Origin of the sequence: Streptomyces sp. JJ36 (assembly GCF_021696945.1) — a bacterium.
Classification (GTDB): Bacteria; Actinomycetota; Actinomycetes; order Streptomycetales; family Streptomycetaceae; genus Streptomyces.
Genome location: NZ_JACYHE010000040.1, coordinates 1 through 52,611 on the forward strand (window position 1 = coordinate 1; position 52,611 = coordinate 52,611).

36 protein-coding genes, 1 tRNA gene and 3 pseudogenes are annotated in these 52,611 nt (G+C 75.0%); 18 read left to right on the forward strand and 22 right to left on the reverse strand.

Annotation, left to right across the window (positions count from 1 at the left end):
- Positions 1-156: 156 nt before the first annotated feature.
- The 3 genes and pseudogenes from HOY81_RS16340 to HOY81_RS16350 all read right to left on the reverse strand — a co-directional run bounded on the left by HOY81_RS16340 (position 157) and on the right by HOY81_RS16350 (position 4,224).
- Positions 157-1,677, reverse strand: coding sequence for a hypothetical protein (locus HOY81_RS16340; protein WP_237321156.1), 1,521 nt, complete (start codon positions 1,675-1,677; stop codon positions 157-159).
- Positions 1,678-2,189: 512 nt separating this feature from the next.
- A pseudogene (locus HOY81_RS16345) lies at positions 2,190-3,257 on the reverse strand (hypothetical protein); the annotation flags it as partial.
- Positions 3,169-4,224: a phosphatase PAP2 family protein gene (locus HOY81_RS16350; RefSeq protein WP_237321157.1), complete on the reverse strand. Its 1,056-nt coding sequence runs from the start codon at positions 4,222-4,224 to the stop codon at positions 3,169-3,171. The gene HOY81_RS16350 and the pseudogene HOY81_RS16345, both read right to left, overlap by 89 nt.
- A gap of 204 nt (positions 4,225-4,428) precedes the next feature.
- On the opposite strand from HOY81_RS16350, the gene HOY81_RS16355 reads away from it, so the two are divergent.
- Positions 4,429-5,025 carry a histidine phosphatase family protein gene (locus HOY81_RS16355; protein WP_237321158.1) on the forward strand — a complete coding sequence of 199 codons (597 nt, stop codon included), beginning with the start codon at positions 4,429-4,431 and terminating at the stop codon, positions 5,023-5,025.
- Between the two features lie 416 nt (positions 5,026-5,441).
- Here HOY81_RS16355 and HOY81_RS16360 read toward each other — a convergent pair whose 3' ends face one another.
- Complete coding sequence (locus tag HOY81_RS16360; RefSeq protein WP_237321159.1) at positions 5,442-6,854, reverse strand: tetratricopeptide repeat protein; 1,413 nt, start codon at positions 6,852-6,854, stop codon at positions 5,442-5,444.
- 210 nt (positions 6,855-7,064) lie between these two features.
- Between HOY81_RS16360 and HOY81_RS16365 the strand changes: the two genes are divergently transcribed.
- Positions 7,065-7,457 carry a hypothetical protein gene (locus HOY81_RS16365; protein WP_237321188.1) on the forward strand — a complete coding sequence of 131 codons (393 nt, stop codon included), beginning with the start codon at positions 7,065-7,067 and terminating at the stop codon, positions 7,455-7,457.
- 183 nt (positions 7,458-7,640) lie between these two features.
- Positions 7,641-8,489: a spermidine synthase gene (locus HOY81_RS16370; RefSeq protein WP_237321189.1), complete on the forward strand. Its 849-nt coding sequence runs from the start codon at positions 7,641-7,643 to the stop codon at positions 8,487-8,489.
- Between the two features lie 132 nt (positions 8,490-8,621).
- Here HOY81_RS16370 and HOY81_RS16375 read toward each other — a convergent pair whose 3' ends face one another.
- Positions 8,622-9,245 carry a hypothetical protein gene (locus HOY81_RS16375; protein ID WP_237321160.1) on the reverse strand — a complete coding sequence of 208 codons (624 nt, stop codon included), beginning with the start codon at positions 9,243-9,245 and terminating at the stop codon, positions 8,622-8,624.
- Positions 9,246-9,277: 32 nt separating this feature from the next.
- Here HOY81_RS16375 and HOY81_RS16380 point away from each other — a divergent pair, with 32 nt between their 5' ends.
- The 3 genes and pseudogenes from HOY81_RS16380 to HOY81_RS16390 all read left to right on the forward strand — a co-directional run.
- Positions 9,278-9,973: a response regulator transcription factor gene (locus HOY81_RS16380; RefSeq protein ID WP_237321161.1), complete on the forward strand. Its 696-nt coding sequence runs from the start codon at positions 9,278-9,280 to the stop codon at positions 9,971-9,973.
- Positions 9,970-11,370, forward strand: a complete 1,401-nt coding sequence (locus HOY81_RS16385) for a HAMP domain-containing sensor histidine kinase (protein WP_237321162.1) — start codon at positions 9,970-9,972, stop codon at positions 11,368-11,370. Before HOY81_RS16380 ends, HOY81_RS16385 begins: the two co-directional genes overlap by 4 nt.
- Positions 11,371-12,436: 1,066 nt before the next feature.
- Positions 12,437-13,315, forward strand: a pseudogene (locus HOY81_RS16390) (chitinase); the annotation flags it as partial.
- A 219-nt stretch (positions 13,316-13,534) separates the two neighbouring features.
- On the opposite strand, the gene HOY81_RS16395 reads toward HOY81_RS16390, so the two are convergent.
- From HOY81_RS16395 to HOY81_RS16410, 4 genes are all read right to left on the reverse strand, one after another.
- Positions 13,535-14,959, reverse strand: coding sequence for a GH1 family beta-glucosidase (locus HOY81_RS16395; protein WP_237321164.1), 1,425 nt, complete (start codon positions 14,957-14,959; stop codon positions 13,535-13,537).
- A gap of 126 nt (positions 14,960-15,085) precedes the next feature.
- Positions 15,086-15,922, reverse strand: coding sequence for a carbohydrate ABC transporter permease (locus HOY81_RS16400; protein ID WP_237321165.1), 837 nt, complete (start codon positions 15,920-15,922; stop codon positions 15,086-15,088).
- A 12-nt stretch (positions 15,923-15,934) separates the two neighbouring features.
- Positions 15,935-16,966: a carbohydrate ABC transporter permease gene (locus HOY81_RS16405; protein WP_237321166.1), complete on the reverse strand. Its 1,032-nt coding sequence runs from the start codon at positions 16,964-16,966 to the stop codon at positions 15,935-15,937.
- A gap of 13 nt (positions 16,967-16,979) precedes the next feature.
- A complete protein-coding gene (locus HOY81_RS16410) occupies positions 16,980-18,290 on the reverse strand; it encodes an ABC transporter substrate-binding protein (RefSeq protein WP_237321167.1) in 1,311 nt (436 codons plus the stop codon).
- 200 nt (positions 18,291-18,490) lie between these two features.
- On the opposite strand from HOY81_RS16410, the gene HOY81_RS16415 reads away from it, so the two are divergent.
- Entirely contained in the window at positions 18,491-19,522 is a 1,032-nt protein-coding gene (locus tag HOY81_RS16415; RefSeq protein WP_237321168.1) for a LacI family DNA-binding transcriptional regulator, read from the forward strand.
- Positions 19,523-19,968: 446 nt separating this feature from the next.
- Here HOY81_RS16415 and HOY81_RS16425 read toward each other — a convergent pair whose 3' ends face one another.
- Complete coding sequence (locus HOY81_RS16425) at positions 19,969-21,762, reverse strand: glycoside hydrolase family 6 protein (protein WP_237321169.1); 1,794 nt, start codon at positions 21,760-21,762, stop codon at positions 19,969-19,971.
- A gap of 463 nt (positions 21,763-22,225) precedes the next feature.
- On the opposite strand from HOY81_RS16425, the gene HOY81_RS16430 reads away from it, so the two are divergent.
- Together HOY81_RS16430 and HOY81_RS16435 are read left to right on the forward strand one after the other, a co-directional pair.
- The gene (locus HOY81_RS16430; RefSeq protein ID WP_237321170.1) at positions 22,226-24,889 is read left to right on the forward strand and encodes a glycoside hydrolase family 48 protein; all 2,664 of its coding nucleotides are present in this window, start codon (positions 22,226-22,228) and stop codon (positions 24,887-24,889) included.
- Positions 24,890-25,175: 286 nt separating this feature from the next.
- Positions 25,176-25,850 (forward strand): M23 family metallopeptidase, encoded by a 675-nt coding sequence (locus HOY81_RS16435; protein ID WP_237321171.1) that lies wholly within the window; start codon positions 25,176-25,178, stop codon positions 25,848-25,850.
- 102 nt (positions 25,851-25,952) lie between these two features.
- On the opposite strand, the gene HOY81_RS16440 is transcribed toward HOY81_RS16435, so the two are convergent.
- Both HOY81_RS16440 and HOY81_RS27425 read right to left on the reverse strand, forming a co-directional pair.
- Positions 25,953-26,576, reverse strand: coding sequence for a response regulator transcription factor (locus HOY81_RS16440; protein ID WP_237321190.1), 624 nt, complete (start codon positions 26,574-26,576; stop codon positions 25,953-25,955).
- Positions 26,573-27,721, reverse strand: a complete 1,149-nt coding sequence (locus tag HOY81_RS27425) for a sensor histidine kinase (RefSeq protein WP_272892901.1) — start codon at positions 27,719-27,721, stop codon at positions 26,573-26,575. Before HOY81_RS27425 ends, HOY81_RS16440 begins: the two co-directional genes overlap by 4 nt.
- A gap of 273 nt (positions 27,722-27,994) precedes the next feature.
- Here HOY81_RS27425 and lanL point away from each other — a divergent pair, with 273 nt between their 5' ends.
- The 6 genes from lanL to HOY81_RS27690 all read left to right on the forward strand — a co-directional run bounded on the left by lanL (position 27,995) and on the right by HOY81_RS27690 (position 36,676).
- Positions 27,995-30,850 carry a class IV lanthionine synthetase LanL gene (gene lanL / locus HOY81_RS16450; RefSeq protein ID WP_237321172.1) on the forward strand — a complete coding sequence of 952 codons (2,856 nt, stop codon included), beginning with the start codon at positions 27,995-27,997 and terminating at the stop codon, positions 30,848-30,850.
- Positions 30,847-32,730, forward strand: coding sequence for a S9 family peptidase (locus tag HOY81_RS16455; RefSeq protein ID WP_237321173.1), 1,884 nt, complete (start codon positions 30,847-30,849; stop codon positions 32,728-32,730). Before lanL ends, HOY81_RS16455 begins: the two co-directional genes overlap by 4 nt.
- Positions 32,731-32,732: 2 nt before the next feature.
- The gene (locus HOY81_RS16460) at positions 32,733-32,849 is read left to right on the forward strand and encodes an ALQxL family class IV lanthipeptide (RefSeq protein ID WP_237321174.1); all 117 of its coding nucleotides are present in this window, start codon (positions 32,733-32,735) and stop codon (positions 32,847-32,849) included.
- 41 nt (positions 32,850-32,890) lie between these two features.
- Complete coding sequence (locus HOY81_RS16465; RefSeq protein ID WP_237321175.1) at positions 32,891-33,010, forward strand: ALQxL family class IV lanthipeptide; 120 nt, start codon at positions 32,891-32,893, stop codon at positions 33,008-33,010.
- Positions 33,011-33,119: 109 nt separating this feature from the next.
- Positions 33,120-34,895 (forward strand): ABC transporter ATP-binding protein, encoded by a 1,776-nt coding sequence (locus tag HOY81_RS16470; RefSeq protein WP_237321176.1) that lies wholly within the window; start codon positions 33,120-33,122, stop codon positions 34,893-34,895.
- Positions 34,880-36,676, forward strand: coding sequence for an ABC transporter ATP-binding protein (locus HOY81_RS27690; RefSeq protein WP_237321177.1), 1,797 nt, complete (start codon positions 34,880-34,882; stop codon positions 36,674-36,676). Before HOY81_RS16470 ends, HOY81_RS27690 begins: the two co-directional genes overlap by 16 nt.
- 153 nt (positions 36,677-36,829) lie before the next feature.
- Here the strand turns inward: HOY81_RS27690 and HOY81_RS16480 are convergent.
- From HOY81_RS16480 to HOY81_RS16490, 3 genes are all read right to left on the reverse strand, one after another.
- Positions 36,830-36,904, reverse strand: a tRNA-His gene (locus HOY81_RS16480).
- Positions 36,905-37,073: 169 nt separating this feature from the next.
- Positions 37,074-37,694 carry an oligoribonuclease gene (orn, locus tag HOY81_RS16485; RefSeq protein WP_237321178.1) on the reverse strand — a complete coding sequence of 207 codons (621 nt, stop codon included), beginning with the start codon at positions 37,692-37,694 and terminating at the stop codon, positions 37,074-37,076.
- A gap of 4 nt (positions 37,695-37,698) precedes the next feature.
- Positions 37,699-38,937, reverse strand: coding sequence for a helix-turn-helix domain-containing protein (locus HOY81_RS16490; RefSeq protein ID WP_237321179.1), 1,239 nt, complete (start codon positions 38,935-38,937; stop codon positions 37,699-37,701).
- Positions 38,938-39,938: 1,001 nt separating this feature from the next.
- Here HOY81_RS16490 and HOY81_RS16495 point away from each other — a divergent pair.
- On the forward strand, positions 39,939-40,460 hold the full coding sequence (locus tag HOY81_RS16495) for a universal stress protein (protein WP_237321180.1): 522 nt from the start codon (positions 39,939-39,941) through the stop codon (positions 40,458-40,460).
- A gap of 335 nt (positions 40,461-40,795) precedes the next feature.
- Here HOY81_RS16495 and glmS read toward each other — a convergent pair whose 3' ends face one another.
- Together glmS and HOY81_RS16505 are read right to left on the reverse strand one after the other, a co-directional pair.
- Complete coding sequence (gene glmS, locus HOY81_RS16500; RefSeq protein WP_237321181.1) at positions 40,796-42,610, reverse strand: glutamine--fructose-6-phosphate transaminase (isomerizing); 1,815 nt, start codon at positions 42,608-42,610, stop codon at positions 40,796-40,798.
- 64 nt (positions 42,611-42,674) lie between these two features.
- On the reverse strand, positions 42,675-42,953 hold the full coding sequence (locus HOY81_RS16505; protein ID WP_237321182.1) for a hypothetical protein: 279 nt from the start codon (positions 42,951-42,953) through the stop codon (positions 42,675-42,677).
- A gap of 225 nt (positions 42,954-43,178) precedes the next feature.
- On the opposite strand from HOY81_RS16505, the gene HOY81_RS16510 reads away from it, so the two are divergent.
- Entirely contained in the window at positions 43,179-44,798 is a 1,620-nt protein-coding gene (locus HOY81_RS16510) for a beta-N-acetylhexosaminidase (protein WP_237321183.1), read from the forward strand.
- Between the two features lie 33 nt (positions 44,799-44,831).
- Here HOY81_RS16510 and HOY81_RS16515 read toward each other — a convergent pair whose 3' ends face one another.
- The 5 genes from HOY81_RS16515 to HOY81_RS16535 all read right to left on the reverse strand — a co-directional run bounded on the left by HOY81_RS16515 (position 44,832) and on the right by HOY81_RS16535 (position 51,741).
- Positions 44,832-45,776 (reverse strand): DUF4429 domain-containing protein, encoded by a 945-nt coding sequence (locus HOY81_RS16515; protein WP_237321184.1) that lies wholly within the window; start codon positions 45,774-45,776, stop codon positions 44,832-44,834.
- Positions 45,777-45,908: 132 nt separating this feature from the next.
- Positions 45,909-47,075 (reverse strand): acyl-CoA dehydrogenase family protein, encoded by a 1,167-nt coding sequence (locus tag HOY81_RS16520; RefSeq protein WP_237321185.1) that lies wholly within the window; start codon positions 47,073-47,075, stop codon positions 45,909-45,911.
- A gap of 4 nt (positions 47,076-47,079) precedes the next feature.
- Positions 47,080-48,045, reverse strand: coding sequence for a hydroxymethylglutaryl-CoA lyase (locus HOY81_RS16525; protein WP_237321186.1), 966 nt, complete (start codon positions 48,043-48,045; stop codon positions 47,080-47,082).
- A complete protein-coding gene (locus HOY81_RS16530) occupies positions 48,042-50,090 on the reverse strand; it encodes a biotin carboxylase N-terminal domain-containing protein (RefSeq protein ID WP_237321191.1) in 2,049 nt (682 codons plus the stop codon). The genes HOY81_RS16525 and HOY81_RS16530 overlap by 4 nt, the downstream gene beginning before the upstream one ends.
- A gap of 19 nt (positions 50,091-50,109) precedes the next feature.
- Positions 50,110-51,741: a carboxyl transferase domain-containing protein gene (locus HOY81_RS16535; protein ID WP_237321187.1), complete on the reverse strand. Its 1,632-nt coding sequence runs from the start codon at positions 51,739-51,741 to the stop codon at positions 50,110-50,112.
- 110 nt (positions 51,742-51,851) lie between these two features.
- Here HOY81_RS16535 and HOY81_RS16540 point away from each other — a divergent pair.
- Positions 51,852-52,442: pseudogene (locus HOY81_RS16540) on the forward strand (TetR/AcrR family transcriptional regulator); the annotation flags it as partial.
- Positions 52,443-52,611 lie beyond the last annotated feature (169 nt).

The following is a 52,611-nucleotide window of genomic DNA, read 5'->3' on the forward strand; positions in this document are numbered from 1 at the left end:
GGCCGTGCGGCCCGCAGGGACCGCACGGGCGACCGGGCACCGGGACGGACGCCGGGCCCGTCGTGGGTGGGTACGCCGAGCCGGGCGCCGCCCGGCCGCCCGCGCGGCCCGAGCCCTCGCGAGGTGCCGGCCGCGGCAGGCCGGCGGGGGCTGTGCTCACAGGAAGTCCTCCGTCGTCTCCGGGTCGGGCGGGTCCGCCGGCGGCGCACCGCCGTCCGGCGCGGCGGCCGGCGGGCCGCCGTGCGTCCAGGGCGTGTCCTCCGGCTCGGGCAGCCCGGGACCACCACGGGGCGCGTGCTCGAAGAGCGTCCACACCAGCCGGTCGCCCTCCGCCGGCACCGAGCCGGGCGCCGGCTCCCGGCCGCGTCCCATGCCGTTCAGCAGGCGCAGGGTGAGCAGCCCGGTGGCCTGCCCGTGCACCAGTTCGGCGCTCTGCTTCCCGCCGTCCGGCAGCGCCCGGTGCACGGTGCCGCGCTCGGCCAGATGCGGCTGGTCGGCCGTCCGTACGGTGACCAGCGGCCGCGGGCGCGGCCGCGACCCCTCGGTGTACGCCGGCTCGACCGCCGTCACCTCGCCCGCGAACGCCTCACCGGCCAGCCGCCGGGCGGCCATCACCAGCGGATCGTCCAGCGCCTCCTGAGCGTCCAGGCGGGCCTGCGCCTGCTCGCGGGAGGCGAGCTTGCGGGCCGCCGTCACCGCGTCGTCCCGGCGCGGCTGCGGCGGCTCGCCCGCCCGGACCCGGTCCCGGTGGTGGGTGTAGGAGTAGCGGTCCCGCCGCCAGCGGTCGGCCACGCTCGCCCCCTCCGGCAGCGTGCGGAGCAGGTCCACCCCCTCCCACATCGCGTCCCAGGCGGGCCGGAGCTGGGACGCGAGCAGCTCCCGCACCCGCTCCTCCGCCCCTGGGAGGCCCGCGTCGTAGCGCTCCACGGCGGGCGCGAGCAGACGGTTGTCGAAGGCCGGGTCGGTGGCCGGCCCGGCGGGCGGGTGCAGCAACTGCCCCTGGGGGTCCCGGGCCGTCTCGGCGTGCAGCGCGGCCTGCTCGCCCCCACCGTCCCGCGCCCGGAGCCAGGCCAGCAGGGCGCCCAGGTGCTGGTCCTCCAGATGGCTCTGACCGGTGCTCCAGTGGCGGGTCAGCAGGCCGGTCATGGGAAGCAGCAGCGAGGAGCCCGGCACCCGGGCGCGCTCGCCGTAGTGCGTCAGCCACCGCCCGAGCAGCGGCACCTGGGGCGGCGCCGGATACGGCGCCTCCGGATCCTGCTCCGCCGTCCGGCGGAACCGCATGGAGCGCCCGAGCAGCCGGACGAACTCCACCGCGGGCGCGTTGGGCACCAGGAGCTGCGGCGCGTCCGCGCACAGCTCCGTCTCCTCACCGCCGCGCGTCTCCGTCTCCACCGCGTCCTGCGCCGACTCCAGGTGCGGCAGCAACTCCCCGGCGAGCGCGGCCAGAAAGGCGAACCGCAGATCGCGGTCGCGCGGCTGGGGCACGGTGAGCAGCCGCGGCCGCTCCCGGTCGGTGCCCAGCAGGGCGCCCAGCGGGGCGCCGGCCTCCCCCGCGGTGGTGAGCAGCACCAGCACCATCGGGTGCGCCGCCAGATGCCGGTGCCGCACCGTGGCGGCGGGCTGCGCCCGTCCGGTGGCCACGGCCTCCATCCGCGCCAGCGTGCCGATCAGCGACACGGCGCCTCCCTCCTCGTGGCCTCGCCGGCCTCGGCGGCCTGCCCGTCCGGCACCGGGCGGGCGGCGTCCCGCGCCGCGGCCTCGGCCAGGGCCTCGGCCCGCAGGGCGGCCGCGCGCCGCAGGGCGGCCGCGGCCGGGTCGTCCCCGGGGCTGCCGCCCGCCGCGGGCGCGTCTTCGCCGGCCCGGTCCGCCGGCACCGTGCGGTCCCGGCCGGGGCGGCCTTCCGCGCTCGGGCCCGGGCGGTTCGCCTCGCGCCCCGTGCCGTGCCGGGACCCGTCGCGCGCGGTGGCGTCCGGGCGGGTCCCGCCCTCCGCGGTGCCCTCCGGGTCCGTCGCGTCCTGCGGAATGCGGTGCGGGCCGGTCCGGTCTCGTGCGGGCGCGTGCCGGCCGGCCTCGTCCGGCACGATGCCGTGCGGGCCGTCCCGGTTCCGGGCGGGCGCGTCCGCGGCGTCCGTGCCCGTGACGTCCGCACCCGGCGCCTCGTCCCCGTGACCCGGCGCCTCGGGGCCCGCCCCGGAGGCGGCCGCCAGCACCTCGTCCACCGTGGTGAGCCCGCCCAGCTCGCCCCGCACCGAGCGGCCCAGCGCCGTCACCGATCCCTCGGCGCGTGCCGTGGCCCGGCAGTGGAACGCCAGCTCGCAGCTGGCCAGGCACTCGGGGGCGTAGGCCGCCGGGACCGTCGCGACCGCCTCCCGCAGCTCCCCGGCCGGGCGCTCCGGGTCGAAGCGGGTGCCCTCCGGGACCGCCGCGGCGATCTCCTCCAGCCGCGTCAGCCGGGCGAGTTGCCGGCGGGTGCTCGCGAGTTGCTTACGCAGGTCGACCGCGGCCGCCGTCGGCAGGTTGGAGAAGTCCCGGGGACAGACCAGCAGCGCGAACGGGCGCACCACCGCGCCGCCGGCCGCCGCCGCGGCCTCCTCCAGCGCCAGCGCGTACACCGCGGCCTGCCGGGCCGCGGCGCCCACCTTCGCCGGATCGGCCGAACCGTCCAGCACCGGGAAGGACTTGATCTCCAGCACCGTCCAGCTCCCGTCCGGGTGGACGGCGACCGCGTCCGGCTCCAGATGCACCGGCGACCCGGCGATCTCCAGCGCCAGCATCGGGTGGCGCAGCAGGGCCCAGCGCCCGGCCGCGGTGGCCTCCCCGAGCGCCAGCCGGGTGCGGGCGGTGCGGCCGGCCGGGCCGTCCGCCGCCAGCTCGGGCAAGGCCACCTCGCCGGGCTCCGGCGCGCTCTCGCCCGTACGCGCGCACAGCAGCCGGATCAGCTCCGCGCCGCCGTCCCGGGTGACCCGGGCCTCGAAGGCGTTCCCCCGGACGAACGCGAACTGGGACTGACCGAACGGTGCGGGGGCGCCCAGCGCCGACGCCACGGCGGCCTTGTCCACCCCGGCGCCGTCCAGCAGGGCGCGGCGGCGGCAGCCCGGGTTCGCGGCGAGCGCGGCCAGGGCCCGGGCGTCCAGCGGGCGCGGCGGCACCTCCGGGCCGCCGCGCAGCTCAGCGAGTTGCCGGTGCAGGGGTGTCGGCTGCGCCGGCAGCTCCGGGGCCCGGCTGCCGGCCGCCGTGCGGCCGTGGGGTGTCGTCATCGGCTGTCGCCTCGGGCGCTTCGCGGGTGGGTGCGGTACGCCGGGCAGTCTGGCATCCGGCACCGACAGCCGGTGCGCCCGGTGCCGTCCGCACCGGCGTGCCGCCGGGGCCGGGGGCGCCCCGACGCGGTTGCGGCACGCTCCCGCGGTGCACCGCCCCGCCCGTACGGACCACCGTGGTGCCCGCAGGGGCGACCGGTCCCCGCGCTCCCCGGCGCACGGGTGCGAACCGGTCGCGCAGTGCGCCCGCCGCGCGCTGCACCGCGGGGGTGAGCAGCAGCCCCAGCCCCATCACCGCGACCCCCGCCACGGCGTCCAGCAGATAGTGGTTGGCGGTGCCCATCACCACCAGCGTGATGGCGAGCGGGTAGAGGAACACCGGCGCCCGCACCGCACGGCGGCCGCCCGCGTACCGCCAGACCACCACGGCGCACCACAGCGACCAGCCGACATGGAGGCTGGGCATCGCCGCGTACTGGTTGGTGAGGCCGCCCAGCCCCTCCGGCGCGCTGGCCTCCCCGGCCCACCAGCCGTAGTCGGCGTACCGGGCCATGGTGTCCACGAAGCCGTATGCCGGGTCGAGGAGGCGTGGCGGGCAGGTCGGGAAAAGCGTGAACCCGGCCAGGCCCAGCACCGTGGAGGTGAGCAGCCAGGTGCGCATCGCCCGGTACCCGGAGGGGCGGCGGCGCCAGAGCCACACCAGGACCAGCGGGGTGAGCACATAGTGCAGCGAGGCGTAGACGTAGTCGGCGGCGATGCCGAGCCACGCCTCGGTGCTGAACAGCCGGTTCAGCGGGCGGACGACGTCCAGCCGGAGGCTCTGCTCGGCGCGGAGCACGCCGAGGCCGTGGTCGACCGCCGTGCTCACGTCCCCCCGGGCCACCAGCCGCCCCGCGGAGTAGAGCCCGTACACCGCGATCACCAGCGGTATCTCCGTCCACCAGCGGAGCCGGCGGGCTGCAGGCATACGAGTCGCCCCCCAAGATCGTTGCGGTCCGGTGACCGTCGCCCCACGCGACGGCATACCCGGGGGAAAGGACGCCTCCGGCCCCCGCCCGGGTTGAGGCGGCTGGGGCGGGTGATGATGGGACGGGTCGCCGGCCGCCGGACGGAGCCCGACGGCCCGGACGGACGGCGCACGGCGACGGCACGGCGCGGAGGACGGAGGGCCATGGCGGCACGCATTCTGCTGGTACGGCACGGGCGGACGGAGTGGTCGGCCGCCGGGCGGCACACCGGGCACACCGACGTGCCGCTGGTGGACGACGGCCGGCGCACCGCGAAGCTGCTCGGCGCGCGGCTGCACCGCGCGCCCTGGGACGGACTGCCGGGCGCCGAGGTGTGCACCAGCCCGCTCGCGCGGGCGCGCGAGACGTGCGAGCTGGCGGGCTTCGGCACACGGGCGACCCGCTGGGACGCGCTGCGGGAGTGGGACTACGGCGACTACGAGGGCCTGACCAGTGCGCAGATCACCGAACGGGCCGGCCCGGACTGGTTCCTGTGGCGGGACGGCGTCGCCGGAGGGGAACCACTCTCCGCGGTCGCGGCCCGCGCCGACGAGGTGGTGGCGTGGGCGCGCTCCGCGGACCGCGATGTGCTGCTCTTCGCGCACGGGCACCTGCTGCGGGTGCTGGCCGCGCGCTGGCTCGGGTACGGGCCGGAGTTCGCGGCGCGGCTCCGGCTGGACCCGGCCTCCCTCTCGGTCCTGGACTGGGCCTACGGCACACCGGCCGTCCAGCGCTGGAACGACACCGGCCACCTGGACTGAGGGCCGCCACGCTCCGGGACGCCGGGCCCCGGAGCGCGGGGCCCGACACCCGGCCCCCGGCCGCGAACAGCGGGTCTCACGGGAGCCGGGGCGCCGCCCCGCGTCGCGCCCCCGCGGCGGGAGCGGCGTGGGCGACGTCCGCAGCCCGGACCCCGCCGGACCCGGGTGCCTGATGTGGGCGAGCGCCCGCAGCGTGCGCGGCGGTCTCGGTGGCGCCGCGCCGCCTGGTCACCCCGTCCGCGCGGGCGCCGGGGCGTGCAAGCGGTGCCAGCGGGGCCCCGGCGGTGGGGCGCCGCCGCGGGCGCCCTCCCCGGCGGACGGACTTCCCGGCCGCCGTGGGGGCCGGCGGGAACCGGCACGTGCGCCCCGGGGGCCGCGCGCCCCGGCTCACGCCGCGGGGCGCACGGGGCCCCGGCTCACCCCGGGCGGCTGCCCTGCCGGGCGAGGAAGCGGGCCACGCGCGGCTCCCGGTGGTACGGGCGCAGGCGGTCGGCCGCGGTGTCGAGCATGCCCCTGATGCGCGTGGACCGTACGGGCCCCAGCAGCGCCAGTGCGCGCATGCCGGTGGCCGCCGCCTCCTCGGCCTCGCCTCCGGCGGCCAGGTCCCCGGCGAGTTCCGCGGTGAACAGCGCTCGGTTGCGGACGAAGTGGGGCTGCTGGAGCGCGACCGCGCGGCGGGCGTGCCGCGCCGCCGGGCCCCAGGCGCCGAGCGCGGCCCAGCACTGGGACTCCAGGCCCTCCAGTTCGGCCTCGCCGAAGAAGCTCATCCAGGGCGGGTCGTTCTCCGTGGGCCCGCGCGCGAACAGGTCGCGGGCCTGGGAGAGCGCGGTCTCGCAGGCGGAGCGGTCGCCCAGGCCGGCCCAGCCGCCCGCCTCGCGCAGCGCGAGCAGCGCCAGCAGCCGCGGCGACCCCAGTCGCCGGGCGGCCTGCCGGCCCGCCTGCGCGGCGCGTACGGCCTCCCGGGGCCGGCTCGCGTCCCGGGCGAGGAACGCGGTGTTGCAGAACGCGTGCGCCTCCAGCCGGGTGTCGCCGGCGACCCGGGCGGTGGCCAGCGCCTCCGCGTAGTGGGAGCGCGCGTCGGCGAAGCGGCCGGAGTCATGGGCCAGCCAGCCGACGGAGAGGGCGAGTTCGCCCGCGCCGGAGTGCAGCCGTTCGGAGACGGGGCGGTCGGCGGTGCCCCGGTCGAGCAGGTCGTAAGCGGCCCGCAGGGTCTCGCCCGCCCTCCGGTAGAGGCCGTCGGCGCCGTGCCGGTCGTCCAGTAGCCGGATGCGGGTGACCGCGTCCTCGACGGCGGCGGCGTCGGCGGCGCCGACGCGTACGGGGGTGGCTGAGGCAGGGTGGGCCGCGGCGCCGGTCAGCGAGACAGCGGCCAGGGCGGCAGGGCCGCCGGTCATGAACGCGCGACGTAGCACGTCGCTCTCCTCGTCGTGTTCGGGTAACTCGGGGAATGCGCCGTCCTCCCGGCCCACCGGGGCCTCCGGTGGGTGCGCCGAAGCCGGCAAGGGCGTGTGCCCGTCGCTTCGCGCCCCGCGGGTACGCGCGGCCCGCCCGCGGACGGACTCGCGCGCCGCAAAGCCCATGTCCGCGAGCGAGTGCCCGGGGAACATGTGCGTGAACACCCGCTCGTAGGCGTAGTTGGGACACCGGATCTCCCCGGCCTCCACCCGCCCGATGTAGCGGGCGTCGCAGGCGACCTGCTCGCCGATCTCCCGTGCGGCCCTGCGTACGGCGGCCGCGAACTCGCCGGGCGAGAGGCTGCCGCGCAGTCGCCGGAAGGCGGTGTTGGGCCCATGGTCCGGACCCGTCGACGCAGAGGGTGACGACGCCATGCCCGGACCGTACCGGCTGCGCCGCGCCCGGAATGCCCCGTTCGATTTCACGCGCCGGGCAAACCCACGACAAAACGGAAATCCACCCTGCGATCTGCCATGAACTGCCATCCTTTGCGGCGGTCCGTCGCCGTAGCCGTTGACGCCGCGCTGCGTTGAACCTGGTACGAGCGACCCGCTAAGGAGTGGTCCGACGTGCTGGACACCCATGTGACGGCGAACGGCCCGGCCTGCGGCGCGCCGGCGCCCGGCGCCGGCGAGGAGCCCTGCGATCTCGTGACGGTCCCCGCCCGGCAGGGCCTGGAGGCCGTCGACATCCTCCGGCTGCGCGACGGCCTCGGACCCGTGCTGCACGACGGCGCGGGCGACACCCTCGGTTTCCTGGTGCCGCCGGGCACCGCGGCCGGCTGGGACCTCCCGGGCAGCGCCTGCACCCCGACCTGCGCGCGCAGCCCGCGCCGTGCCGCCGAGCCGCCGGTCACCGGCACCGGCTGGCTGGTGCCGCCCTGGGGCGCGTACCGCCGGACGACTGAGCCCGGCCGGCTGCGGGCCGCGCTGGGCGAGGCGGCCCGCACGATCGAGGCCGTCGACCGCTGCCGGTGACCGCCCCCGGCGGCACGGCACCCCGGCGCCGGAACGCCGGGTGCCGCGCCCGGCGCGCGCCCACCCGCCGGCGGAACGGATACTGGTGCCGTGGCCAGGAGGAAACGCGGTGGCGCGCGCGGCGCCGCACACGCCCCGGAGCACGCCGGTACGGGCCGGCGCACCCGGCGGGCGCGCACGGCGCTGACCGAGCCCGTCGGCGGCGGACCGGCCCGGCTGGAACCGGACCCGGACCGGGCACGCGGCTGGACGCTGGTGCTCGACGGCGCGCCGCAGTCCCATGTCGACCTGGACGACCCGGCGTACCTGGACTTCGCCTACCAGCGCCGGTTCGGGCACGTGGCCGACCTGGTGGCGCCGCCGGGGCGGCCGGTCCGTGCGGTGCACCTGGGCGGCGGCGCCCTCACGCTGGCACGCTATGTCGCCGCCACCCGGCCGCGCTCCACCCAGCAGGTCGCCGAGGTGGACGGGGCACTGGTGCGGTTCGTCCGCCACGAGCTCCCGCTGGAGAACGGCTGGCGCGTCAAGGTACGGACCGCGGACGCCCGGGAGGCGCTGGGCAGAATCCCGGACGACTGGGCGGACCTGGTCTTCTCCGACGTCTTTGAGGGCGCCCGCACGCCCGCCCATCTGAACAGCGCCGAGTTCCTCGCCGAGGCCCGGCGGGTGCTCTGCCCCGGCGGCCTCTACGCCGCCAACCTCGCGGACGGCGCGGGCCCCGGACGGCCCGGCGACGGCGGGACGCTGCCCCACCTGCGGGCCCAGATCGCCACCGCGCACAGCGTGTTCGGCGAGGTCTGCGTGGTGGCCGACCCGGCGGTGCTGCGCGGGCGCCGGTTCGGCAACACGGTGCTCGTCGCGGGCGACGCCGGACTGCCGCTCGCCGAGCTGACCCGGCGCACGGCCGGGGACCCGCACCCGGGCCGGGTGGAACACGGCCGGGCGCTGGTGGAGTTCACCGGCGGCGCCGCAGCCGTGACCGACCGCACCGCCGTCCCGTCGCCCCGGCCCCCGGAGGGCGCCCTCTCCTGAGTGCCCCCCGGCACGCCGCCGCGACGGCGGGCGGCAGTGCCACGAGGTCCTCTGGGGTGGCCGGTTCCTGACGGCACGTCGGGCGCCGGCCGGGCGGGGCACCGCGGCCGCCGGCCGCCCGTAGCGTGCTCTTCACTGCTCGTACGCCTGGACCCGGGGCGGATGCCCGTTCCAGGTGCAGATGACCGTGGCGGCCCGGTCCTGGGTGGTGAAGGTGACGCGGATCCAGGCGTCGGCCTTCCACACCTGCATCTCCCAGCCGGCGTGCGGGGTCGCGGAGACCAGGGAGGCGGAGTCCGTACCCAGGTCCAGCACCACCCGGCCGCCCGCGGTGGTCCAGCCCTGGACCCGCTCCCCGGAGGAGCCGTCCCCGCGTGGCGCGTACGCGCCGTCCTGGGGAGCGGCCGGGTGGGGAGCCGCGGACGGGCCGCCCCCGCCGCCGTCGCCGCGCTCCCCGCCGTCGCCGGACTCGCCGCCGTCGCCGGACTCCCCGGACTCCCCCGGCCCGCCCGCGTCGTCCTGCTTCCCGGAGGAGGCGCCGGAGGGCCCGGGGGACGGCGAAGGACTGGGCGGCGGCCGGTGCGTGGAGGAGGACTGCGGCGCGTTCTCGCGGAGCGCCTCGGCGACGGGGCCCAGGGCGCGCGGTGGGTCGTAGGCCGTCGCACGCAGCACCGTGTCCACGCCGAACCAGGACAGTGTGACGGCCGCGCCCGTCGCCACCGTCCACGCTCCCGCGTGCAGCAGGCTTCGTTGCATCCGTTTCAGCCTAATGGGCTAGCGTGCCGCGCATGGCTCGAGTGCTCGTGGTCGAGGACGACCAGTTCGTCCGTACCGCCCTCATCCGGCACCTGACGGAGGCCGCACACGCGGTGCGCAGCGTCGGAACGGCTCTGGAGGCGCTGCGCGAGGTGGCCCAGGTCGGCTTCGACGTCGTCATCCTCGATCTGGGCCTGCCGGACCTGGACGGCGCGGAGGCGCTGAAGATGCTGCGCGGTGTCACGGACGTGCCGGTCATCATCGCCACCGCGCGCGACGACGAGGCGGAGATCGTCCGGCTGCTGAACGAGGGCGCTGACGACTACCTGGTGAAGCCGTTCTCGGTGGAGCACCTCTCCGCCCGCATCGCCGCCGTGCTGCGCCGCTCCCGGCCGTCCGCCGGCCCCGGCGGGGCCGGTGAGGACGCCGTGCTCCGGGTCGGCGGACTCGCCATCGACCCGCTGCGCCGCCAGGCCCGGCTGGACGGGACCCTGCTGGACCTGACCCGGCGGGAGTTCGACCTGCTGGCCTTCCTCGCCCGCCGCCCCGGCGTGGTGGTGGGCCGCAAGGAGTTGCTGGCCGAGGTGTGGCAGCAGTCCTACGGTGACGACCAGACCATCGACGTCCATCTCTCCTGGCTGCGCCGGAAGCTGGGGGAGACCGCCGCGCGGCCGCGCTACCTGCACACGCTGCGCGGCGTCGGGGTGAAGCTGGAGCCGCCCGGATGAGATGGGCCCTGGTCAAGGTGTGCCTTGCCGTGACCGTGATGGTGGCCGTCGCCTTCGCCGTGCCTCTCGGGCTCGTCGTGCAGGAACTGGCCCGGGACCGGGCGCTGTCGGCCGCGGAGCGGCACGCGGCCGCGATCGGGCCCGCCCTCGCCATCACCACCGACCGGCGGGAGCTGAGCCGCGCCGTCGCCAGCACCGAGGCCGGCTCCCGGGGCCGGATGGCGCTCCATGTGCCGGGGCCCGACGGGCTGGCCGGTGTCGGCGACCGCCGGGCCCGACCGCGGGACGTCCGTGCCGTCGCGCAGGGCGGCAAGGCCGCGCTGCGGCCGGTGCCGGGCGGCCGGGCGCTGCTCCAGCCCATCGCGCTGGCCAGCACCGAGTTCGCCGTGGTCGAGATCTACGTGCCCGAGGAGGAACTCACCCGGGGAGTGGAGACGGCCTGGCTGGTGCTGGCGGGCGTGGCGCTGGGCCTGGTGGTCGGCTCGGTGGCGGTCGCGGACCGGCTCGGCACCCGGATGGTCCGGCCCGCCGAACGACTGGCGGGGGCGGCCCAGGAGCTGGGCGAGGGCCGGCTCGGGGTGCGGGTCCCGGAACGCGGCCCGGCGGAACTGCGTTCCGCGGCCGTCGCCTTCAACGCCATGGCCGACCAGGTGGTGCGGCTGCTCGCGAACGAGCGGGAACTGGCCGCCGACCTCTCGCACCGGCTCCGGACGCCCCTGACCGTGCTCCGGCTCAACGCCGCGTCGCTCGGCGACGGCGACGCGGCCGAGCAGACCCGGGAGGCCGTGGACCAGCTCGAGCAGGAGGTCGACCGGGTGATCCGCACCGCGCGCGAGCAGCGCGCCCAGGCGCCCGGCGGCGGTGACCCGGTGGGGTGCGACGCCTCCGCGGTGATCCGGGAGCGGATGTCCTTCTGGTCCGCGCTCGCCGAGGACGAGGGGCGGGAGGCACGCGTCGCCGGTGTGGAGGAGACCGTACGGGTACCGGTGGCACGGACCGAACTGGTCGCCGCGCTCGACGCGTTGCTGGGCAACGTCTTCCGGCACACCCCGGAGGGCACGCCGTTCGCGGTGGACGTGCACCACGGCGGGCAGTCCGGGGGCCGGGCGGGCGACACCGTGCTGGTGCTGGTCTCCGACGCCGGGCCCGGCATCGCCGACCCGGACGCGGCGCTCATCCGGGGGAGCGGGGACGGCGGGCCCGGCTCCACCGGCCTGGGGCTGGACATCGTGCGCCGGGTCGCGGAGTCCACCGGCGGCGACGTGCGGGTGGGGCGCTCGGTGCTCGGCGGCGCGGAGGTGTGCGTACGCCTCGGGCTGCGGGAGGGCGGCGGAACCGGGCGGCGCCGCAGCCGCCGCAGCCGCCGCCGCGGCCACCGCGGGGCGCGCGCCCGCTGAGGGCGCGGCACGAGTCGCCGGGGCGCGCGCCCCGCAGGACGAGCGGCGGACGCCCTGGGCCGGAGACCGCGCGCCGGAAGCCGGCCCTCACCGGCCCGGGTCGCGCGGCGGAAGTCTGGCCCTCGCCGGCCCGGGTCGCGCGGCGGAGGCCCGGAGTCCGCCGGGCCGCAGCACCAGGGCCCGCCCGGCCTACCGACTGGCGGCCGGGCGTACCCTCACTCCGGAACGGCCCGCAGCCGGACCCCGCAGGGCCACGCACGGGGAACGAGCGGAGCGAGAAGACGAAAGCTCAGGCACAGCGCGGCAGCAGCCCGCCAGGGCGCCCCCGTCACCGGCTGCCGACCGCCCCGCCGCCCGGCCCCGTCACCGGCGGGTGAACCCCAGCCCACCACGCCACCCGCGCCCGCAGCATGAACGCGCCCCGGCAAGGCACCCCTCCCCCCCCGTAGCCCGCCAAGCAGTGACCGCAACCACGAGCCCTGCCGTACCCGGCAACGCACCCGCCGCTACTCCGGCCGTTGCCCCACCCCCTGCCGCAGCATGCGCGGCACGTGCTGCTCGACCTCGGCCCACAGGGGGCGAAGAGACGGCCCACCGGCGCGTGCGCGGGCGTGCGCGCCCCGGTGCGCCGTGCGGTGACAGGAGGTCCTTTCGTGCCCGGTGGGCGGCACCGCAGAAGCCCCGGTGAGCCCTGGTCCGGACCGGAAGCGTAAGGGCGGCCTTTCGCTTCCTTAAGCGCGCCCTAAACCCTGTGGGGGCGGTCCGTTTGGTCCGGATTCGTCCGAACCACGCGCGCTAGCGTTCCTCTCGTACCACCCCCCACACCAGACCCTGTGAGGCGACGACGCGCATGACGAACACCTCCGGACACCGGCGCCGCCGCGACGGCCGTTCGCGGCTGACCGTGGCGGCCGCCGCCGCGGGACTGGTCGCCACCGGCGGGCTCGCCCTGGCGGCCCAGGCGACCGCCGGGGAGGACGGCACCCAGGGCGGGGCCGGCGCCGGGACGGCCGGCAGCGTCTCCGGCGAGGCGGCGGCCGGTGGCGCGGACACCGGCGGCACCCCGTTCGCACCCTATGCCGACACCTCTCTCCGGCCGGCGTACGACCTGGTGGAGGGTGCCCGGCGCAGCGGCGCCGAGGAGTTCACCCTCGCCTTCGTCACCTCCTCCGGCGGCTGCGAGCCCCGCTGGGGAGGCCGCACCGGGCTCGGGGACGACCCGGTCGCGGCACAGATCGACGAGCTGCGGGCGGCCGGCGGCGAGGTGCGCGTCTCCTTCGGCGGCGCCGCCGGCACCGAACTGGCCCTGGCCTGCGACTCGGCGGAGGAACTGGCGGAGGCGTACGGCACCGTGGTGGAGACCTACGGGCTCACCGCGGTGGACTTCGACGTCGAGGGCGGGGCGCTGCCGGACACGGCGGCGAACACCCGCCGGGCCGAGGCGATCGCGGAGCTCCAGCGGCGCCACGAGGGGCTGGACGTCTCCTTCACGCTGCCGGTGATGCCGGAGGGGCTCACCCCGGACGGCGTGGCGCTGCTGGAGAACGCCGTGGAGCACGGCGTGGACGTCTCCGAGGTCAACATCATGGCGATGGACTACGGCCCTGCCTACACCGGTGACATGGGCGCGTACGCAGTACGGGCCGCCACCGCCACCCAGGCGCAGCTGAAGAAGGCCCTGGGCCTCCCGGACGACGCGGCGGCCTGGTCCCGGCTCGCCGTCACCCCGATGATCGGGGTGAACGACGTGCGCGGCGAGGTCTTCACCCTGCAGGACGCCGGCGAGCTGAAGCGGTTCGCCGACGAGCGGGGGCTCGCGCGGTTGTCGATGTGGTCCGCCACCCGGGACACGGCCTGCCCGGGCGGCGAGCAGCCGCAGGCGGACCCCACCTGCTCCGGGATCCGGCAGGAGGACTTCGCCTTCGGCACCGCACTGGCACCCTGAGCCAGGCCCGCCGGGACCCGTGCCCCGGCGGGCCGCCCCCGCACCCCCCACACCGGGCGGGGCGTGATGGAACCCCCACGCATCACGCCCCGCCCCAGCCGGCCGGCCCCGCGGCTCGTCCCTGCCCCCCTGCACAGGGCCGCGGGGCCGGGCCCCGGTGGAACCCGGGGCCCCGGGCCTGGCCGGCGCGCCGCCGCCCCCACGGGCGGCGCGCCCGCCTCAGCCCTCCGGCACCTCGGGCAGCAGGCCCGTACGGGCGAGCTGCGCGTACCAGTCCGCGCTGGACTTGGGGATGCGCTCCAGCGTGTCGTAGTCGACCCGCACCGCGCCGAAGCGCTTGCTGTAGCCGTAGGACCACTCGAAGTTGTCCATCAGGGACCAGAGGAAGTAGCCGCGTACGTCGGCGCCCGCGGCCCGGGCGTCGTGCACCGCGGAGATGTGCTGGTGCAGGTAGGCGATGCGCTCGGGGTCGTGGACGCGGCCGTCGGCGTCCGGCTTGTCGTCGTACGCGGCGCCGTTCTCCGTGACGTACAGGGCGAGGCCGGGGGCCTCCCGGGAGAAGCGGAGCAGCAGCTCGGACATGCCGGTGGGGTCGATGCTCCAGCCCATGGCGGTCTGCTCCCCGGGCGCCTGGTGGAAGGCGATCCGGTCGGCGCCGGGCCAGGGGGAGTGCTCGCTCGCACCGTGGCCGTCCCGGCGCTCGACCTCGCCGTCGTCCTCCGCGGCCGACACCACGGACGGGGTGTAGTAGTTCACGCAGAGCGCGTCCAGCGGCTGCCGGATGAGCTGCGTGTCGCCGTCCCGCACATGGGACCAGTCGGTGATCCGGGAGGTGTCCGCGATCAGGTCGTCGTCGTAGCGGCCGTGCAGCATGGGGCCGGAGAAGACCCGGGTGGCCAGGGCGTCGATCTGCCGGGCGGCGTCCCGGTCGGCCGGCGTGTCGGTCCGCGGCTTCACATAGGCCGGGTTGAGGCTCACCATCACCTGGGCCCGGGCGGGCAGCGCGGCGCGGAGCGCCTGGGTGCCCAGGCCGTGGGCGAGGTTGAGGTGGTGGGCGGCGCGCAGCGCGGCGGCCGGGTCGGTGCGGCCCGGGGCGTGCACGCCGGAGCCGTAGCCGAGGAAGGCGCTGCACCACGGCTCGTTGAGGGTGGTCCACAGCTCCACCCGGTCGCCGAGGGCCTCCGCGACGAGCGCGGCGTAGTCCGCGAACCGCTGGGCGGTGTCCCGGACGGGCCAGCCGCCCGCGTCCTCCAGCTCCTGCGGGAGGTCCCAGTGGTAGAGGGTGAGGACCGGGGTGATGCCGGCGGCGAGCAGTTCGTCGCTGAGGGCGCGGTAGAAGTCCAGCCCTTGTTGCACGGCCGGGCCGCGGCCGGTCGGCTGGACGCGCGACCAGGAGACGGAGAACCGGTAGGCCTGCAGGCCCATCCGGGACATCAGCGCGACGTCGTCCCGGTAGCGGTGGTAGTGGTCGCAGGCCGTGTCCCCGGTATCGCCCCGGTGCGTTTTCCCGGGCGTGTGGGAGAAGGTGTCCCAGATGGAGGGGGTGCGGCCGCCCTCCCGTACGGCTCCCTCCACCTGGTAGGAGGCCGTCGAGGAGCCCCAGAGGAAGTCGGAGGGGAACTGGATCGGGGAACCGGAGGTCATGGAAGCGCTCCCATTCAGGGTCGTGGGTGGGTCCGTGGGTCGGAGAGGGACGGGTGCGGGCGGTGGTCCTTCGCGGTGTGTGCGGGGGAGGGCGAGGAGGAGGGCGGCGACGCTGCCGCCCTCCGGTCAGCCCTTCACCGCGCCCTGCATGATGCCGCCGACGATCTGCTTGCCGAAGATCGCGAAGGCGGCCAGCAGAGGCAGGGTGCCCAGCAGGGCGCCCGCCATGATCACGGATTCGTCCGGGACGTAGCCCTGGCCGAGCCCGGTGAGTGCCACCTGCACGGTGGGGTTCTCCTGGGTCAGCGCGATGATCGGCCAGAAGAACTCGTTCCAGGCGAGCACGAAGGTGAGCATGCCGAGGACCGCCATCGCCGGCCGGGCGACGGGGAAGACGACGTGCCACACCACCCGCAGGCTGTGGGCGCCGTCCACCCGTGCCGCCTCGATCAGCTCCGAGGGCAGGGCGGTGACCAGGTACTGGCGCATGAAGAAGACGCCGAAGGCGCTCACCATCATCGGCAGGATCACCGCCTGCAGCTGGTTGGTCCACTGCAGCTCGGCGATGGCCATGAACAGCGGCACCACGCTGAGCTGCGGTGGCACCATCATGGTCCCGATCACCACCAGCATCAGCGCGTTCTTCGCCCGGAAGCGGAGCTTGGCGAAGGCGAAGCCCGCGAGGGTGGCGAAGAGCACCGTGCTGACGGAGATGGTCCCGGCGACGATGACGGTGTTGAACAGCGCCAGGCCCATGTTGGCGTCGAACCAGGCGGTCGCCAGGTTGGAGAAGAGGTTGCCGCCGAACCAGAACGGCGGCGGTGTCTGCGCCAGCCGGGTGTCGGTCCGGGAGGCGGCGATCGCCGTCCACACCAGCGGGAACAGCGAGCCGACCGTGAAGACGATCAGCACGGTGTAGGTGAACCAGCCGCCGTGGAGCTGTTTACCGGCCCGTCGTGCCATGGCTGTACCTCCTCACTGGCTCTTCTGGAGCCGACGGGCGAACAGCCAGTTGAGCAGGCCGATCACCACCAGGATCAGGAACATCGTCCAGGCGATGGCGGAGGCCCGGCCGAGGTGGAAGTTGGCCCAGCCCTGCTCGTAGAGGTAGAGCCCCAGCGTCTGGTACTGGTGCGACGCCCCGCCCGTCGGGGTGCCGCCGAAGAGCAGCGGTTCACCGAAGAGCTGGGTCGCCCCGATCGTCGAGACGACGATGGTGAACAGGATGGTCGGCCGCAGCGCGGGGATGGTGACGTGCAGGAACTGCTGCCACCGGGAGGCGCCGTCCAGCGCGGCCGACTCGTACAGGTCGTTGGGCACGGCCTGCATCGCCGCCAGGTAGATCAGCGTGTTGTAGCCGGTCCACCGCCAGATCACGATCGTGGAGACGGCGAACTGGGAAGTCCAGGTGCCGCTTTCCCAGTCGATGTTGTCGATCCCCACGGCCCCGAGCGCCCAGTTGATCATCCCGTAGTCGCGGCCGTAGAGCATGGCGAAGACCAGGGTCGCCGCGGCGATGGAGGTCGCGTACGGGGTGAGCATGGCGACGCGGAAGAACATCGAGCCGCGCAGCCGGTAGTTGAGCAGGTGGGCCAGTCCGAGCGCCATCAGGAGCTGCGGCACGGTGGAGATGATCCCGATGGTGAAGGTGTTCCGGAGGGCGTTCCAGAAGAAGTCGTCCTCCATGAGCCGGGAGAAGTTCTCCAGCCCCGCCCACTCCATCTCCGTCGGGGCGTGCAGCGACACCCGGTGCAGCGAGGCCCAGCCCGTGTAGAGCAACGGGAAGAGCCCGAAGGCCGCGAAGAAGAGGAAGAAGGGCGAGATGAAGGCGTACGGGCTCCAGCGGGCGTCCCGCTGGTAGCGCCGGCTGCGCCGTTCGGCGCGCCGCCGCTCCCGGTCGGGCCCCCGTCCGGAGGGGACGGCGGGCCGCTTGTGCGCGCGGGGGCGCGGCGGGGCCGCGCCCCCCGGAGCTCCGGGGGGCGCGGCGTCGAGACGTTCCGAGGTCATGCGAGCCGCTCCGTCATTCGATGGCGTTGTCGATGGCCTCTACCGCGGCGTTCCAGCCCTCTTCCGGCGACTTGCCCTGCTGCTCGACCTGCAGGATGCCGACGTCGGTGAGGTTCTGGTCGATGATCTGGTCCTTGGGGCCGAGGATCTGGGTCGGGATGCCCTCGGCGGCCTCGGAGAAGATCTGCCCGATGGGGGCGTTGCCGAAGTAGTCGTGCTCGGCCTCCTTCACCTCGGGCAGCTCGAACGCGGTCTTCGAACTCGGGAAGCTGGCCTGCTTCTGGAACAGCTTCGCCTGCTGCTGCGGGGCCGTCAGCCAGGCGGCGAGCTTGATCGCCTCCTCCTTGTTCTTGCCGGCCTCCGGGACGGTCAGGAAGGAGCCGCCCCAGTTGCCGGGCTTCGGCGCCGCGGCCACGTCCCAGGTGTCGGCGTTCTGCGGGCCGGCCTTCTCCTTGATGTAGCCGAGCATCCAGGGCGGGCAGACCACGCTGGCGAAGTCGCCGTTGGCGAAGGCCTGGTCCCACTCCTTGTCGAACTGCTTCAGCTTGGCCGTCATCCCGCCCTCGATGGCGTCCATGGTGACGTCCCAGGACTCCCGGACGGCCGGGCTCTCCTTGTAGACCACCTCGCCGTCCTCGTTGTAGTACTGCTGGGCGTAGCTGGAGATGGCGCCGTTGAAGAGGCTGGAGGCGCCGTCCATGAAGCTGGTGCCCTCGGGCGCGTTCTTCGTGTACTCCTCACCCGCCTCGACGTACTCGGCCCAGTCTCCCGCCCAGAGCTCGGCGACCTTGTCGCGCTCGCTGGGCAGTCCGGCCTTCTCGAAGAGGTCCTTGCGGTAGCAGATCGCCATCGGGCCGATGTCCGTGCCGAGGCCGATGACCTTGCCGTCCTCGGTCTTGGCCTGGTTCCACTTCCAGTCGAGCCAGTCGCTCTTGTCGACGCCCGGGGCGTTCGCCATGTCCACGAACTTGTCGCCCTGGATGGTGGCCAGCTCGTTGACGTTGCCGACCTCGACGGCCTGGATGTCCTGGAGGCCGCTGCCCGCGGTGAGGTGGTTCAGCAGGGCGGGGTAGTAGTCCTCGTTGCGTTCGGTGGAGTTCTCCTTGATGGTGACGTTGGGGTTGAGCTTCTCGTACTCGTCGTAGAGCCCGGCCTGCTTGTAGCCGAAGACGCCGAACACGCCCACGGAGAGTTCGATCTTGCCCCCGTCGCCGGTGCCGCCCTCGTCGCTGGAACAGCCGGCGAGCAGTCCGGCGCCGAGTGTCGCGGCCAGGCCCAGGGCCGTCAGCCGGGACACCGGTCTACGGGTTTTCCTGCTGTGCATCGCATCCTCCCGAACGTACGGGACATGAAGGTGTGGAGTACGTTGGGAGCGCTCCCAGATGTGATGAGTTGAAGGGTTGCCCAGCCGCGGCGAGGTGTCAAGACGTGGGGCCGGGTGCGTCGAGAACGTGATGGAGTGGAATGATCCCGTTACCCGCGCGAGGTCTTCGTCCGGTCGGATACGGTGCAGGGGAGGGGTCTATGGCGGCAGTACGCGGAGGGCGCACGGCCCGGCCGACGCTCGAGCAGGTCGCTGCCCGCGCCGGAGTCGGCCGCGGGACGGTGTCCCGTGTGATCAACGGTTCACCGCGGGTGAGCGAGCGTACACGCGCCGCCGTCGAGGCAGCCGTCGCCGAACTCGGCTATGTGCCCAACCGGGCCGCCCGCGCCCTCGCGGCCGGCAGCACGGACGCCGTCGCGCTGGTGGTGCCCGAGCCGGAGACGCGGCTCTTCGCCGAGCCCTACTTCTCCGGCATCCTGCGCGGGGTCAGCGCCGAGCTGGCCGACACCGACATGCAGCTCCTGCTCACCCTGGTCCGGGACCGGCGGGAACGCGACCGCTTCGCCCACTTCGTCTCGGCCCACCGGGTGGACGGGGTGCTGCTGGTCTCCGTGCACGCCGACGACCCGCTGCCCGACCTGCTGGAGAGCGTGGAGATGCCCGCGGTGCTGAACGGCCGGCGCTCCAGCGGCGAGTCCTTCCCCTACGTCGACTCCGACAACGCGGGCGGCGCCCAGATGGCCGTGGAGCATCTCATCGGCCGCGGCCGCCGGGAGATCGCCACGATCACCGGCCCGCTGGACATGTACGCCGCCCAGTGCCGCCTGGACGGCTACCGCGCCGCCCTGCGGGCCGCCGGCCGCCCCGAGGAGGAGGACCTGATCGCGCCCGGCGACTTCACCGAGGAGGGCGGCCGCGCGGCGATGGCGGCCCTGCTGGCGCGCCGTCCCGGGCTGGACGCCGTCTTCTGCGCCTCCGACGTGATGGCCGCGGGCGCCCGGCTGGCGCTGCGCGAGGCGGCCCGCGAGGTACCGCGGGACGTGGCGCTCGTGGGCTTCGACGACTCGGCCGTGGCCCGCCACATGGACCCGCCGCTGACGACCGTCCGGCAGCCGATCGAGGAGATGGGCCGGGCGATGGCCCGTGTGCTGCTGCGGCAGATCGCGGAACGCACGGCGGACCAGCCGCCCGTGGTGCTGCCCACGCAGCTCATCCGCCGCGGCTCCTCCTAGCCGGGGTTCCCGGCCCGCGCCGGACGGTCCGGAACCGGGTCGGCCCGGCCCCGTGGCTGTGGCCGGGGCAGGGCAGGACGCTCCTGGGCCGGCCCGGCGCCCCGCTCGTCGGCGGCCCGTGGGCCGGTCGTCCGGCCGCCGGTCCCGCTCCTCCACCGTCCGGAGCAGCTTCCGGGGCTCGCGCTCCCGCGGCCTCCCGGCCGGGGACGCCGGTCCGGGAGGCGACAGCGCCGCTACGGGTGGTGGGCGGCCCGGGGTGTCTCCCGGGGGCCGGAGCGGCCGTCCCGGCGGGGGGCCCGGCCCGGAGACGCCTCCCCGGCAAGCGGAACGCCTTTCCCCCGGCCCGGGAGCCGGGGGAAAGGCGGTGCCGGGGCGCAGGGCCGGCTGCCCGGCCCTACGCGGTACCGGTGGGAAGGGTGTGTTTCACCCCGCCGGCACGTGCGCCGTCACTCCACCGGCGGGTAGGCGTTCGCCAGGAGCTGCTCGAACTGCGCCTGGAACCAGTGGCCGGAGATGGGCGCGTCGGGCAGGGCACCCGAGGGGTTGTTCTGGTTCTGCGGGTTGCCCCCGTACGTCGGGTCGCACATCCGGTCGAAGCCCTTGCCCTCGTCGTTCGGGATCTCCTCGCTCGACCCGTCCGACTCGCCCGGAGGCTTCACCCAGGTGTAGGCGTCGATGTACGGCTCGGGCTCGGCCGTGGGCCGCTCGCCGAGGCCGGCGCCGGCCTGGTTGCACCAGTTGCCGAGGTGGATACGGCGGTCGGTGCGGCTGGCGTCGACGTACTCGTCGGCGGTGCCGGTCGTCGGGCCGGGACCGGTGGGACGCTCGGGGCCGCCCCAGCCGTTCCGCGAGGTGTCGATGATCGCGCCCAGGCCCTCCGGGAAGCCGGCGGCCACGGCCGCCTCGGAGACGAAGTCCTGCGCGAAGGACAGCTCGTCGACGTAGTTGTTCCAGTCGACCCACGAGGAGTTGGCGCGGATCGGCTGGCCGTTCACCGTGTCGGTGACGTCGAAGTACGGCTCGACGGTGGCGCCGTAGTTGGCCGTGTTGGCCGCGAAGCCGGCCACGTCCTGCGGGGTGGCGCCGGCCGCGTTGGCGGCCTCGAAGAGCAGGTCGGCGGTCGGCTGGAAGTTGTCCTCCCACCCGATCCAGCCGTGGTGGCCGATGTCGATGTAGCTGTAGACGTTGTCGTTGTCGCCCAGGGTGCCGATGTTGTACCCGACGCCCTCGACGTAGTTGCCGTTCGCCTTCATCTCGTCGCACTCGGGGGTGGCGGTCGGGCTGCTGCCCACGTTGGTGATCAGGTTGGGCAGCGAGTCGACCTCGACGATGTTGATGATGCGCAGGTCGGCGTACTTCGGGTCGGAGACGATCTCGTTGATCGGGTCGATGAAGTCGTTCTTGTACCGCCCGATCTCCTCCGGCCCGAGCTCGCCGTTGGAGGCGAGCGCGGCGCAGTCCCGGCCCGGCAGGTTGTAGGTGACGATCTGGATGGCGTCCGCGCCCTGCGCGAGCGCCTCGTCCAGGTGGTCCTGCAGGCCCATGGTGTTGGAGCCCGCGGAACCGCCGGTGATGGCGCCGATGCTGTCCAGCCAGACCGCGGTCGGCTGGTTGTAGACCGACGACGGGGCGCCGCCCTGCTGGGCCGCCGCCGACCAGTCCGGGTTCACGTAGAGCTGGGCGCCCGCGTAGGGGTTGTCCACCCGGTCGCCGGGCGGGTCGTCCGGGTCACCGGGGTCGTCCGGGTCGTCGGGGTCGTCCGGGTCGTCGGGGTCCTGGCCGTCGGCGTCGCAGAGCACGCCGTTCATCCGGAACTCGTCGGGCACCGAGGTGCTGCCGGCCGAGCCGGCGTTGAAGCCGAAGGACGCCGAGCCGCCGGTCGCCAGCGAGCCGTTCCAGCTCGCGTTGGACGCGGTGACCGTGGTGCCGCTCTGGCTGACCTGGGCGCTCCAGCCCTGGGTCACCTGCTCTCCGCCGGCGAACTCCCACTCCAGGTCCCAGGAGTTCACCGGGTCACCGGTGTTGGTGAGCGTGACCTGGGCGGTGAAACCGTTGTTCCACTCGTTCTGGACGGTGTAGTCGACCGAACACCCAGGCTCCGCGGCGGTGGCGCTGCCCTGGGTCAGCGCGCCGGTCCCGACCGCCCCGGCCAGCAGGGCGGTGGCGGCGAGCAGCGAGGTGCGGCGCCGTCTACGGGGGCGCGGCGGTGGTGCGGGGGGTGCGTCGGTGGTGCGGGTCATGCGTCGGTCCTCCTGTGCGTTCGGGTCGAGGCCGTACGGATGCACGGCGGCCGACCGGACGCCGGGAGACGGGCCGCTTCCGGAGATGACGGCCCGCGACCGCCCGGAACGGGGGATCACGCGGAGGCGCTGTGGTGCTGCGGGGCGGCCTCCGCACGCCCGTCGTCCGCCGGTCCCCGGCGTACGGTGCGTGTGGTACCGCTCCCACTGGTCGTCTATGAACGTAGCGCCAACGGCGGCGCCTGCGCCAGATGTCTTCAGAAACTTGCGGGTAATCCGCCCGTCACGGAGGAACTCTGTTCAGTCTCTTGACGGATGACATGTCCTCGCCGATTGTGGGAGCGCTCCCATTGGTCGCACTGCTCAGCTTGCTCAGCTCGTTCCGCACAGTCCGGCTCCGTGGTTCCGGGCTGTTCCGCGCAATCGTCGCTCCCCATCCCGAGCTGCGAGGAGGACCCACCGCATGCGAGCGTCACCGGGCACGGCCCGCCGGGCCGGCCGAAGAAGAGCGAGACGGCTGCTGGTGGCGGCGGCAGCCGCACTGGCACTGCCGCTCAGCCTGACCGGCGGCCTGGACGGCACCGCGCAGGCCGCCGAGATCGACTGCGCCGTCGACTACAGCGTCAACGACTGGGGCAGCGGCTTCACCGCCGCGGTCGCGATCACCAACGAGGGCTCCGAGCCGGTCGACGGCTGGACCCTCACCTACGACTACTCCGGGGACCAGCAGCTCTCCCAGGGCTGGAGCGGCTCCTGGAGCCAGTCCGGGCAGACCGTGACCGTGGAGAACGTCTCCTACAACGCGACGATCCCCCCGGGCGGGACCGTCACCCCCGGCGCCAACTTCACCTACAGCGGGGAGAACACCGCCCCCACCTCGTTCGCCCTGAACGGCGTGGTGTGCGGGGGAGAGGACCCCGAGCCCACCGAGCCCGCCTTCACCGTCACCCCGCAGCACGTCTCCGTCTCCCCGGGGGACACCGCGCAGGTCGGCGTCCGGCTCACCGCGGCTCCGGAGTCCGAGGTCACCGCCACCGTGGAGCACACCGACGGCAACACCGGTCTCTCGGTGGCCGCCGGCTCCTCCCTGACCTTCACGCCGTCGAACTGGGACACCGAGCAGCAGGTGACCCTCGCCGCCGACGACACCGGCAGCGGCACGGCCACCTTCACGGTGCGCGCGTCCGGGCTGGACCCGGTCGAGTTCACGGCCACCCAGATCGGCGGCGCGTCCGGGGCGTACGAGGAGCGCTTCCTCGAGCAGTACGCCAAGATCATGGACCCGGACAACGGCTATCTCTCGCCGGAGGGCATCCCGTACCACTCCGTCGAGACGCTGATCGTCGAGGCGCCCGACCACGGCCACGAGACGACGTCCGAGGCGTACAGCTACCTGATCTGGCTGGAGGCCATGTACGGCAAGGTCACCGGCGACTGGGCCCCCTTCAACGAGGCCTGGGAGACCATGGAGACCTACATGATCCCCACCTCGGAGGACCAGCCGACCAACGGCTTCTACTCGCCCTCCTCGCCGGCCACCTACGCCCCCGAGCTGGACGAGCCCTCGCAGTACCCGTCGCAGCTCGACAGCTCGGTCAGCGTCGGTCAGGACCCGATCGCGAGCGAGCTGAGCACCACCTACGGCACGGACGACATCTACGGCATGCACTGGCTGCAGGACGTGGACAACGTGTACGGCTACGGCAACTCGCCCGGCAACTGCCAGGCGGGTCCGGACGACGAGGGCCCGTCGTACATCAACACCTTCCAGCGCGGCCCGCAGGAGTCCGTCTGGGAGACCGTGCCGCAGCCCACCTGTGACAACTTCACCTACGGCGGGGAGAACGGCTACCTGGACCTGTTCACCGGCGACGCCTCCTACGCCCAGCAGTGGAAGTTCACCAACGCCCCCGACGCCGACGCCCGTGCGGTGCAGGCCGCGTACTGGGCCGACAAGTGGGCCAAGGAGCAGGGCAACGGCGGGCAGGTCGCCGGCACGGTGGCCAAGGCGGCGAAGATGGGCGACTACCTGCGCTACGCGATGTACGACAAGTACTTCAAGAAGATCGGTGGCTGCACCTCGCCGAGCTGCCCGGCCGGCTCCGGCAAGGACAGCGCCCACTACCTGCTGAACTGGTACTACGCCTGGGGCGGCGCCCTGGACTCCTCCGCCGGCTGGTCCTGGCGGATCGGCTCCAGCCACGCGCACGGCGGCTACCAGAACCCGATGGCGGCCTACGCCCTGAGCTCCTACGAGCCCCTGGTGCCGGAGTCCGCCACGGCGGGCGACGACTGGGCGAAGAGCCTGGACCGGCAGATCGAGTTCTACCGCTGGCTCCAGTCCGACGAGGGCGCCATCGCGGGCGGTGCCACCAACAGCTGGAAGGGCCGCTACGCCAGCCCGCCGGCCGGCACCTCCACCTTCTACGGCATGTACTACGACGAGAAGCCCGTCTACCACGACCCGCCGTCCAACCAGTGGTTCGGCTTCCAGGCGTGGTCGATGGAGCGGGTCGCCGAGTACCACCACCAGACCGGTGACGCGCTGGCCGGCGAGGTCGTCGCCAAGTGGGTCGACTGGGCGCTGTCGGAGACCACCGTCTCCGCGGACGGCTTCCAGTTCCCCAGCACCATGAGCTGGAGCGGCCAGCCGGACACCTGGGACCCGGACGCCCCGGGCGCCAACGCGGATCTGCACGTCACCGTCGAGGACTACACCAACGACGTGGGCGTGGCCGCCGCGTACGCCAAGATCCTGACCTACTACGCCGCCGCCAGCGGTGACGAGCAGGCCCGGACCACCGCCAAGGGGCTGCTGGACGCGATGCAGGCGCACGAGGACGACCTGGGCATCGCGGTGCCGGAGACCCGTGCCGACTACGAGCGGTTCGACGACCCGGTCTACGTCCCCGAGGGCTGGACCGGCGTGATGCCGAACGGCGACACCATCGACGCGGACTCCACCTTCACCTCGATCCGGTCCTTCTACCAGGACGATCCGGCCTGGTCCAAGGTCCAGAACTACCTGGACGGCGGTGAGGCGCCGTCGTTCACCTACCACCGGTTCTGGGCGCAGGCGGACATCGCCCTCGCCCTGGGTACGTACGCCGAACTCTTCGGGGAGTAGGGCACACGCGCACCCCTGACCGGGCACGACCGGCCCCGGTCCGGCCCCTGGCACCCACGCCGGGCCGGACCGGGGCCTTCCATGTCCGGCGTTCGATGCGCTCCGTGCGGGGTGTCACCGTCCGCGAACCCGTGGCCCGGAACACAACTCGACCTGCAGCGACGGCCACATGTGCTGGCACACCGTCACCCCTGTGGACAGCCCCCGGATGCGGGTGCCCACCCGCTGCCGTTTCCTCGCAGGTATGAACGCAGCAACTCGACGCCCCAGAGCAGCACTCCGCCGCGTGGTCTGCGGGACCGTCACGACGACCCTGTGCGTCGGCGCGTCCTGGGGCCTGGCGTCCCCCGCAGCGGCCATACCCACGCAGGTCCCCCACGCCCCCCACGCCCCGTCGGCTTCCGGGCTCCCCCGCGCCCCACAGGTCCAGGACGACCCGGCGGACCCCGCCGGCCCCGGCAGCACGGTCGCCTTCAGCGAGCCGGACGCCGTCGGAGGCTCCTGGCAGGCGAACCTGCCACGGGTCTACGGCGGCTGGCCCGCCGGGCCCCCCGGCTCCTGGGCCCGCCCGGTGGCGAACGTGAAGGTCTCCGCCCCGTACGGCATCCGCGGCAGGTGGCGGGCGGGTCACCACACCGGCATCGACCTGGCCGTGCCCGTCGGCACCCCGGTCCGCTCGGTGGGCTCCGGCAAGGTCGTCTTCGCCGGGCGCTCGGGCTCGTACGGCAAGGCCGTCACCGTGCGCATGGACGACGGCAAGTACACCCTCTTCGCACACCTGTCGAAGATCCACGTCGACAAGGGCGACCACGTGCGTGCCGGAACCCTGCTGGGCAAGTCGGGGAACACCGGGCGCACCACCGGTCCGCACCTGCACTTCGAGGTCCGCGCCAAGCGCGGCTACGGCTCGGACATCAACCCCGTGCGGTACCTCGCCGAACGCGGGGTGCGCATCCTGTGACCGGTTCCCCGGCGCCGTGACCGTCCGGGCAGGTCCCGGACGGCGGCGAAGGCCCCGTGCCGCTTCCCGTGGCCCGGGGCCTTCGTCACGGAGAGTGCGGCTCTACCCCAGGCCGTCCTCCCGGAGGCGGTGGCACAGGTCGATCTTGGTGTGGGTGGGGCGTCCGGCCTGCCGGTACTTCTCCTTCACCCGGTCGAGGTAGTCCTTGGCGGTGTGCGGGCTGATGCCGGCCCGCCGTGCGGTGGCCTTCAGCGTGAGCCCCGAGGCGTAGTGACGCAGCACGGCGAGTTCCTGCGGGGCCAGACGCGGGCGCGTGGGGGCGCTGTCCTGGGCCCACGCGAAGGCGAGTTCGGGCGAGTGCGCGGTACGTCCGGCCGCCACCTCCTCGACCGCGGCCACGAGGGTGGGCAGGTCGTGGTCCTTGGTGAGATAGCCGTCGGCACCGGCGGCGACGGCACCGACGATCTGAGCGTGGTCCGGCACGGTGCTGATCATCAGCACCCGGCTGCCGGCCTCCCGTAACCGGCGGATGTTGGCGGCGGGCTCGACCCCGTCCCGCAGCACGAGGTCGAGCAGCACCACGTCGGCCGCCGGCCCGTCGCCGGCGAGCAGTTCGCCCACGGTCGCGGTCCGCGCGACCAGCCGCAGATGGGGAACCCCGGCGAGCCACGACGTGAGCCCGTCCAGGAGCATCCGGTCGTCGTCGACCGCGGCCACGCTGATCATCTCGGCCACCGTAAGGCCACCTGGACCCCCTCTCCCGGCCGGCTGTCCACCTCTGCCCAGCCTCCTATCTCCCGCATGCGTGCATGGACGGACCTGTGCAACCCGAAGCCCCCCGGCGTCCCCTCCGGCGCCCCGCCGGACAGGAAGCCGCGGCCGCGGTCCACCACGGTGGCCGTGAGACTCCCCGCCAGGCCGGTGACCGTCAGGAAGGCGTGCTCGGTCCCGGCATGCCGGTGCACGTTGTTGAAGGCCTCGGTGACGGCGGCGGCCACCGCCTGCACCACATGGCCGGGGACCGAGGGCTTCCCGTGGTACATGGCCGTCACGCGCAGGCCGAGGGACTCCGCCGAGCGCACCGCCTCCTCCAGCGCGGCGAAGACGTCCGTCCCCGGCTCCTCCGCAGCGCTCCCGCCCCGGGCGACGAGGCGCCGCAGATAGGCGGCGTCCCGGGCGCACCGGCGCCGCACCTCGGGGGAGTTCGCGTCCACCCCGCCCTGCGAGAGGGCGGTGAGCGTCGCGAGGACCGTGTCGTGCAACGCCCGGTAGTGGGCGACGCGTTCGGCGTCCTTGGCGCGCAGCACCTCGGCGGCCAGCGCGCGCCGGTTCGCGGTGTCCAGCCGGTCGCCCTCCCGGCCCAGGTACCACCAGAAGACCCGCGCCAGAACAGCCGAGAAGACCAGGGAGTTGAGGTGCCCCCCGGTCACGTTCCACGGGGCGTCCACCGCCAGGTACGCAGCCGTGTGCGTGACGCCGAGCAGGGCGACGGCCGTCACGACCGCCGCCAGCCGGGTCAGCGCCACGGCCGCCGCCGCGCTGGCCGAGCCGCCCAGCAGCGTCACCCACGCCAGCGACGACGCCTCCCCGGCCCCGCCCCACTCCATCGCGACGAACGGCAGCAGGCAGCCGGTGGCGAGGACGTCGCACCAGGTCGCCCGTTCCGGCAGCCGGCGGTGCGCCCGGACGGTGCCGTACATCAGGACGCTGGTGCCCAGCGCGACGCCGAGGACCAGCCACTGCTCCGGCCTGCTTCCGTGGTGCCGGAGGACTGCGGAGAGGCCCGCGGTGAGGTGACTCACCCGGTACAGCATCGTGGCGAGCGCGACGAAGGCCCGTGCGCGTTCGGCCGCCGACCGGGTCCGTAACACCTAACCTCCCCCACCGACGCGCGCCAGCCCCCCGAACAGGCGGGTACAGCGACGTGCCCGGCTCTCCTAGTCTCAGGCGTGGCGAGGGAGCCCCGGGGAGAACCGGGCCGCCCCCGTGCACGCGGCACGACCACTCAGAGCGTTCGCGCACGCACGAATGAGTTCTATTCCATCCCGCCGTTCCCTAGCAAGAACACCTCGGCCGTCTTGCCCCCGGTAGCGCCGTGCCACACGCGGCCGCGCCGGTGGTGCGCAGTCCCAGGAGGAGCCGCAGTGGACCGTCACAACGCGCCGGGCGACGCACGGCCGGCGCTGCTCTCCAGCCCGGACCTGCTGCCCGGCATCGTGCAGGGCGCACTGGACCGTCACGGGGCGGACGGCTGGGAGGTGCGGCGTGGCGGCTTCTGGTGCCATGTGCGGCCGCCGGACCACCGGCCCCGGGAGCAGGGCTGGAAACTGCACCTGTCGGCCACCCCCCTGTCGGCCGCACTGGTGCTCACGCTGGCGAGCGAGGTGCTGCTCGCCGAGCGGGCGTCGTTCAAGTTCGCCGGCACCGTCGACCGGGTCGCCGAGCTGACGGGGGCCCGCACCGACCGCGGCGGGGGCGGCAAGTTCCTCACCGTCTACCCGGACGACGACACACGGTTTCGCCGGCTGGCCGCACGGTTGCACGAGGTCACCGACGGGATGCGGGGGCCGGGCATCCTCTCGGACCGGCAGTACCGGCCGGGCAGCCTGGTCCACTACCGCTTCGGCGCCTTCCACGGCGTCCGTACGCTCACGCACGACGGCACCGTGGAGGTCATGCTCCGGCGGCCGGACGGGACGCTGGAGCGGGACGAGCGCCGGGCGTGGGTGACGACCCCGTCCTGGGCCCCAGCGCCGTTCCCGGAGAGCGCGGGGGAGCCGCCTGCCGGGGGCGGCGGCCGGGATGCGGCGCCCGGAGACGGCGCCGAGGCCGCCCCGGCCCCCGCGAAGGCCCCCGTACGGGCCACGGCGGTGCGCCTGGCCGGGCGGTACCTGGTCCGGAAGGCGCTCCGGCACGCCTACAAGGGCGGCGTCTACCTGGGACGGGACGAGACCACCGGCCGCGACGTCGTCATCAAGGAAGCCAGACCCCATGTGGCGGGCCGGGTCGACGGTACGGACCAACGGGACGCCCTGCGCCACGAGGAGGCCATGCTCCAGGCACTCGAAGGGCTCGACGTGGGCCCGCGGGCGCTCGCGTCGTTCACCCAGGGGCCGAACCACTTCCTCGTCCAGGAACACGTCCCCGGCACCTCGCTGCGCGCCTGGGTGGCGGCACACCCCGGCCGCGGCATGGCCGAGTTCCTCGGCATCGCCGGGCAACTCGTCACAGCCGTACGGAAGATCCACGCGCTCGGCTACGTGCTCCGCGACCTGAACCCCAACAACCTCATGGTCCTGCCCGACCTGCGGGTCCGGGTGATCGACCTCGAGCTGCTGGCCCCGGCCGGCGAGGCCGCGCGGCGTGCCTACACCCCCGGCTACGGAGCGCCCGAGGTGGCCGGGGCCGCCCCCGGCGCCCTGACCGTTCCGGAGCACCGTGCGGACCTGTACAGCCTCGGCGCCGTCCTGCTGCACCTGGTGGCGGGTGTGGACCTGGTGGCGGCCCCGGACACCCCGGTGCCGCGCCCGCCGGACGAACGGACGGCGCCGCTGGCCGGCCTCGCCCTGGCCGACCACCCCTGGGCCGCACCCCTGCTGCCGCTGCTCCTCGCCCTGACCGCCGCCGACCCTGCGGACCGCTGGTCCCTCGACCGGGTCGAGGACTTCCTCACCGGGCTCGGCCGCCGGACCGCCGGCCCACCGCCGGACGGGGCCGGGCCGGCGCAGGAACCCCCGGAACTCCCGTTCGCCGACGCCGACCGGGACCGGTTGATCGCCGACGGTCTCACCCACCTGCTCACCACCCGGTCGACGGGCCGCGACGGCCATCTCTGGCCCCTGGAGGGGTTCGCGGCCACCAACGACCCGCTCAACGTCCAGCACGGCGCCGCCGGCGTGCTCGCCGTCCTCACCCGGGCCGCCGCCTCCGCCCGTCCGCATCCCGGCGTGCGGGACGCGGCCGCCGAGGTGGCGCAGTGGGTACGCGACCGGCTCTCCCCGTCCGGCGGGGGCCTGCCCGAGGGCAGCCCGCTGCTGCCCGGGCTCTACTTCGGCCGTAGCGGCACCGCCTGGGCGCTGCTGGACGCCGGCCGGTTCCTCGGGGACGACGCGGCGCAGCGGTCGGCGCTCGACCTGGCGCGCCGCGTGCCGGTGGAGTGGCCGAACCGCGACGTGTGCCACGGCGCCGCGGGAGCCGGGCTCGCCCAGCTCCACTGCTGGCGGGTCACCGGGGAGACGGAGTTCCGGCAGCGGGTGGTCGCCTGTGCGGAGGGCGTCCTCGCGGCGGCCGAGGAGCACCCGGCGGGCCTGATCTGGCCGGTGCCCGCGACGTTCGCCTCCCATCTCGCCGGAGCGCGGCAGTTCGGCTTCGCGCACGGGGTGGCCGGCATCGGCGCCTTCCTGCTGGCCGCCGGGCTGGCCACGGACCGCGAGGACTTCACCGGCGCGGCGGAGCGGGCCGGCGAGACGCTGCTGCGTGTCGCCCACGTCGAGGGCGGCCGGGCGCACTGGCCCGCGGGCGACCGGGCGGCCGACGGGCCGCAGCGCGCGGTGCACTGGTGCAACGGGGCCTCCGGGGTGGGCACCTTCCTCGTCCGGCTGTGGCGGGCGACCGGCCAGGAGCGGTTCCGTGAGGGCGCGGAGCTGGGGGCGGCAGCCGTACGCCGCTCCGTGTGGCAGTCACCGCCGGTCGTCTGTCACGGCCTGGCCGGGGACGCCGAGTTCCTGCTCGATCTGGCCGCGGCCTGCGACGAGCCCCGCTACCGTCGCTGGGCCCGGGACCTGGCGGCCTGCGTGCACGCGCGCAACGTGCTGCGGGACGGCCTGCTGGTCGTGCCCGACGAGACGATGGGCACGGTCTCGGCCTGCTACCAGACCGGGCTGGCCGGCGTCGTCTCCCTGCTGCTGCGGCTGCGCGAGGGCGGCCCCCGGCTCTGGCTGCCGGAGGGCGACCTGCGGGCCTCGTCCCCGTCCACGGCGCTCCTGGCGGACACGGTATGACGCCGCCGCCCGACCGGATCAGCATCCGGTTCTCCGAGCCCGCGGGGTACGCCGCCGGCCTGGTGACCACGGAGGACGGCGGTCCCGTCCCGGCCTGGTGGGACCTGCGGGCCGCCCGCCCGGGCGGCCCCCGCTACCGCGAGCTGCCGTCGGCCGAGACCACCCGGACCCAGCCGGTGCCCACCGCCGACGGCCGCCTGCTGCTGCTCCGCACCGGTGCGGACCGGCACGAACTGGCCCTGGTGGACCCGGCGGAGCCGGACCGTCCCGCACGGACCCTGACGGTCCGGGCCCGGGGGCTCCGGCTGTGCCCGAGCCCCCGCCAGGGCGGCCTGGCCCTGGCCCTGGAGACGGACCCGCACGGCCGCACCACGGTGTGGCGGGTCCGTGACGAGCCGCTGCGGCTGGTGCGGGCGGCCGGGCTGCCGGGCCGCACGGGCGCGGTCCACTGGCTGGACACCGCCGGGCGGCGGTTCGGCACCGACCTGCGGCGGGACGGGACGACGGGCCCGGTCGCCGTGGACCTCGCCGACGGGTCCTGGGCCCCGCTGCCCTCCCCGCCCGGCGCCCGGGCACACCGGCTGTTGCTGACCGCGCCGGGGGCGCCGGAGGGCGGGCTGCTGCTGGTGGCCTCCGACGCCTCCGACGCCACCCGTGCCACCGGCGGTGCCGGCGGGCCGCTGCGGCTCGGGGTGGCCCCGTCGGCCGACCCCGCGGACGTACGCTTCCCGGCGCGGCTGAACGGGATGGACGCCGCCGTCCTGCCGCTGGCCGCGGACCCGGCCGGGGAACGGATCGCCCTGCGGGTCACCCGGGGCGCCGGTGCGGACCTTGTGCACTACGACGTCGCCGCCGACGCGCTCTCCGCCACCTCGCTCCCGGCCGGCGCGCTCGGCCCGGCCGCCGCCTGGTCCGCGGAGGGGCTGCACGTGGCCTACTCCCACCCCGATCACCCGACCGACGTGGTGACGGTGCGTCAGGACGGGTCGGTGGAGCCCCGCCTCCGCGCCTCCCGCCCGCGCCGGGCCCCAGTGCGGACCGAGTGGTTCCACGGCCCCGGAGGCGGCATCCCCGCGCTGTGCCACGGCGACTGGCGGGCCGGCGGGCCGCTCGTCGTCGCCCTGCACGGCGGCCCCGAGGCCGCGTGGCAGCTTCGGTACGACCCGCTGCTGCACCGGCTGACCGCCGCCGGGTGCGCCGTCGTGGCACCCAACCAGCGCGGCAGCACCGGCTACGGTCCCGGGCACGCGGCGGCCATTCACGGGGCGTGGGGCGGCCCCGACCTGGCCGACATCCGTCACCTCGTACGGGCGCTGCGGGCCCGCCGCGGCCCGGCGGCCCCCGCGCCCGCCCTCTACGGAACCAGCTACGGCGCCTTCCTGGCCCTGCTCGCGCTCGGCACCGAACCGGACGCCTGGTCGCGGTGTGCCGTGGTCGCGCCCTTCCTGTCCGTGGCCCGGCTCTACGCGGAGGCGGGCCCGGCCACCCGGGCGCTCGTCGACCGGCACGCCGCCCGGCGGGACACGGCCGGGGCGCCCGACGCATGGGCGCTGGCCGGGCACTTCCGCGCCCCGCTGCTGATCGTGCACGGCGACCGGGACGGCAACGTGCCCGTCGGCCAGTCCCGCGCGCTGCGGCGCCGGCTGCTCGACCTGGGGCGCCGGGAGCCCGCCGACTTCCGCTACGCCGAGGTGCGCGGCGCCGGGCACCACCCGCTGCAGACGGCGGACGGCCCGGCCCTCGCCGCCCGGTTGACCGGCTTTCTCACCACCGGAGCGCACCCGCCCGCCGCGCTCCCCGCAGACTCCCGGCCGCATCCGCGTCCCGGGACACCGCCGGCGCCGCCGGTGGACGACCACCGGACTCCCTCGAGGAGGTGAACATGACCACGATCGACGTCGACGCCCTGCAGACCCTGGAGGGCGAGGAGGGGGCCGAGCTCCGGCCCTGCGGCATCACCTGCACCTGGACCTGCTCCTGGACCAGCATCGCCGAGTGACACCGCCCGTTCCACCCACCGCACACCGGAAGGAGAACACCGTGATCACCATCGAGGTCGACGCGCTGCAGACCCTGGAGGGCGAGGAGGAGGAAGCCGAACTCGGCATCTGCGCCTCCACCTGCACCTGGACCTGCTCCTGGACCAGCATCATCGAGTAACACCCCGTCCGGCACCGTCGCGGGGCCGGCGGCACACCGTGTGTGCTCCGGTCCCGCGACCGGCCGCGACGCACCGCAGTCCCCTCGACGACCCTCCGCGGAGGCCACCTTGACGTCCCCCGGGCGACTGATCCTCGACACCGTGAGCCGGGCCCGCGGCTGGATGACGCTCGCCGCCCTCTCCGCCCTGACCGCGTCGGCCGCCACGCTCGCGCTGCCCGGCGCCCTGGCGGCGGCGCTGGACGCCGTCGTCTCGGGAGGCCCCGCCACAGTGCCGGTCGCCTGGTTCGCGGTGGCCCTGGTCGCCACGGCCCTCGCCGGCAGCCTGCGGGCACTGGCCACCGGCGGCTTCGACGCCCGCGCCACCGCCGTACTGCGCACCCGGTTCAGCGGCCGGGTCTTCGACGCGGCGCTGCCCGGCACCCAGCGCTTCCCCGCCGGCGACCTCACCAGCCGGCTCACCGGGGGCTGCGCCCAGGCCGGCACCGCGGGATCCACGCTCGTCACCGCCGGAACGTCCCTGCTGACCTCGTGCGGCGCCGTGGTGGCGCTGTGGGTCGTCGACTGGCGGCTGGGCGCCGCCTTCCTGCTGGTGCTGCCGCCCGCCCTGCTCATCATCCGGCTCTTCGTACACCGTGGTTCCCCGGTGTTCCTGCGCTACCAGGAGCTCCAGGGCCGGCTCTCCGCGCTCTTCGCCGAGGCCATGGGCGGAGCGCGGACCGTCGCAGCCGGCGGCACCGTCGCCACCGAGGTCTCCCGGGTGCTGGAGCCGCTGCCGGAGCTGGCCGAGACCGGGCACCGCACCTGGCGCCTGCAACGCGACACCGGATGGCAGGCCGGTCTGCTCTTCCCGGCGATCCAGGTGCTGGTGCTCGCCCTGGCCGGCCACGCCCTGGTCGACGGCCGGATCAGCGTCGGCCAACTGACCGCGGTGGTCGGCTACACCACGCTGGCGCTCGGCGCGTTCGACCATCTCGACGCGCTGTTCTCCCTCGGTACGGCGACGGCCGGCGCCCGCCGCGTGGCGGAGATCCTCGACCAGCCCTCCGGCGCACCCGGCACCCCCCGCGCCGCAGACGTCCCCCCGGCGCCGCGGCGCGGCGCCGTGACGCTGCGCGGGGTCACCGTGCGGACCGCCGGGCGCACCGTCCTCGACTCCGTCGACCTGCACATCCCGGCCGGGACCGCCTGTGCCCTCGTCGGCCGCTCGGGCTCCGGCAAGAGCACCCTGGCCGCGCTGCTCGGCAGGCTGCGCGACCCGGATGCCGGTGCGGTCCTCCTCGACGGGGTCCCGGCCGGGGAGCTGGGCCCCGCGGCCCTGCACGCCGCCGTCGGCTACGCCTTCGAGCGACCCGCCCTGCTCGGCGGGACCGTGCGCGAGGCCCTCACCCTGGCCCGCCCCGGCGCCTCCGAGCCGGAGATCGTCGCGGCCGCCCGGGCCGCCCGCGCCGACGACTTCGTCCGCCGGCTGCCGCACGGCTACGACACCCCGCTGGCCGAGGCCCCGATGTCCGGCGGTGAGATCCAGCGGCTCGGCCTGGCCCGTGCGCTGCTGCACGATCCGGTCGTCGTCGTCCTGGACGACGCCACCTCCAGCCTGGACACCGCCACCGAGGCGCAGGTGGACGCGGCGCTGCGCACCGCGTGGCACGGCCGCACCCGTCTCCTGGTCGCCCACCGCCCGCAGACCGCCGCCCGTGCCGACACGGTGGTCTGGCTGGAGGACGGGCGGGTGCGGGCCACCGGCCCGCACCCGCACCTGTGGCGGGACCCCGCCTACCGCGCCCTCTTCGGGGCCCGCGGCACCCGGCCCCCCGGGCCGGGGACCCGGCCGGCCGCCTCCGGCGGGAGCCCGGCGAAGGAGCAGTCGTGCCCGCGCGCCTGACCGCCGCGCCGGGCTGGCGCCTGCTGGGAGACTTCCTGCGCCGTCACCGGGCGGCGGCCGCAACGGTGGCCGGGTGGTCCCTCCTGGAGGCGCTGCCCGCCCTGTGCTCCGGCCTGCTGGTGGCCGCGGCTGTGGACCGCGGGTTCCTCGCCGGGGACGTGGGCACCGGTTTCGCCTGGCTCGGGCTGCTCGGTGCCCTCATGCTGGCCGGCGCCGCGGTGACCAGGACCCTGACCCCGCGCCTCGGTCACCTGGCCGAGCCGTTGCGCGACGAACTGGTGACCGGCGTGGTGCGGGGGACCCTCGGGCGCGCCGCGGCCACCGGGGTCCACCGGGAGGACGGCGCGGCGATCGCCCGCGTCGCCGGGCAGACGGAGACGGTGCGCGCGCTCGTCGCCGGGCTGCTGCGCTCCGCCCGCCAGCTCGGGGCGACGCTGCTCATGGCGCTGGCCGGGCTGACCGCGCTGGCCGCGCCGGTGGCCGCGATCGCCCTGCCCGCCGTCGTGCTGACCGGCCTGCTGTGCGTACCGCGGCTGCGGCTGCTCGCCCGGCGGCGCCGGGAGCAACTGGCCGTCGAGGAACGGATGACCGGGCGGGCCCAGAGCGCCTACGGCGGCATGCGCGACGTGGTCGCCTGCGGGGCGCGGAACCGGGTCGAGGCGGAGGTCGCCGGCTGCGTCGCCGAGCACGCGCGGGCGACGCTGGCCGTGGCCCGTACGACGGCGGGCACCACGCTGCTGGCCTCCGCCGGCGGCTGGCTCCCGGTGCTGGTGGTGCTGGCCACGGCGCCGTGGCTGCTGCGGCACGGCGGCCTGACCGTGGGTGCGCTGGTCGGCGCCGTCACCTATCTGGTGACCCAGGTCGAACCGGCGCTGCGGGCGCTGGTCCGGGTGCTCGGCACCTGGGGCACGCAGCTCGACGCCGTCCTGCGCAGCCTGGCCGCCGCGAGCGAGGAGCCCGCCCGGACCCCGGCGTCCGGGGGCGTCCCGGCCGGACCGGACCTGCACGCGGAGGAGCTGAGCTTCGCCTACGGGCCGCGGGCCCGGCCGGTGATCTCCCGGCTCACCCTCACCGTGCCGGCCGGGGGCCACCTCGCCGTCGTCGGCCCCAGCGGCGCCGGGAAGTCCACCCTGGCGTCACTCGTCGCCGGGCTGGCCGCGCCGGACGGCGGAGCGCTGCGTATCGGCGGCGTCCCGGCCCACCAGGCCGAACGACGTGTGCTGCGCCGGGAGGTGGCGCTCATCCCGCAGGAGGCGTACGTGTTCACCGGCACCGTGCGGGACAACCTGCGGTACCTGTGCCCGGACGCCGACGACGCCCGGCTCACCGCGTCGCTGCGGGCCGTGGGCGCGGGGGCGCTTGTCAACCGGCTCGGCGGCCTGGACGCCCCGGTGGGCCTGGACGGACCGGAACTCTCGGCCGGCGAAAGCCAGTTGATCGCCCTGGCCCGGGCCCACGCGTCGCCGGCCCGGCTGGTCGTGCTGGACGAGGCGTGCTGCCATCTCGACCCGGCGGCCGAGGCCACCGCCGAGGAGGGCTTCGCCGCCCGGCCCGGGACGACGCTGCTCGTCATCGCGCACCGGATCAGCTCCGCGCTGCGCGCCGACCGGATCCTGGTCCTGGACGGCGAGCGGACCGTCACGGGGACCCACGAGACGCTGCTGTCCGCCTCCCCGCTGTACGCCGAGCTCGTCGGGCACTGGCGCGGGGACCCCGCGGCGCCCCCCGGGCCTGCGGCGCCCCCGGAGGCGCGGCAGGCGCCGCCCGCACCCCGGCGGTGAGCCGGCGGACGTCCGCGGACTCACCGCCGGGCCGCGGGCGGACCGCCCGGGCGAGCCCGGTCACGGGGGTGCCGGGCTCGCAGGGGCGGCCGCCCGGGGACGCGAAGCGGCCCGTGACCGGCGTTTCCGCTGGTCACGGGCCGCTCCCGTGGAGGGTGAATGACGGGACTTGAACCCGCGACATCCTGGACCACAACCAGGTGCTCTACCAACTGAGCTACATCCACCATGACCGGCGGCGTTCCCCCACCGGCCGAGAAAGAGTGTACAGGGTCGGCGGGGGTGCTCGCGCACGGGTTTCCCCCGGGGGCCCCGGCCGCCCGCGGGGAGCCCGGAACCCACTCGACCGAGTAGGCCGGGTGGCCACCGCCCCCCGGCCCCGGCCCGCGCAGCGCGGCTACGCGTCCTCGTGCGGCTTCAGCGGGGTGACCACATGGCGCGCGGCGATCTCCCGCGCCCGGTCGGCGTCCGGGCCGGGAGCCGGGACGAAGACCGCCTCGCGGTAGTAGCGCAGCTCGGCGATGGACTCCCGGATGTCGGCGAGCGCGCGGTGGTTGCCGTTCTTCTCCGGGCTGTTGTAGTACGCCCGGGGATACCAGCGCCGGGACAGCTCCTTGATCGAGGAGACGTCCACGATGCGGTAGTGCAGATGCGCGTCCAGTGCGGGCATGTCACGCGCCAGGAAGCCCCGGTCGGTGCTCACCGAGTTCCCGCAGAGCGGGGCGCGCCCCGCCTCCGGCACGTACTCGCGCACGTAGGCGAGGACCCGCTCCTCGGCCTCGGCCAGGGTGGTGCCCCCGTCCAGCTCGGCGAGCAGGCCGGAGGCCGTGTGCATGGTGCGCACGATCTCCGGCATCGACGCCAGCGCCTGCTCCGGTGGGCGGACCACGACGTCCACGCCCTCGCCGAGCACGTTCAGCTCCGAATCGGTGACCAGCGCGGCCACCTCGACGAGCGCGTCGTCGGACAGCGAGAGCCCGGTCATCTCGCAGTCGATCCACACCATGCGATCGTTCATGGGGTCACCCTACGTCGCCCGGTCCTCCCGACCGCGTGGGCCCGCGGCCCCGCTGCCGCGGCAGCCGCGGGGCGTAGGCGTCCGACTCGGGCTTTCCCGGCTCCCGCCGGCCCTCGGGGCGGCCCGGCAGCCCGTCCGGGTCGCGCGGCGTGCGCACCTCGCCGTGGCCGCTCTCCGCACGGGCCTCGGGGACGCGCGGGGTGGCGCCGTCGCCGTCCGGGCGGCGTGCCCGGTAGGCGGCCCGGTACGCCGCCGGGGAGGCGCCGAGCTGGCGCCGGAAGTGCCCGCGCAGCGCCACGGGGGAGCGGAAGCCGCAGCGGTTGGCGACCTCGTCCACCGAGTAGTCCGAGGTCTCCAGCAGCCGCTGCGCCTGGAGCACCCGCTGGGTGATCAGCCACTGCAGGGGAGCGCTCCCGGTGAGCGAACGGAAACGCCGGTCGAAGGTGCGGCGGCTCATGTACGCGCGGGCGGCCAGCGTCTCCACGTCGAACTGCTCGTGCAGATGTTCGAGCGCCCATGCGACGACCTCGGCCAGCGGGTCGGCGCCGATCTCCTCCGGTAAAGAGCGGTCCAGGTGCCGGGGGTGCCCGGGCTCGGTGCCGTTCCCGCGCCGCGGCGGGACCACGAGGCGCCGGGCCAGCGCGCCGGCCGCCTCCGCACCGTGGTCCGTCCGGACCACGTGCAGGCACAGGTCGATGCCGGCCGCCGTGCCGGCGGAGGTGAGGATGTCGCCGTCGTCCACGAAGAGCTCGCGGGGGTCGACGTGGACCGCGGGATAGCGCTTGGCCAGGGTCGGCGCGTACATCCAGTGCGTGGTGGCCGGGCGGCCGTCCAGCAGCCCGGCCGCGGCCAGTACGAAGGCGCCGGTGCACAGGCCGATGACGCGGGCGCCCTCCTCGTGGGCCCGGCGCAGCGCCTCCAGGGCGGGCCCGGGCGGCGGCTGGGTGATCGAGCGCCAGGCCGGCACCACGACCGTGCCGGCCCGGGAGAGCGCGTCCAGGCCGTGCGGCGCGCTCAGCTCCAGGCCGCCCGTGGTGCGCAGCGGGCCGTCCTCGCCCGCGCAGGCCAGCAGCCGGTAGCGGGGGACGCCGGCGTCCTGCCGGTCTATGCCGAAGACGGAGAGCGGGATCGAGCTCTCGAATATGGGCCCGCCGCTGAACAGCAGCACGGCGACGATCTCGCGCCTGCGGCGCGCGGCCAGTTTGCGGGTGATCGCCGGACCGTTCGTGGAGTCCTGGCTCATCGGACCTAAGCCCCCCTCAATCGTCGCGTCCTCTCGGTCCTGCACTTCTCCCCCGCGGCGATAGCCAAGATCGAATCTACTGTGTCTGACGAGGTCGCCGTGACCACTTCAGCAGCCGACGCTATGTCGACATGGCAACTTGGCGTAAAGCATTCGATCACGAAGCGTTCCACTCGGTGGGGCCGTTGGGTAGTACGCATGCCCTCCCTGCCCCACCGTCGTAGGGTGCACACCGCCCGAGTGCTCCTTTCCTCCCCTGGTCGCAGGGGCCTTGGGGATGGTCGACCCCAAGGGGTCTACCACGTACGGAAGTTGGCCGAAAACAGCGGTCCCACCTGGGCGGTCCTCCGCCGTCCGGGCGGCTTGTTCCTGGCGTGTGCGCCCCCTTGGTGTGTGTGCCCCCTTCGCGTGCGCCGGGTGCTCCCCGCGCGCCCCCGACGGCCCTCCGCTGTCCTGCTGCCGCGCTGCCGCCGCCTGCCGCCGCGCGTCGCTCCGTGCACCGGGCGCCGGGCTGGTCGGACCCGGCGCGGGCCGGTGCCCGGCGTGCCGTCGCGCGCGGCGGCGGTGTGCCGGGCCCGGCGCGGTGCGTCACCGTGGGCCATCGGGTGCTTCCAGTGTGTCATGGGGTGCCACGCGGTGCGGGGGCGAGGTCCCCGCGCGGCGCAGTGCGCTGCGTTCTTCGGGGTTCTTCGGGCTTCTCGGGGGCGCCCGGGGTGCCCTTGGGGCCCCGGTGTTCAGTGGGGGGCGCACACGACGAAACCGTGCCCCCCGAAGGCTGTAAGGACCGCGGGGCGGCATTGCGCGAAGCGGTTCGCTGGGGCATGCTCCGGGGTCAGCACGCGCCCGCCGGCATCTCCCACGGTCCCTGGGCACGGCGGGAGTGCCGCCGTACCCTGGGGGTAAAGGGTAAAGAAAGGCCATTTCTTCGTCGCATCCCGCTCGCTCAGCCACCCGTCAGCAGCCGTTCCCTCCGCAGAGGGCTGACTTCGCCGAGACACCTCATGGCAGGACACGAGATCCCCGAACCAGCGGACCGCAAGCAGGTCGCCGACCCCACGGTGACGCCTGAGGCGGCGGAGAGCGAGCGCCACGGGTGTGATCCCGCGTTCCAGCACGGGGTGGTCGTCGGCTTCGACGGTTCCACCTCCAGTGAGCGCGCCCTCGCGTACGCGATCGGCATGGCACGGCGCACCGGTTCCGGGCTGATCATCGTGCACGTCGCCAACCGGCTCCCCACGACGGTGTGGGCGGGCTGCGAGCCTCCGGTCTTCGTGGACGTGCCGGACCATCGCACCGAGGTGCTCGGCCTGGAACTCGCCTGTGCCGACCACCTGGCCGAGGTGCCCTGGGTCCTGGTCGAGCGCGGCGGAGACATCTGCCACGAACTGGAGGAGGTCGGCCACGAGTACGAGGCCGACGCCATCGTGGTCGGCTCCACCCACGGTCTGGTGGGCCGCATCTTCGGCTCGGTGGCGGGCCGCCTCGCCCGGCGCGCGCAGCGCCCCGTCGTCGTGATTCCGTGACCTCCTGAGCCGCGCTTCCCGGCCCGGCCCCGGCCTGCCCGCTGTGTCCGCCGTCCGGGGCCGTCCGGGGGCACCCCGGGTCTCTCGCGCGCAACGCGGCGGCGGCGTACGGAAATCCACCCCCTCCGGGAGGTGGATTGTGCGCTTGTGACGGGCATATAGAAGGCAGCGCGCTGCCGGCCGGGAGGTGACGGTCCCGCTGCCGGCGGCACACGCCGGCGTAATGGGCGACGCCGGCGCTCGGGGAGGCGGACTCCCGTGCGGTTGGTGGCCCGCACGGGGACCCGCCTCCCCTTCGGCGTGCCGGGGGAGACGCGGGACGCCGCCCCCGGGCGTCACTCCACCGTGACGGACTTGGCCAGGTTGCGCGGCTTGTCGATGTCCCGGCCCAGCGTCAGCGCCGTGTGGTAGGCGAGGAGCTGGAGCGGCACGCCCAGCAGCACCGGGTCCAGTTCGGGCTCGTTCCGCGGCACCACCAGCGTGTGGTCGGCCTTCTCCTGCCGCTCGTGGCCGACGGCGAGGATCGGGCCGCCGCGCGCCTTGATCTCCTCCAGCGTGGCCCGGTTCTTCTCCAGCAGATCGTCGTCCGGGAGCACCGCGACCGTGGGCAGGGCGGGTTCGATCAGCGCCAGCGGCCCGTGCTTGAGCTCCGAGGCCGGATACGCCTCGGCGTGGACGTACGAGACCTCCTTGAGCTTCAGCGACGCCTCGAGGGCGACCGGATAGCCGCGCACCCGGCCGACGAACATCATGCTCCGTGCCTCCGCGTACTCCGCCGCGAGCCGCCGGATCTCCTCCTCGCCGCGCAGGATCTCCGCGATCTGCTCCGGCAGCCGCCGCAGCCCCGCGATGATCCGCCTGCCGTCGGACACCGACAGGTCCCGGATGCGGCCCAGATGCAGGGCGAGCAGGGCGAAGGCGACCGCGGTGTTGGTGAAGCACTTGGTGGAGACGACGCACACCTCGGGTCCCGCGTGCACATAGACGCCGCCGTCCGTCTCCCGGGCGATCGCCGAGCCGACGACGTTCACCACCCCGAGCACCCGGGCGCCCTTGCGCTTCAGCTCCTGCACCGCGGCGAGGGTGTCGTAGGTCTCGCCGGACTGGCTCACCGCGACGTAGAGGGTGTCCGGGTCCACCACGGCGTTGCGGTAGCGGAACTCGCTGGCCGGCTCGGCGTCCGCCGGGATCCGGGCCAGCTCCTCCACCAGTTGGGCGCCGATCAGCCCCGCGTGGTAGGCCGAGCCGCAGCCGAGGATCTTCACCCGGCGCACGCCGCGCGCCTCGCGGGCGTCCATGTTCAGCCCGCCGAGGTGGACGGTGGCGAACCGGTCGTCGATCCGGCCCCGCAGCACCCGGTCCACGGCGTCCGCCTGCTCGCTGATCTCCTTGTGCATGTACGTGTCGTGGCCGCCCAGGTCGTACGACTCCGCCGCCCACTCCACGGTCTCCGGCGCGGGTGCGGTGCGGGAGCCCTCCGTGGTGCAGGTGCGGTAGTCGTCCGCCGTGAGGGTGGCCATCTCGCCGTCGTCCAGGGTGACGACCTGCCGGGTGTGCGCCACCAGGGCGGCGACGTCGGAGGCGACGAACATCTCGTGCTCGCCGATGCCGAGCACCACGGGGGAGCCGTTCCGGGCCGCCACGATCCGGTCCGGGAAGCCGGCGTGCAGCACCGCGATGCCGTACGTGCCCTCGATGTGTCCCAGCGCCTCCCGCACCCGGGCCTCCAGGGTCTCCGCGGTGGAGCGCCCGATGAGGTGCGCGAGCACCTCGGTGTCCGTGTCGGAGGCCAGGGTGACGCCGTCGGCGGCCAGCCGGGCACGGAGGTCGGAGGCGTTGTCGATGATGCCGTTGTGGACGACGGCGACCCGGCCCGTCGCGTCCAGGTGCGGGTGGGCGTTGGCGTCGTCGGGCGCGCCGTGGGTGGCCCAGCGGGTGTGCGCGATGCCGGTGGTGCCGGAGAAGCGCTTGGGGAGCCGGCTCTCCAGATCCCGCACCCGGCCAGCGGCCTTGGCGGACTTCAGCCCGGGGTTGCGCGCGTGGATCGCCAGTCCGGCGGAGTCGTAGCCCCGGTACTCGAGCCGCTGCAGGCCCTCCAGCAGCAGCGGGGCGGCCTCCCGCCTCCCGATGTATCCGACGATCCCGCACATGGCCTCTCCTTACGTCCCGGTCGGTGTGCACGACACGACACGACACCGCGCCGGCGCCGGCCGGTCAGCCGTAGACGATCCGGCGGATCTGGCGCAGTGTCAGGCCGGGCGGCGCCACCGCGCGGTGCGGCAGTTCCGCCGCGATCCGCTCGTAGACCGCCTCGTTCCGCAGGCCGCCGGACCGCAGCTCGCGGTGGCGGCGGCGCACGAACTCCTCCGTCGTCTCCCCGAAGTACGCCAGCACGTCGAGCACCACCCGCCGGGCCTCGCCGCGGGCGAGCCCGGTGGTGCGGGTCAGATGGTCGACGAGGTCCTCATGGGCGGGCGTCGGGCTGTCGAGCACGGGACGATACTGCGGGTCCGGGACCGCCTTCGCAAGATATCTGCCCGATATCGGGCAGGAATCGGGAAGTCTTCACGAGTCCGGTACGGCGAATGGTCTACACCTTGACCCCGGCGGGGTCCGCGGCCACAGTGTCACCGATCCGTCGCTCCTCGTACGTGCCCCGCCCGCACCGCCGCGCCCGGGACGCCCGGTGTGCCGCCGTGCCCGTCCGAAGGGACTCTCGTGAGACGACTACGGCCCACGCTGCTCTGCGCCGCCGCGCTGCTCCTGGTCACCGCCCCGGGCTCGCTCTCCGCCACCGCCGCGCCCGTCCCCGGGGACACCGGCACCCTCGCGGACGCCGCCGCACGGCACGGCGCCCCCCGACCGCTGGACCAGGTGATCCCGGCGCCCGCCTCCGTACGGCCCGGAGGCGGCCCCTACACGCTCCGCCCGGGCACCCGCATCCGCGTCCCGCGGCACGCCCCGCAGGCACGGGAGGTCGCCGAGCGCCTCGCTGAGCTGCTGCGCCCCTCCACCGGCTACGACCTGCCCGTGGTCAGCGGGCCCGGCCGGGGCGGCATCCGGCTCGGCCTGGGCGGCCCGCGACGGCTGGGGAAGGAGGGGTACCGCCTGGAGGTCTCCCGGCGCGGCGTGGAACTGACCGCACGCAGCCGCACCGGCCTCTTCTACGGCGTCCAGACGCTGCGGCAGCTCCTCCCCGCCCGGGTGGAGGCCCGCACCGAGCAGCCGGGCCCCTGGCGCATCGCCGGCGGCACCGTGCACGACCGGCCGCGTTACGCCCACCGCGGCGCGATGCTGGACGTCGCGCGGCACTTCTTCGGCGTCGCGGAGGTCAAGCGCTACATCGACCAGCTCGCCCTCTACAAGGTCAACACGCTCCACCTGCACCTCTCCGACGACCAGGGCTGGCGCATCGCGATCGACTCCTGGCCGCGGCTGGCCGCCCACGGCGGCAGCACCGAAGTCGGCGGCGGCCCCGGCGGCCACTACACCAAGGACGACTACCGGGAGATCGTGCGTTACGCGGCCGAGCGGGAGCTCACCGTCATCCCCGAGATCGACATGCCGGGGCACACCAACGCCGCCCTCGCCTCCTACGCCGAGCTGAACTGCGACGGCGTCGCCCCGCCCCTCTACACCGGCATCGAGGTGGGCTTCAGCTCGCTCTGCGTACCGCTGGAGACCACCTACGACTTCGTCGACGACGTGATCCGCGAGATCGCGGAGCTGACGCCCGGCCGCTACCTGCACATCGGCGGGGACGAGGCGCACTCCACCAGCCACGAGGACTACGCCGCCTTCATGGCACGCGCCCAGCGGACCGTCGCCGCCCACGGCAAACAGGTCGTGGGCTGGCACCAGCTCGCCGGCGCGGAACCGGCCGACGGCGCCCTGCTGCAGTACTGGGGGACCTCCGGCGACGCCCCGGACGTCGCCGAGGCGGCGCGGAACGGCACCCGGGTGATCCTCTCCCCGGCCGACCGCGCCTATCTGGACATGAAGTACAACGAGGACACCCCGCTGGGGCTGAGCTGGGCCGGCCTGGTCGAGGTGCGGCAGTCCTACGACTGGGACCCGGGCAGCCATCTGCGCGGCGTACCCGCGGAGGCGGTGGCCGGCGTGGAGGCGCCGCTGTGGTCGGAGACCCTGGAGGAGAGCGACCACATCGAGTTCATGGCGTTCCCGCGGCTGCCGGGGATCGCGGAGCTCGGATGGTCGCCCGCCTCGACCCACGACTGGGCGGACTACCGGGAGCGGCTGGCCCAGCAGGGTCCGCGCTGGGACCGGATGGGCGTCGACTACTGGCGCTCGCCGCAGGTGCCCTGGCCGTCCCGCTGACCGCTTCGGGCGCGGGGCGGCCGGTGCGCGGGGTCAGAAGCGGTCCAGGACGGCACGCTTGGCCGCGGCGAACTCCTCGTCGGTGAGCACGCCCTGACGGTGCAGCTCACCGAGCTCCCGGAGCCGGCGCAGCAGGGCGTCGTGCTCGGTGCCGGGCTCCGCGCCGGAACCCTTGGTGAGGGCGGGCGGCGGGGCGCCGGCGCCGTCCACGGCGCGCTCGCCGCCCCCCGGGGCCCGGGGCTCCGGCGCGGCGGGTGCGGCGGAGTCCGCCGACGGATGCGGCAGCCGGGCCGTGACCGCGGCCGCCAGCAGCACCGAGCCGCCGGTCTCCCGGGCCTGCCGGATGCCCCAGAGCAGCAGGCAGTTGGGGTCGTGCTGCGGCTTCAGGGTGGGATGCGCACCCTGCGGGCGGAACCGGAGACTGCCGTTCTCCCAGCCGGCCGCAGGGGTCCACTCCACGCCCTTCAGGTCCCGCAGTGCGAACGACCGGGGCCCGGCGGAGGACTTGCTCTCCTCCGCCAGCCAGTTCCACTCCAGGGCGACGCGTTCCCCGTCGAAGGAGGCGGTGCCGTCCGTGCCGGAGGCCGTCCGCGGCACCGAGGGGCCCGGCAGCAGATAGCGGTCGCAGGGCCCCTCCGGGACCTGGTCGAGCAGCAGCGCGTGCCGCACCTCGTCCACGAAGTACTCCGCGACGCCCGCCCGGTCCGCCTCCACCGTGAGCTGGTACGGATCGGAGGCGTCCGGCAGTCGCCCTCGGGCGACCTGCCCCAGCGGATCGGCGCCCTCCCGCAACCGCAGCCGCAGGCGCCCGCTCTTGCGGCCCGCCTCGTAGGCGATGCCCGCCACCGCCTCCAGCGGCACGGCGATCTCGCCCAGCTCCCGGCGCAGCGGCTGCACCCCCTTCCAGCTTCCCGGCACGATGCGGAGGATGTCCCCGTCGAAGCTCCAGGTCCCCGCGCGCTGGATGATTTCCGCCATGCTGCGGATTATCTCAACAGGTCCGCGCACCCGGGCGCAGAGCTCCTCCGGCGCGGCCCGCTCAGCGGAGCCGCGCCCTCGGCTACGGACAGCCCCGGCCCGGGGTGACCGGGGAGGGCCGGGAGTGTGCCGTCAGTCGGGGAGCCCGAGTTCGCGGGCGATCAGCATGCGCTGAACCTCACTGGTGCCCTCGCCGATCTCCAGGATCTTGGAGTCGCGCCACATCCGGGCCACCGGGAACTCGTTCATGAAGCCGTAGCCGCCGTGGATCTGGGTGGCCTCCCGGGCGTTGGTCACCGCGATCTCGGAGGTGTACAGCTTGGCGAGCGCCGCCTCCTTCTTGAACGGCTCGCCCGCGACCAGCCGCGAGGCCGCGTCCCGCCAGGCGAGGCGGGCGGTGTGGGCCCGCATCTCCATGTCGGCCAGCTTGAACTGGAGGGCCTGGTTGGCGCCGATCGGCCTGCCGAAGGCCGTGCGGGACTTCGCGTAGGCCACCGACTCGTCGACGCAGCCCTGGGCCAGGCCGGTGGCCAGCGCGGCGATGGCGATGCGTCCCTCGTCAAGGATGCGGAGGAACTGGGCGTAGCCGCGTCCCTCCTCACCGAGGAGGTTCTCCGCGGGGACCCGCACGTCCGCGAAGGAGAGCTCCCGGGTGTCCGAGGCGTTCCAGCCGACCTTGGAATAGGGAGCCGCCACCGTGAACCCCGGGGTGCCGGACGGCACGATCAGCGTGGAGATGGCCGGCGACCCGTCCGGCTTGCGGCCGGTGACGGCGGTGACCGTGACCAGCCCGGTGATGTCCGTGCCGGAGTTGGTGATGAAGCACTTGGTGCCGTTGACGACCCACTCGCCGGTCTGCTCGTCCCGCACCGCCGTGGTGCGGGTGCCGCCCGCGTCCGAGCCGCACTCCGGCTCGGTGAGCCCGAAGGCGCCCAGCAGCTCGCCGGAGCAGAGCCGCGGCAGCCACTGCCGCTTCTGCTCCTCCGTACCGAAGCGGTGGACCGGCATGGCGCCCAGGGAGACGCCTGCCTCCAGGGTGATGGCCACCGAGGAGTCCACCCGGGCCAGCTCCTCCAGGGCCAGGCCCAGCGCGAGATAGTCCCCGCCCATGCCGCCGTACTCCTCCGGGAAGGGCAGGCCGAAGAGACCCATCTCGCCCATCTGCCGGACGATGTCGTAGGGGAAGGCGTGCTGCTCGTAGAACTCGCCGATCTTGGGGGCCACCACGTCGTGGGCGAAGGCCTCCACGGTGCGGCGCAGCTCCTCGTGTTCGGCGGAGAGGCGGTGGTCGAGTGGCATGAGCTCACTGCTCCTTGTGGGAGAGAGCGCGGACGGTTCGGGAGGGGCTGGGGCGGCCCAGCCGTTCGGCCATCCACGCGCTTGTGGCGGTGAGACGGCCGAGGTCGACGCCGGTGTCGATGCCGAGCCCGTGCAGCATCCACACCAGGTCCTCGGTGGCGAGGTTTCCGGTGGCGCTCTGCGCGTACGGGCAGCCGCCGAGGCCGCCGGCCGATGCGTCCACCGTGGTCACCCCGTGCTGGAGCGCCGCCAGGGTGTTGGCCAGGGCCTGGCCGTAGGTGTCGTGGAAGTGGACGGCGAGCCGCCCGGCGCCGACGCCCTCCGCGTCCAGCGCGGTGAGCAGGGCGGCGACATGACCGGGGGTGGCGACGCCGATGGTGTCGCCCAGGCTCAGCTCGTCGCAGCCGAGGTCGAGCAGGCGACGGGAGACCCGGACCACCTGCTCCACCGGCACGGGCCCCTCCCAGGGGTCGCCGAAGCACATGGAGAGATAGCCCCGCACCCCGGCGCCCGCCTCCCGGGCGCGCCGGACGACCGGCTCGAACATCGCCAGCGCCTCGTCCACCGTGCGGTTGAGGTTGGCCCGCGCGAAGGATTCGGTGGCGCTGCCGAACACGGCGACCTCCCGGGCGCCCAGGGCCAGGGCACGCTCCAGGCCGCGCTCGTTCGGCACCAGCACCGGAAGCCGCACTCCGGTCAGGTCGCCCAGCCGGGGGTAGAGCTCCTCGGCGTCGGCGAGCTGCGGCACCCACCGGGGGTGCACGAAGCTGGTGGCCTCGACGGTGCCCAGCCCGGCCGCGGCCAGGCGGTGCACGAACTCGGCCTTGACCTCGACCGGGACCACGGAGGGCTCGTTCTGCAGGCCGTCCCGCGGGCCGACCTCGTGGATGCGCACCCGGGACGGCAGCCCCGCGGCCGGCACGCTCATGGGCAGTCCCGCGGGCGGCCCGGAGGTCCGCTGATCGCTCATCGCTCCGCCCCTTCCCCGGGCTCTCCCGGCTCCCTCGGCTCGACCACGGCGAGCACCTGGTCCATGGCCACGGTGCTGCCCGCCGACACGTCCAGCTCGGTGACGACCCCGTCGTACGGGGCGGCGACGACGTGCTCCATCTTCATCGCCTCGACGACCAGCAGGCTCTGGCCGGCGGTGACCTCGTCCCCGGCGGCCGCCTTCACCACCGTGACCGTCCCCGGCATGGGCGCGGTCAGGGCGTCGGCGCCGTGTGCCAGGGCACTGCCGCGCAGCATGGCCTCCACCGGGTCGAAGTCCTGGAGCTGCCAGGCCGCACCGTCCCGGCCGAGCCAGCGGCCGCCCGGAGCCGCCACCCGGTGGAAGCGGTGGGTGACCCCGGCCCATTCCAGGAGCACGGTGTCCTCTCCGGGCGCGCCGGACAGCCGGGCGCGGACCGGTGCGGCGTCGCCGACGCCGACCTCCGCGTCGGTGGCGAAGCCGCGCACCCGCACCGTCACCGGCTCGTGGCCCGGGACCCGGAGCGGGTGCTCCGTCCAGGCGGTGACGCCGCCGAGGCGCCACCCGCTGGGCACCGAGAACGGGTCCGTCCAGGAGCCGGGGGCGGCCGGGACGGCCAGCTCCGCCTGGCGCAGCAGGGCTGCCGCCGCATACACCTCGTCAGGCACCCCGGCGGGCAGCAGGGTGGCCGCGTCGCGGTCCACCAGGCCGGTGTCCAGCTCCCCGGAGGCCACCTGCGGGTGGGCGAGCAGCGCCCGCAGGAAGGCGGTGTTGGTGTCCACCCCGAGCACCGTGGTGCCGGCCAGCGCCGCCCGCAGCCGGCGCAGTGCCGCCGGGCGGTCCGGGCCGTACGCGATCACCTTGGCGAGCATCGGGTCGTAGGCGGTGCCGACCTCGGTGCCGGGGAGCAGCCCGGAGTCCGTCCGCACCCCCTCGCCGGCGGGCTCCCGGAGCAGCCGCACCGTACCCGCCGACGGCAGGAAGTCCACCCGGTCGCCGGTGGCGCGGGCGGTCTCCGCGCAGATCCGGGCCTCCACCGCGTGGCCGTGCAGCGTGACGGACTCCTGGCCGAAGGGGAGCTGCTCCCCGGCCGCCACCCGGAGCTGCCACTCCACCAGATCGAGGCCGGTGACCAGCTCGGTGACCGGGTGCTCCACCTGGAGCCGGGTGTTCATCTCCATGAAGTAGTGCGCGCCCGGCTCGTCACCCGGCACGATGAACTCCACCGTCCCCGCACCGCGGTAGCCGCAGGAGCGGGCGGCGTCGGCCGCCGACCGGCCCATCGCGGCGCGGGTGGCCTCGTCCAGCAGGGGGCTGGGGGCCTCCTCGATCAGCTTCTGGTGCCGCCGCTGGAGCGAGCACTCCCGCTCACCGAGGTGCAGCACGTTGCCGTGGCCGTCCGCCAGCACCTGGATCTCGATGTGCCGCGGCCGGTCGATCCACCGCTCCACCAGCAGGGTGTCGTCCCCGAAGGAGGCACGGGCCTCCCGCCGTGCGGCGGCGATCTCGTCCGCCAGCAGCGCCTCGTCCCGCACCAGCCGCATGCCCTTGCCACCGCCGCCCGCCGAGGGCTTCAGCAGCACCGGCGTGCCGATCTCCCGGGCGGCCGCGGCGAGCGCGGCGTCGTCCAGCCCCGAGCCCGAGGAGCCGGGCACCACCGGGACCCCGGCGGCCTGCACCGTCTCCTTGGCGCGGATCTTGTCGCCCATCAGCTCGATGGCCCCGGCGGGCGGCCCGATGAAGACGAGACCGGCCTCCGCGCAGGCGCGGGCGAAGGCGGCGTTCTCCGCCAGGAAGCCGTACCCCGGATGGACGGCCTGGGCGCCGGTCCGCCGGGCCGCGTCCAGCAGGCGCTCCACGGAGAGATAGCTCTCGGTGGCGGCCGCCGGGCCGATCCGCACGGCGGTGTCGGCCTCCCGCACATGGCGTGCGTCCGCGTCCGCGTCGCTGTACACGGCGACCGAGCGCACGCCCATCGCCCGCAGCGTCCGGACGACCCGGACGGCGATCTCGCCGCGGTTGGCCACCAGCACGGTGTCGAACATGGTCATCGTCCCGTCCCCCTCACATCCGGAACACGCCGTACCCCGGCGCCTGCGGGTCCTTCTCGGGCAGTGGCGCGTTGGCGCAGGCCGTCAGCGCCAGACCGAGCACGGTCCGGGTCTCCAGCGGGTCGATCACGCCGTCGTCCCAGAGGCGGGCGGTGGCGTAGTAGGCGTTGCCCTGCTGCTCGTACTGGGCGCGGACCGGGGCGCGGAAGGACTCTTCCTCCTCCTGGCTCCACTCCTCGCCGCGCGCCTCCATCTGGTCCCGCTTGACGGTCGCCAGCACCGAGGCGGCCTGCTCGCCGCCCATCACCGAGATCTTGGCGTTGGGCCACATCCACAGGAAGCGGGGGCCGTAGGCCCGGCCGCACATGGAGTAGTTCCCCGCGCCGTACGACCCGCCTATCACCACCGTCAGCTTGGGGACGCGGGTGCAGGCCACAGCCGTCACCATCTTGGCGCCGTGCTTGGCGATGCCACCGGCCTCATAGTCCTTGCCGACCATGAAACCGGAGATGTTCTGCAGGAAGAGCAGCGGGATGCCACGCTGGTCGCACAGCTCGATGAAGTGCGCGCCCTTCTGGGCGGACTCGGAGAAGAGGATGCCGTTGTTCGCCACGATGCCGACGGGGTGGCCGTGGATCCGGGCGAAGCCGGTGACCAGGGTCGTGCCGTACTCGACCTTGAACTCCTGGAAGCGGGAGCCGTCGACCAGCCGGCTGATGACCTCGCGCACGTCGTAGGGGGTGCGGGAGTCGACCGGGACCACGGAGTACAGCTCCGCCGGGTCCACCGCCGGCTCCTCGGCCGGGCGCACCGTCCAGGGCAGCGACCCGCGCTCCGGCAGGGTGCCGACGATGTGCCGGACGATCCGCAGGGCGTGCGCGTCGTCCTCCGCGAGGTGGTCCGTCACCCCGGAGGTGCGGGAGTGCACCTCGCCGCCGCCCAGCTCCTCGGCGGTGACCACCGCCCCCGTGGCGGCCTTCACCAGGGGCGGGCCGCCCAGGAAGATCGTGCCCTGCTTCCGCACGATCACGGCCTCGTCGCTCATCGCGGGGACGTAGGCGCCGCCGGCGGTGCAGGAGCCGAGCACCGCCGCGATCTGCGGGATGCCCGCGCCGGACATCCGGGCCTGGTTGTAGAAGATGCGGCCGAAGTGCTCCCGGTCCGGGAAGACCTCGTCCTGCATGGGGAGGAAGGCGCCGCCGGAGTCCACGAGATAGACGCAGGGCAGGCGGTTCTCCAGGGCGATCTCCTGGGCCCGCAGGTGCTTCTTCACCGTCATCGGGTAGTAGGTGCCGCCCTTGACCGTGGCGTCGTTCGCCACGATCACGACCTCGCGGCCGCAGACCCGCCCGATCCCGGCGATCACCCCGGCCGCGGGCGCCGCGCCGTCGTACATCCCGTCGGCGGCCAGCGGCGCCACCTCCAGGAAGGGCGAGCCCGGGTCCAGCAGGGCGTCCACCCGGTCCCGCGGCAGCAGCTTGCCCCGCGCGGTGTGCCGGGCGCGGGCCCGCTCGCCGCCGCCCAGCCGGGCCGCCGCCAGCTTCTCCCGCAGGTGCGCGGCCAACTCGCGGTGCGCCGCCGCGTTCGCCCGGCAGGAATCCGATGCCGGATCGACGCTGCCGGCCAGCGTCGTTGCCTCCTCCATGCCGCTGAGCCCCCTTGCTCCGTGCGTGCCGTGCGGCCGACCGGGTTAATGCCGGTTAACCTCGCTCCACAGGTTAACGACCATTAACCGCCCTGTCTAGAATGTGCCTCATGACCACGAGGACGGCTGCACCCACCCGCCGTGAGCAGATCCTGCGCGAGGCCGCCCGGCTCTTCGCCGAGCGCGGCTTCCACGGCGTCGGGGTGGACGAGATAGGTGCGGCCGTCGGCATCAGCGGCCCCGGGCTCTACCGGCACTTCGCCGGCAAGGACGCCATGCTGGCCGAGCTGCTGGTGGGGATCAGCGAGCGGCTCCACGACGGCGGCCGCATGCGGCTGGAGGAGGCCGCCGGGGCCGGGCTGTCCCCGCAGGACACCCTCGACTCCCTCATCGCCGGGCACATCGACTTCGCGCTCGACGACCGGCCCCTGATCACCCTGCACGACCGGGAGCTGGACCGGCTGCGCGAGGCGGACCGGAAGCGGGTGCGCCGGCTCCAGCGGCAGTACGTCGAGCTGTGGGTGGCCACGGTGCGCGAGGTGTACCCGGGGCTCACCGAGCTGGAGGCGCGGGTCTCCGTGCACACCGTCTTCGGCCTGCTGAACTCCACCCCGCACCTGAGCGGGCCCTCGGCGCTGCCCGACCGCGACACCACGGCGGCGCTGCTGCACCGCCTCGCGCGAGGGGCTTTCGTCGCCGCCGGAGGTGGCGACACGGCTGCAGCCGCCGGGGGCGGCGAGACGGCTGCAGCTGCCGGAGGTGGCGACACGGCTGCAGCCGCCGGGGGCGGCGACACGGCTGCAGCCGCCGGGGGCGGCGACACGGCTGCAGCCGCCGGGGGCGGCGAGACGGCTGCAGCTGCCGGAGGTG

Bases quoted from the DNA above. Each gene is read 5' to 3' on its own strand.
- HOY81_RS16380 (WP_237321161.1), top strand. From the start codon at position 9,278: ATGGCTCGAGTGCTCGTGGTCGAGGACGACCAGTTCGTCCGTACCGCC.
- HOY81_RS16425 (WP_237321169.1), bottom strand. From the start codon at position 21,762: ATGACCCGCACCACCGACGCACCCCCCGCACCACCGCCGCGCCCCCGT.
- HOY81_RS16405 (WP_237321166.1), bottom strand. From the start codon at position 16,966: ATGACCTCGGAACGTCTCGACGCCGCGCCCCCCGGAGCTCCGGGGGGC.
- HOY81_RS16535 (WP_237321187.1), bottom strand. From the start codon at position 51,741: ATGGAGGAGGCAACGACGCTGGCCGGCAGCGTCGATCCGGCATCGGAT.
- HOY81_RS16400 (WP_237321165.1), bottom strand. From the start codon at position 15,922: ATGGCACGACGGGCCGGTAAACAGCTCCACGGCGGCTGGTTCACCTAC.
- HOY81_RS16415 (WP_237321168.1), top strand. From the start codon at position 18,491: ATGGCGGCAGTACGCGGAGGGCGCACGGCCCGGCCGACGCTCGAGCAG.
- HOY81_RS16440 (WP_237321190.1), bottom strand. From the start codon at position 26,576: ATGATCAGCGTGGCCGCGGTCGACGACGACCGGATGCTCCTGGACGGG.
- HOY81_RS16375 (WP_237321160.1), bottom strand. From the start codon at position 9,245: ATGCAACGAAGCCTGCTGCACGCGGGAGCGTGGACGGTGGCGACGGGC.
- HOY81_RS16525 (WP_237321186.1), bottom strand. From the start codon at position 48,045: ATGAGCGATCAGCGGACCTCCGGGCCGCCCGCGGGACTGCCCATGAGC.
- HOY81_RS16515 (WP_237321184.1), bottom strand. From the start codon at position 45,776: ATGGCGGAAATCATCCAGCGCGCGGGGACCTGGAGCTTCGACGGGGAC.
- glmS (WP_237321181.1), bottom strand. From the start codon at position 42,610: ATGTGCGGGATCGTCGGATACATCGGGAGGCGGGAGGCCGCCCCGCTG.
- HOY81_RS16430 (WP_237321170.1), top strand. From the start codon at position 22,226: ATGCGAGCGTCACCGGGCACGGCCCGCCGGGCCGGCCGAAGAAGAGCG.
- HOY81_RS16455 (WP_237321173.1), top strand. From the start codon at position 30,847: ATGACGCCGCCGCCCGACCGGATCAGCATCCGGTTCTCCGAGCCCGCG.
- HOY81_RS16360 (WP_237321159.1), bottom strand. From the start codon at position 6,854: ATGGCGTCGTCACCCTCTGCGTCGACGGGTCCGGACCATGGGCCCAAC.
- HOY81_RS16355 (WP_237321158.1), top strand. From the start codon at position 4,429: ATGGCGGCACGCATTCTGCTGGTACGGCACGGGCGGACGGAGTGGTCG.
- HOY81_RS16490 (WP_237321179.1), bottom strand. From the start codon at position 38,937: ATGAGCCAGGACTCCACGAACGGTCCGGCGATCACCCGCAAACTGGCC.
- HOY81_RS16385 (WP_237321162.1), top strand. From the start codon at position 9,970: ATGAGATGGGCCCTGGTCAAGGTGTGCCTTGCCGTGACCGTGATGGTG.
- HOY81_RS16530 (WP_237321191.1), bottom strand. From the start codon at position 50,090: ATGTTCGACACCGTGCTGGTGGCCAACCGCGGCGAGATCGCCGTCCGG.
- HOY81_RS16410 (WP_237321167.1), bottom strand. From the start codon at position 18,290: ATGCACAGCAGGAAAACCCGTAGACCGGTGTCCCGGCTGACGGCCCTG.
- HOY81_RS16460 (WP_237321174.1), top strand. From the start codon at position 32,733: ATGACCACGATCGACGTCGACGCCCTGCAGACCCTGGAGGGCGAGGAG.
- HOY81_RS16520 (WP_237321185.1), bottom strand. From the start codon at position 47,075: ATGCCACTCGACCACCGCCTCTCCGCCGAACACGAGGAGCTGCGCCGC.
- HOY81_RS16495 (WP_237321180.1), top strand. From the start codon at position 39,939: ATGGCAGGACACGAGATCCCCGAACCAGCGGACCGCAAGCAGGTCGCC.
- HOY81_RS16350 (WP_237321157.1), bottom strand. From the start codon at position 4,224: ATGCCTGCAGCCCGCCGGCTCCGCTGGTGGACGGAGATACCGCTGGTG.
- HOY81_RS16395 (WP_237321164.1), bottom strand. From the start codon at position 14,959: ATGACCTCCGGTTCCCCGATCCAGTTCCCCTCCGACTTCCTCTGGGGC.
- orn (WP_237321178.1), bottom strand. From the start codon at position 37,694: ATGAACGATCGCATGGTGTGGATCGACTGCGAGATGACCGGGCTCTCG.